63 protein-coding genes, 1 tRNA gene and 2 pseudogenes (2 of these 66 cut by a window edge) are annotated in these 53,380 nt (G+C 61.1%); 40 read left to right on the top strand and 26 right to left on the bottom strand.

What is annotated here, in order from left to right; genetic code table 11:
• Positions 1 to 203 carry the 5' end (the start) of an exodeoxyribonuclease VII large subunit gene (gene xseA, locus HJB89_RS03495; protein WP_221132385.1) on the bottom strand. It extends 1,384 nt beyond the left edge of the window, so only the first 203 of its 1,587 coding nucleotides appear in the window; it begins with the start codon at positions 201 to 203; the stop codon falls past the left edge of the window.
• Between the two features lie 320 nt (positions 204 to 523).
• On the opposite strand from xseA, the gene HJB89_RS03490 reads away from it, so the two are divergent.
• Positions 524 to 769, top strand: a complete 246-nt coding sequence (locus tag HJB89_RS03490) for a hypothetical protein (RefSeq protein ID WP_221132446.1) — start codon at positions 524 to 526, stop codon at positions 767 to 769.
• Between the two features lie 24 nt (positions 770 to 793).
• Here HJB89_RS03490 and HJB89_RS03485 read toward each other — a convergent pair whose 3' ends face one another.
• Positions 794 to 2,638, bottom strand: coding sequence for a hypothetical protein (locus tag HJB89_RS03485; protein ID WP_221140683.1), 1,845 nt, complete (start codon positions 2,636 to 2,638; stop codon positions 794 to 796).
• A 159-nt stretch (positions 2,639 to 2,797) separates the two neighbouring features.
• Between HJB89_RS03485 and HJB89_RS03480 the strand changes: the two genes are divergently transcribed.
• Positions 2,798 to 3,805 carry a glycosyltransferase gene (locus HJB89_RS03480; RefSeq protein WP_221132383.1) on the top strand — a complete coding sequence of 336 codons (1,008 nt, stop codon included), beginning with the start codon at positions 2,798 to 2,800 and terminating at the stop codon, positions 3,803 to 3,805.
• Entirely contained in the window at positions 3,802 to 4,179 is a 378-nt protein-coding gene (locus HJB89_RS03475) for a GtrA family protein (protein WP_207582554.1), read from the top strand. Before HJB89_RS03480 ends, HJB89_RS03475 begins: the two co-directional genes overlap by 4 nt.
• Before the next feature lie 92 nt (positions 4,180 to 4,271).
• Here the strand turns inward: HJB89_RS03475 and HJB89_RS03470 are convergent, their stop codons facing one another.
• Positions 4,272 to 5,258, bottom strand: coding sequence for a Gfo/Idh/MocA family protein (locus HJB89_RS03470; protein WP_207582553.1), 987 nt, complete (start codon positions 5,256 to 5,258; stop codon positions 4,272 to 4,274).
• Positions 5,259 to 5,437: 179 nt separating this feature from the next.
• Here HJB89_RS03470 and HJB89_RS03465 point away from each other — a divergent pair, with 179 nt between their 5' ends.
• Positions 5,438 to 6,385, top strand: a complete 948-nt coding sequence (locus tag HJB89_RS03465) for an aldo/keto reductase (protein WP_221148932.1) — start codon at positions 5,438 to 5,440, stop codon at positions 6,383 to 6,385.
• Positions 6,386 to 6,397: 12 nt separating this feature from the next.
• A complete protein-coding gene (locus HJB89_RS03460) occupies positions 6,398 to 6,841 on the top strand; it encodes a GNAT family N-acetyltransferase (RefSeq protein WP_207582551.1) in 444 nt (147 codons plus the stop codon).
• 271 nt (positions 6,842 to 7,112) lie between these two features.
• Here the strand turns inward: HJB89_RS03460 and HJB89_RS03455 are convergent, their stop codons facing one another.
• Positions 7,113 to 7,865 carry an SDR family NAD(P)-dependent oxidoreductase gene (locus HJB89_RS03455; protein WP_207582550.1) on the bottom strand — a complete coding sequence of 251 codons (753 nt, stop codon included), beginning with the start codon at positions 7,863 to 7,865 and terminating at the stop codon, positions 7,113 to 7,115.
• Between the two features lie 299 nt (positions 7,866 to 8,164).
• Here HJB89_RS03455 and HJB89_RS03450 point away from each other — a divergent pair, with 299 nt between their 5' ends.
• The 7 genes and pseudogenes from HJB89_RS03450 to HJB89_RS03420 form a co-directional block, all read left to right on the top strand.
• A complete protein-coding gene (locus HJB89_RS03450; RefSeq protein WP_207582549.1) occupies positions 8,165 to 8,755 on the top strand; it encodes a L,D-transpeptidase in 591 nt (196 codons plus the stop codon).
• Positions 8,756 to 8,935: 180 nt separating this feature from the next.
• Positions 8,936 to 9,058: an ABC transporter gene (locus tag HJB89_RS03445; protein WP_207582548.1), complete on the top strand. Its 123-nt coding sequence runs from the start codon at positions 8,936 to 8,938 to the stop codon at positions 9,056 to 9,058.
• A gap of 141 nt (positions 9,059 to 9,199) precedes the next feature.
• Positions 9,200 to 9,781, top strand: coding sequence for a hypothetical protein (locus HJB89_RS03440; RefSeq protein WP_221116666.1), 582 nt, complete (start codon positions 9,200 to 9,202; stop codon positions 9,779 to 9,781).
• 207 nt (positions 9,782 to 9,988) lie between these two features.
• On the top strand, positions 9,989 to 10,582 hold the full coding sequence (locus HJB89_RS03435; protein ID WP_207582546.1) for a protein-S-isoprenylcysteine O-methyltransferase: 594 nt from the start codon (positions 9,989 to 9,991) through the stop codon (positions 10,580 to 10,582).
• Between the two features lie 10 nt (positions 10,583 to 10,592).
• A complete protein-coding gene (locus HJB89_RS03430; protein ID WP_221132380.1) occupies positions 10,593 to 11,378 on the top strand; it encodes a hypothetical protein in 786 nt (261 codons plus the stop codon).
• On the top strand, positions 11,375 to 12,253 hold the full coding sequence (locus HJB89_RS03425) for an SDR family oxidoreductase (RefSeq protein ID WP_207582544.1): 879 nt from the start codon (positions 11,375 to 11,377) through the stop codon (positions 12,251 to 12,253). The genes HJB89_RS03430 and HJB89_RS03425 overlap by 4 nt, the downstream gene beginning before the upstream one ends.
• A gap of 17 nt (positions 12,254 to 12,270) precedes the next feature.
• Positions 12,271 to 12,518: pseudogene (locus HJB89_RS03420) on the top strand (IS6 family transposase); the annotation flags it as partial.
• 79 nt (positions 12,519 to 12,597) lie between these two features.
• On the opposite strand, the gene HJB89_RS03410 reads toward HJB89_RS03420, so the two are convergent.
• Complete coding sequence (locus HJB89_RS03410) at positions 12,598 to 13,215, bottom strand: hypothetical protein (RefSeq protein ID WP_221116665.1); 618 nt, start codon at positions 13,213 to 13,215, stop codon at positions 12,598 to 12,600.
• A gap of 147 nt (positions 13,216 to 13,362) precedes the next feature.
• Between HJB89_RS03410 and HJB89_RS03405 the strand changes: the two genes are divergently transcribed.
• The gene (locus HJB89_RS03405; RefSeq protein ID WP_007633960.1) at positions 13,363 to 13,860 is read left to right on the top strand and encodes a ferritin-like domain-containing protein; all 498 of its coding nucleotides are present in this window, start codon (positions 13,363 to 13,365) and stop codon (positions 13,858 to 13,860) included.
• Between the two features lie 49 nt (positions 13,861 to 13,909).
• Here the strand turns inward: HJB89_RS03405 and HJB89_RS03400 are convergent, their stop codons facing one another.
• Positions 13,910 to 14,797 carry a LysR family transcriptional regulator gene (locus HJB89_RS03400; RefSeq protein WP_207582542.1) on the bottom strand — a complete coding sequence of 296 codons (888 nt, stop codon included), beginning with the start codon at positions 14,795 to 14,797 and terminating at the stop codon, positions 13,910 to 13,912.
• Between the two features lie 122 nt (positions 14,798 to 14,919).
• Between HJB89_RS03400 and HJB89_RS03395 the strand changes: the two genes are divergently transcribed.
• Together HJB89_RS03395 and HJB89_RS03390 are read left to right on the top strand one after the other, a co-directional pair.
• On the top strand, positions 14,920 to 15,915 hold the full coding sequence (locus HJB89_RS03395; protein WP_221148930.1) for an aldo/keto reductase: 996 nt from the start codon (positions 14,920 to 14,922) through the stop codon (positions 15,913 to 15,915).
• A gap of 100 nt (positions 15,916 to 16,015) precedes the next feature.
• On the top strand, positions 16,016 to 16,375 hold the full coding sequence (locus tag HJB89_RS03390; RefSeq protein ID WP_003583630.1) for a nuclear transport factor 2 family protein: 360 nt from the start codon (positions 16,016 to 16,018) through the stop codon (positions 16,373 to 16,375).
• Between the two features lie 52 nt (positions 16,376 to 16,427).
• On the opposite strand, the gene pheT is transcribed toward HJB89_RS03390, so the two are convergent.
• The 5 genes from pheT to infC form a co-directional block, all read right to left on the bottom strand.
• Complete coding sequence (gene pheT, locus HJB89_RS03385; RefSeq protein WP_221148928.1) at positions 16,428 to 18,851, bottom strand: phenylalanine--tRNA ligase subunit beta; 2,424 nt, start codon at positions 18,849 to 18,851, stop codon at positions 16,428 to 16,430.
• Positions 18,852 to 18,867: 16 nt separating this feature from the next.
• A complete protein-coding gene (gene pheS, locus HJB89_RS03380; RefSeq protein ID WP_207582539.1) occupies positions 18,868 to 19,950 on the bottom strand; it encodes a phenylalanine--tRNA ligase subunit alpha in 1,083 nt (360 codons plus the stop codon).
• Between the two features lie 149 nt (positions 19,951 to 20,099).
• Complete coding sequence (gene rplT, locus HJB89_RS03375) at positions 20,100 to 20,504, bottom strand: 50S ribosomal protein L20 (protein WP_003555927.1); 405 nt, start codon at positions 20,502 to 20,504, stop codon at positions 20,100 to 20,102.
• Between the two features lie 38 nt (positions 20,505 to 20,542).
• Positions 20,543 to 20,746, bottom strand: a complete 204-nt coding sequence (rpmI, locus tag HJB89_RS03370) for a 50S ribosomal protein L35 (protein WP_003544621.1) — start codon at positions 20,744 to 20,746, stop codon at positions 20,543 to 20,545.
• Between the two features lie 323 nt (positions 20,747 to 21,069).
• The gene (gene infC, locus HJB89_RS03365) at positions 21,070 to 21,606 is read right to left on the bottom strand and encodes a translation initiation factor IF-3 (RefSeq protein ID WP_081525788.1); all 537 of its coding nucleotides are present in this window, start codon (positions 21,604 to 21,606) and stop codon (positions 21,070 to 21,072) included.
• Between the two features lie 179 nt (positions 21,607 to 21,785).
• Between infC and HJB89_RS03360 the strand changes: the two genes are divergently transcribed.
• A complete protein-coding gene (locus tag HJB89_RS03360) occupies positions 21,786 to 22,655 on the top strand; it encodes a carboxylesterase (RefSeq protein ID WP_207582538.1) in 870 nt (289 codons plus the stop codon).
• A gap of 164 nt (positions 22,656 to 22,819) precedes the next feature.
• Positions 22,820 to 23,419 carry a transglutaminase-like cysteine peptidase gene (locus HJB89_RS03355; RefSeq protein ID WP_207582537.1) on the top strand — a complete coding sequence of 200 codons (600 nt, stop codon included), beginning with the start codon at positions 22,820 to 22,822 and terminating at the stop codon, positions 23,417 to 23,419.
• A gap of 120 nt (positions 23,420 to 23,539) precedes the next feature.
• Here the strand turns inward: HJB89_RS03355 and mbfA are convergent, their stop codons facing one another.
• Entirely contained in the window at positions 23,540 to 24,523 is a 984-nt protein-coding gene (gene mbfA / locus HJB89_RS03350; protein ID WP_221116659.1) for an iron exporter MbfA, read from the bottom strand.
• Between the two features lie 172 nt (positions 24,524 to 24,695).
• Between mbfA and HJB89_RS03345 the strand changes: the two genes are divergently transcribed.
• Entirely contained in the window at positions 24,696 to 25,163 is a 468-nt protein-coding gene (locus HJB89_RS03345; protein WP_221116658.1) for a group III truncated hemoglobin, read from the top strand.
• 3 nt (positions 25,164 to 25,166) lie between these two features.
• On the opposite strand, the gene HJB89_RS03340 is transcribed toward HJB89_RS03345, so the two are convergent.
• The 3 genes from HJB89_RS03340 to HJB89_RS03330 form a co-directional block, all read right to left on the bottom strand.
• Positions 25,167 to 26,060, bottom strand: coding sequence for a DMT family transporter (locus tag HJB89_RS03340; RefSeq protein ID WP_221148925.1), 894 nt, complete (start codon positions 26,058 to 26,060; stop codon positions 25,167 to 25,169).
• Between the two features lie 90 nt (positions 26,061 to 26,150).
• Positions 26,151 to 26,702: a recombination regulator RecX gene (recX, locus tag HJB89_RS03335; RefSeq protein WP_221149023.1), complete on the bottom strand. Its 552-nt coding sequence runs from the start codon at positions 26,700 to 26,702 to the stop codon at positions 26,151 to 26,153.
• A 9-nt stretch (positions 26,703 to 26,711) separates the two neighbouring features.
• Entirely contained in the window at positions 26,712 to 27,737 is a 1,026-nt protein-coding gene (locus HJB89_RS03330) for a histone deacetylase family protein (protein WP_221116656.1), read from the bottom strand.
• A gap of 132 nt (positions 27,738 to 27,869) precedes the next feature.
• Here HJB89_RS03330 and HJB89_RS03325 point away from each other — a divergent pair, with 132 nt between their 5' ends.
• Positions 27,870 to 28,481, top strand: coding sequence for an HAD-IA family hydrolase (locus HJB89_RS03325; RefSeq protein WP_221116655.1), 612 nt, complete (start codon positions 27,870 to 27,872; stop codon positions 28,479 to 28,481).
• 29 nt (positions 28,482 to 28,510) lie between these two features.
• On the opposite strand, the gene HJB89_RS03320 is transcribed toward HJB89_RS03325, so the two are convergent.
• Together HJB89_RS03320 and HJB89_RS03315 are read right to left on the bottom strand one after the other, a co-directional pair.
• Positions 28,511 to 29,029, bottom strand: coding sequence for a GNAT family N-acetyltransferase (locus HJB89_RS03320; RefSeq protein ID WP_207582531.1), 519 nt, complete (start codon positions 29,027 to 29,029; stop codon positions 28,511 to 28,513).
• Positions 29,030 to 29,052: 23 nt separating this feature from the next.
• Positions 29,053 to 29,622: an XRE family transcriptional regulator gene (locus tag HJB89_RS03315; protein WP_221148924.1), complete on the bottom strand. Its 570-nt coding sequence runs from the start codon at positions 29,620 to 29,622 to the stop codon at positions 29,053 to 29,055.
• Positions 29,623 to 29,760: 138 nt separating this feature from the next.
• Between HJB89_RS03315 and tenA the strand changes: the two genes are divergently transcribed.
• The 4 genes from tenA to HJB89_RS03295 all read left to right on the top strand — a co-directional run bounded on the left by tenA (position 29,761) and on the right by HJB89_RS03295 (position 32,957).
• Positions 29,761 to 30,459 carry a thiaminase II gene (gene tenA, locus HJB89_RS03310; protein ID WP_221132371.1) on the top strand — a complete coding sequence of 233 codons (699 nt, stop codon included), beginning with the start codon at positions 29,761 to 29,763 and terminating at the stop codon, positions 30,457 to 30,459.
• Between the two features lie 77 nt (positions 30,460 to 30,536).
• Complete coding sequence (lepA, locus tag HJB89_RS03305; RefSeq protein WP_221116653.1) at positions 30,537 to 32,369, top strand: translation elongation factor 4; 1,833 nt, start codon at positions 30,537 to 30,539, stop codon at positions 32,367 to 32,369.
• Positions 32,370 to 32,427: 58 nt separating this feature from the next.
• A complete protein-coding gene (locus HJB89_RS03300; protein ID WP_088940105.1) occupies positions 32,428 to 32,658 on the top strand; it encodes a type II toxin-antitoxin system CcdA family antitoxin in 231 nt (76 codons plus the stop codon).
• Positions 32,658 to 32,957: a CcdB family protein gene (locus HJB89_RS03295; RefSeq protein ID WP_221148922.1), complete on the top strand. Its 300-nt coding sequence runs from the start codon at positions 32,658 to 32,660 to the stop codon at positions 32,955 to 32,957. The genes HJB89_RS03300 and HJB89_RS03295 overlap by 1 nt, the downstream gene beginning before the upstream one ends.
• Before the next feature lie 4 nt (positions 32,958 to 32,961).
• Here the strand turns inward: HJB89_RS03295 and HJB89_RS03290 are convergent, their stop codons facing one another.
• Together HJB89_RS03290 and HJB89_RS03285 are read right to left on the bottom strand one after the other, a co-directional pair.
• Positions 32,962 to 33,414: a GFA family protein gene (locus HJB89_RS03290; RefSeq protein WP_221116651.1), complete on the bottom strand. Its 453-nt coding sequence runs from the start codon at positions 33,412 to 33,414 to the stop codon at positions 32,962 to 32,964.
• Positions 33,415 to 33,502: 88 nt separating this feature from the next.
• Positions 33,503 to 34,894, bottom strand: a complete 1,392-nt coding sequence (locus tag HJB89_RS03285) for an MFS transporter (RefSeq protein WP_246762706.1) — start codon at positions 34,892 to 34,894, stop codon at positions 33,503 to 33,505.
• Positions 34,895 to 35,043: 149 nt separating this feature from the next.
• Between HJB89_RS03285 and HJB89_RS03280 the strand changes: the two genes are divergently transcribed.
• Positions 35,044 to 35,472 (top strand): helix-turn-helix domain-containing protein, encoded by a 429-nt coding sequence (locus HJB89_RS03280; RefSeq protein ID WP_207582523.1) that lies wholly within the window; start codon positions 35,044 to 35,046, stop codon positions 35,470 to 35,472.
• A gap of 64 nt (positions 35,473 to 35,536) precedes the next feature.
• Here the strand turns inward: HJB89_RS03280 and HJB89_RS03275 are convergent, their stop codons facing one another.
• Together HJB89_RS03275 and HJB89_RS03270 are read right to left on the bottom strand one after the other, a co-directional pair.
• Entirely contained in the window at positions 35,537 to 36,085 is a 549-nt protein-coding gene (locus HJB89_RS03275) for a sugar O-acetyltransferase (RefSeq protein ID WP_207582522.1), read from the bottom strand.
• 11 nt (positions 36,086 to 36,096) lie between these two features.
• Positions 36,097 to 36,834, bottom strand: a complete 738-nt coding sequence (locus tag HJB89_RS03270) for a type 1 glutamine amidotransferase (RefSeq protein WP_221148920.1) — start codon at positions 36,832 to 36,834, stop codon at positions 36,097 to 36,099.
• Positions 36,835 to 36,954: 120 nt separating this feature from the next.
• Here HJB89_RS03270 and HJB89_RS03265 point away from each other — a divergent pair, with 120 nt between their 5' ends.
• Complete coding sequence (locus tag HJB89_RS03265; protein ID WP_207582520.1) at positions 36,955 to 37,248, top strand: SelT/SelW/SelH family protein; 294 nt, start codon at positions 36,955 to 36,957, stop codon at positions 37,246 to 37,248.
• A gap of 10 nt (positions 37,249 to 37,258) precedes the next feature.
• Here the strand turns inward: HJB89_RS03265 and HJB89_RS03260 are convergent, their stop codons facing one another.
• Positions 37,259 to 37,681, bottom strand: coding sequence for a BA14K family protein (locus tag HJB89_RS03260; RefSeq protein ID WP_207582519.1), 423 nt, complete (start codon positions 37,679 to 37,681; stop codon positions 37,259 to 37,261).
• A 168-nt stretch (positions 37,682 to 37,849) separates the two neighbouring features.
• On the opposite strand from HJB89_RS03260, the gene HJB89_RS03255 reads away from it, so the two are divergent.
• A tRNA-Leu gene (locus HJB89_RS03255) sits at positions 37,850 to 37,936 on the top strand.
• Between the two features lie 23 nt (positions 37,937 to 37,959).
• Here the strand turns inward: HJB89_RS03255 and HJB89_RS03250 are convergent.
• Positions 37,960 to 38,238, bottom strand: a complete 279-nt coding sequence (locus tag HJB89_RS03250) for a hypothetical protein (protein WP_221148917.1) — start codon at positions 38,236 to 38,238, stop codon at positions 37,960 to 37,962.
• Here HJB89_RS03250 and HJB89_RS33565 point away from each other — a divergent pair.
• Positions 38,159 to 38,449: a poly(hydroxyalkanoate) granule-associated protein gene (locus HJB89_RS33565; protein ID WP_221116650.1), complete on the top strand. Its 291-nt coding sequence runs from the start codon at positions 38,159 to 38,161 to the stop codon at positions 38,447 to 38,449. The genes HJB89_RS03250 and HJB89_RS33565 overlap by 80 nt on opposite strands.
• 349 nt (positions 38,450 to 38,798) lie before the next feature.
• Here HJB89_RS33565 and HJB89_RS03245 read toward each other — a convergent pair whose 3' ends face one another.
• Positions 38,799 to 39,095 (bottom strand): DUF982 domain-containing protein, encoded by a 297-nt coding sequence (locus tag HJB89_RS03245; protein ID WP_221132352.1) that lies wholly within the window; start codon positions 39,093 to 39,095, stop codon positions 38,799 to 38,801.
• Between the two features lie 349 nt (positions 39,096 to 39,444).
• Between HJB89_RS03245 and rfbF the strand changes: the two genes are divergently transcribed.
• From rfbF to HJB89_RS03205, 8 genes are all read left to right on the top strand, one after another.
• On the top strand, positions 39,445 to 40,218 hold the full coding sequence (gene rfbF / locus HJB89_RS03240) for a glucose-1-phosphate cytidylyltransferase (protein ID WP_207582516.1): 774 nt from the start codon (positions 39,445 to 39,447) through the stop codon (positions 40,216 to 40,218).
• Complete coding sequence (rfbG, locus tag HJB89_RS03235) at positions 40,209 to 41,273, top strand: CDP-glucose 4,6-dehydratase (RefSeq protein ID WP_207584235.1); 1,065 nt, start codon at positions 40,209 to 40,211, stop codon at positions 41,271 to 41,273. The genes rfbF and rfbG overlap by 10 nt, the downstream gene beginning before the upstream one ends.
• Positions 41,270 to 42,505: a class I SAM-dependent methyltransferase gene (locus HJB89_RS03230; RefSeq protein WP_221132351.1), complete on the top strand. Its 1,236-nt coding sequence runs from the start codon at positions 41,270 to 41,272 to the stop codon at positions 42,503 to 42,505. Before rfbG ends, HJB89_RS03230 begins: the two co-directional genes overlap by 4 nt.
• Entirely contained in the window at positions 42,502 to 43,044 is a 543-nt protein-coding gene (rfbC, locus tag HJB89_RS03225) for a dTDP-4-dehydrorhamnose 3,5-epimerase (protein WP_207582514.1), read from the top strand. The genes HJB89_RS03230 and rfbC overlap by 4 nt, the downstream gene beginning before the upstream one ends.
• Positions 43,041 to 44,279: a glycosyltransferase family A protein gene (locus HJB89_RS03220; protein ID WP_207582513.1), complete on the top strand. Its 1,239-nt coding sequence runs from the start codon at positions 43,041 to 43,043 to the stop codon at positions 44,277 to 44,279. The genes rfbC and HJB89_RS03220 overlap by 4 nt, the downstream gene beginning before the upstream one ends.
• A gap of 76 nt (positions 44,280 to 44,355) precedes the next feature.
• Entirely contained in the window at positions 44,356 to 45,504 is a 1,149-nt protein-coding gene (locus tag HJB89_RS03215; protein WP_207582512.1) for a DegT/DnrJ/EryC1/StrS family aminotransferase, read from the top strand.
• Positions 45,505 to 45,536: 32 nt separating this feature from the next.
• Positions 45,537 to 46,295 carry a cephalosporin hydroxylase family protein gene (locus HJB89_RS03210; protein WP_207582511.1) on the top strand — a complete coding sequence of 253 codons (759 nt, stop codon included), beginning with the start codon at positions 45,537 to 45,539 and terminating at the stop codon, positions 46,293 to 46,295.
• 24 nt (positions 46,296 to 46,319) lie between these two features.
• The gene (locus HJB89_RS03205; protein WP_207582510.1) at positions 46,320 to 46,994 is read left to right on the top strand and encodes a GNAT family N-acetyltransferase; all 675 of its coding nucleotides are present in this window, start codon (positions 46,320 to 46,322) and stop codon (positions 46,992 to 46,994) included.
• Between the two features lie 359 nt (positions 46,995 to 47,353).
• On the opposite strand, the gene HJB89_RS03200 is transcribed toward HJB89_RS03205, so the two are convergent.
• Entirely contained in the window at positions 47,354 to 47,683 is a 330-nt protein-coding gene (locus HJB89_RS03200; protein WP_221132348.1) for a hypothetical protein, read from the bottom strand.
• A 59-nt stretch (positions 47,684 to 47,742) separates the two neighbouring features.
• A complete protein-coding gene (locus tag HJB89_RS03195; RefSeq protein ID WP_221148914.1) occupies positions 47,743 to 49,365 on the bottom strand; it encodes a GumC family protein in 1,623 nt (540 codons plus the stop codon).
• A gap of 135 nt (positions 49,366 to 49,500) precedes the next feature.
• On the opposite strand from HJB89_RS03195, the gene HJB89_RS03190 reads away from it, so the two are divergent.
• The 5 genes and pseudogenes from HJB89_RS03190 to purU form a co-directional block, all read left to right on the top strand.
• Positions 49,501 to 50,550, top strand: a complete 1,050-nt coding sequence (locus tag HJB89_RS03190) for a glycoside hydrolase family 5 protein (protein ID WP_207582507.1) — start codon at positions 49,501 to 49,503, stop codon at positions 50,548 to 50,550.
• Between the two features lies 1 nt (position 50,551).
• The gene (locus HJB89_RS03185) at positions 50,552 to 51,832 is read left to right on the top strand and encodes a hypothetical protein (protein ID WP_207582506.1); all 1,281 of its coding nucleotides are present in this window, start codon (positions 50,552 to 50,554) and stop codon (positions 51,830 to 51,832) included.
• Between the two features lie 46 nt (positions 51,833 to 51,878).
• Positions 51,879 to 52,895, top strand: a complete 1,017-nt coding sequence (locus HJB89_RS03180) for an acyltransferase (protein WP_221148912.1) — start codon at positions 51,879 to 51,881, stop codon at positions 52,893 to 52,895.
• Positions 52,896 to 53,112: 217 nt separating this feature from the next.
• Positions 53,113 to 53,271 (top strand): annotated as a pseudogene (locus HJB89_RS33680) (ACT domain-containing protein); the annotation flags it as partial.
• Positions 53,272 to 53,345: 74 nt separating this feature from the next.
• A protein-coding gene (purU, locus tag HJB89_RS03170; RefSeq protein ID WP_311044365.1) for a formyltetrahydrofolate deformylase crosses the window boundary here: on the top strand, positions 53,346 to 53,380 show its 5' portion. The gene runs 844 nt beyond the window's last position; 35 of the gene's 879 nt are visible here — the first part of the coding sequence; it begins with the start codon at positions 53,346 to 53,348; the stop codon falls past the right edge of the window.

Below are 53,380 nucleotides of genomic sequence, written 5' to 3'. Positions count from 1 at the left end.
ACGGCATCGATGCGGGCACGGTCGTCCTTCAGCGCGAAATAGGCATGGCCGGAGGAGTGTGGGCCACGATAGCCGGAGATCTCGCCGCGCACGCGGACCTGGTCGAAGGCGGTTTCGACGGTGCGCTTGATCGAGCCGGAAAGCTCCGAAACCGAATATTCGGCAAGGTTGGTCGGCGAATCGCTGTCGAAGACGTTGCTCATCCCTTCTTTCTATGTCCATCGGCGGCAAACTGGAAGGTCGCGGTCATCGCCGAGATCTGTTTTCCGGGATGTCGAGGTCGTTGGCGGCGGGCGCACGCTACGCCACGCATGCTCACCATGCGGCCGTGGCAGCTTGGCGGATGAACAACGAAATCGGGTAAATCCGTTTGGTTGCGGAACGTATAGTTAGAATGCGCGTTATAGACGAAAGGAGTTGCTAACCACCGCAATACAAAGGCTTTTCGGCGGTGGCCGCCGGTAAATCTTTGTTAGTTGGCGCTTCCTATGCTTCCCCTCGTTATCTCTGGGAAGGTGCTGAAATGATTATTCTCACAGCAGCAGCATTGGGCATTAGCGCCGGGCAAACCCGCTCGGCTGCCGCAATCGCGCTGGTCGCCGCTCTGATAGGAATAACGTTCGCGGCGGCGGCGATAACCTCGCCCGGACCAGTGTCGATCCTGGCGTTCGTCTATGCCGTGCTCGGCTTTAATGGCGGCCTCATGCTCTTCGTTCTCGGGCTCTTTGCCAATGCGCGTCGTCGTCGCGCGACACGTGTTTCCCACTAAATTTTTTACCGAAAGCTGCCGGCGTCAGTTCGCCACCGGCCGATAGCGAAAGAACTGAACGCCCACCTCCGCTGCCTTCGGAAGCGGCTCCAGATAGGGCGGGATATTGCCCTTGCCGAGCTCAGCATAAAGGCCATCCGGTTTCAGCTTGGCAATCTCGCGCGTCTGCGGGTCATTGGGGCAGAAGCCAACCACCGTCACCCCTGTCCCCTTCAGGAAGGCCTCCGCCTCCTGCGGCTCCGCCAGGCCGATATGCAGTTCCGTCAGCATGCCGCCCTGATTGCGATGATATGGCGCCGAAAGAACCCGGTTTTTCGTAAAGCGAAGGATCGGAACGCCCATCTGCGACGGTGCGGAGATCAGCCCGTCCGGAAGCCCGGCAAGCGGCGCCAGTGCCTCTTTCGAGGTGCAGGAAAGCACCTTTGCCGCCGCCGCCTTCTTCTGCGCGCCATTGTCCATCTGCAGCGAGACAAGTCCGCCGGCGACCGCCCAGGCCGCCGGGACGCTCGCGAGCACCGTCACGATATAGACGAAGGCCGCGGCAACATTGTCGCTGTCGCTGTTGGAGATCCGCCTGATATCGATGATCAGCAGCGCAAGTGGCAGAATGGAGAGCAGGTTCGAGAACGTCGCGCCGCGCACCTGGATCAACGCGATCGCCCAGCTGGTGGCGAGCAGGAAGAGCAGCACCAGATGGATCTGCATACGGTCGCGCCGAACGATGCGGAAGATACAGACGGCCATGCCGAACAGGCCGGCCGCATAGAAGGCCCCGATCGAGAACGGATCGGTGCGCGCGAGCACCAAGGCCGACTGCGCTTCCGACACGTTCCTCAGCCAGAGTTCGACCAGCATCGGATCGAGACCGGCCAGCGGGTCGCTCAGGCATTGCGGCGCAATCACCATCGCCGAACCGAGAACGCCGGCACCGACGAGGCCAAGCGCGGCAAAGCGCAGGGAGCGACGCAGGCCGCTCGCAAAGACTGCCGAAAACAGCATCAGCCCGCCGCCGATCGCCGCCAGGCTGTAATAACCGAGCGAGAGATTGTCGCAGGTAACCATCGAATAGAGCCGGGGCGGCACCGTTGCGACAAAGAGCATGCTGATGGCAATCGCCAGCGCCAGGCCGAAGGCCCCTGCGGCAACCGCGAAATTCTGCCCCTCCCATGCCCAGAGTAAAGCGACGGTCAGGCAGACGGCGGCGACGAAAGGCGTCGTCTCGGCGCCGATGGCGATGGCGACCGCTGCGGCGATGCCGGCGACCGCATAGCTCCAGCCGCGGCGTTCCGGATCCAGAAGCATCGCGACCATCGTCGCGACAAGTCCCAGCTGCGCATTGTGATGATCGATGGCTCCAGGCGCGAAACGGCTGCCGGTGTAAATCGCAAGGCCGGTCATGGCGAGACTGAGATGCATGCCGGCAACTCCGCCGATACGCCGCCCGGCGACGGCCATGGAGAGCATGGCGGGCAGGACGAGCGATACCGGCCAGACGGCGAGCGCCAGCGCCTCAGCGGTCTCGTGGGGCGTAAACAGGCCGAAGAACCAGATCAGCGAAGCTATCGGCAGATCGATCAGCCTCGACCAGTGCATCAGCGTGCCGCCCTCGAGGCCGAGGCGGTATTGCATTAGATCGAACCAGCCCTGCCCGGCGAGAAGATCGCGAACCTCGATGAGACGCATTCCGTCGTCATTATCGGGACCGACGTAATCAGTAGCGGTGGATAGCTTGGTGACAAGGAGGATAGCGGCGAGGATGACGCTATAGATAATGACGGTTGGCCAGAGGCGCATCAGCAACCTGCTCAGCCCTCCCCTTGGAGCAGTGGTCACGGAGGAGGCATTGGCGATCGGCTGCACAGCGTTCATCGTGGTTAGCGCTTCGTTTCAGATGGCCGAAGCTTAGCGATCGCCGATCAAGAAAGTGTAAAGCCGTTTGCGGAAGTGCCGATTTTGCCTGCGTCATAGGGTCTTATTAACGGCGGGTGATTTAGGCTGAGTGCGGCTTTCAGTGTAACGAGTAGAGTCATGGCCCGATCGCGTACCGATAATCCCAATATTGCCGTCCTGCTTCCCTGTTATAATGAAGCCGCGACGATCGGCGCGGTCGTGCGGGGTTTCCGCGCGACGCTGCCGGATGCTGCGATCCACGTCTACGACAATAATTCCACCGACGGCACCGCGCTGCAGGCGATGCTTGCCGGCGCGCATGTCGTGCGCGAGCGACGCCAAGGCAAGGGCCACGTCGTACGCCGCATGTTCGCCGACATCGACGCCGATATCTACATCATCGCCGACGGCGACGGCACTTACGCGCCTAGCGATGCCGAAGAGCTGGTGCGCACACTGCTGACCGAGCGCGCCGACATGGTTGTGGGAACCCGGCGCGGCGTTCGTGCCGATGCCGGCCGTCAAGGCCATGCGCTCGGCAACCGGCTTTTCAACCTGCTCTACCGGACGATCTTCGGCCCCGACTTCACCGATATCTTTTCCGGCTACCGCGCTTTCTCGCGCCGCTTCGTCAAGAGCTTCCCAGCGGTATCGGGCGGCTTCGAAATCGAAACCGAGATGTCCGTGCATGCCTCGCGGCTGAAGCTTCCGGTCAGCGAACTCGAACTCGACTATGGCCGCCGGCCGGAAGGCTCGCACTCGAAGCTTTCGACATTTCGCGACGGCGCCAAGATCCTCTGGATGTTCGCGATGCTGATGAAGGAAACCCGGCCCTTCGCCTTCTTCAGCGCGATCAGTGCCATCTTCATGCTGACGAGCCTCGGCTTCATGGCGCCGGTGCTGGCGGAATATTTCCAGACGGGTCTCGTCAGCCGCATGCCGACCTGGGTGCTGTCGACAGCGCTGATGATGATCTCCTTCATGCTTTTTACCGCCGGCGTCATCCTGGATTCGGTTGCCCGCGCCCGCGCCGAACAGCTTCGTATCCATTATATGAGCCTGGAAACGCCGAGCGCCGTCAAAGCGCCGCTCGGCGAAGCAGGGCCGGTATCGCGCGCCCGCCCCCGCAAGGCGGATGCGGCATGAGAAAGCTCATCCGTTTCGCGATCGCGGGCGGCATCGGCTTCCTCGTCGATGCCGGCGTGCTGTCGGCGCTGCTGCATCTGACGCCGCTCGGGCCGTTTCTGGCGCGGCTCGTGGCGATCGCGGCTGCAATGGCGGTGACCTGGATTTTCAATCGGAGCTTCACCTTCGACCGGTCCAGCCGGTCGCTGGCCGCCGAAGGCTTCCGCTATGGCTCGGTCGGGGTAACGGCAGCGCTCGTCAATTACGGGCTTTATTCCGCACTTCTGCTTTCGCTGCCGGCACTTCAGCCGCTTGCGGCCATGGTGGTCGCCAGCATCGCCTCGATGGTCTTCAGCTTCTTCGGCTATTCGCGCTTCGTCTTCCGCGCCGAATGATTAGAGCGCCGCGCGTCACTGGACGCGCAAAGGACGCTCTAACACTTTAAATTGGCGCATAATCGCTTCCGATTTTCGGAAAGGATTATGCGCTAGACGGCTTCCCAGCCGTCTTTCTCGCTGGCGCGGTAGATCGCGTCGATCACCTTTTGGTTCAATTTCGAATTTTCGAGCGTGACGATCTCCTCCTTGCCACCTTTCACCGCCCGGGCGAAGGCTTCGACCTGCCGCTTGTATTGACGGCTGTCCTGGAAGCGGAAGATGCGTGATTCATTGTGGCTGCGATCGGCAAGCTCGATTTCCTCAGGCCCCCAGCGATTGGCGTTGAACGGCGACTTGACCTCGATGTAACCTTCGGTGCCGTGGAAGACCATGACCTGACGGTTGGCCATCTGCGTCGAGATATAGAAGCTCAGCTCGAAATCGCCGAAATCGGCCTTGACGCTCGAATAGATATCGGTGCCGAAATCCGGATCACGCTCGGTGATCGCCTGGATCCAGAGCGGCTCCTTGCCGGTGGAAAAACGCGTGCCCATCACGGGATAGACACCGATATCGGGAAGGCCGCCGCCGCCGAGTTCGGGAACGTTGCGCATGTTGGCGGGATCGCGGTTGAAATAGGTGAAGGCGCCCTGCACATGCCGGAGCGTACCGATCGCGCCCTCGTCGATCAACGCGCGCACCTTCTGCCAGACCGGCGAATAGGTGATCATATAGGCTTCGGTGACCACCACCCGGTTGCGGTCGCGGGCGGCAATCAGATCGTCGATGTCATCGGCCTTCAGCGCTAGGGGCTTTTCGCAAAGCACGTGTTTGCCGGCATCGGCTGATTTGATCGACCATTCGATATGCTGCGAGGTAGGCAGCGGGATATAGACGGCGTCGATGAGGTCGGAGGCCAGCATCTCCTCGTAGGAGCCGAAGGCATGCGGCACGGAGAAGCGGTCGGCCATCTCCCTTGCACGCGTGAGATCACGGCTGGCAATCGCCGTGACGACGCAATTTTCCGCGTCCTGGATTGCCGGAACGACATTGTCACGGCCGATCTTCGCCGTTGAAATGATACCAAAACGCAGCATGATCCAAACCTCCCAAACAGATTTCCGCGAACCATATTCAGGCCTTAGCCACGGCGCAATGGTGCGGGCTGAAATCACGGAAGTTTGCCTTCCCGGATGCCCGGAATGCGCTAGGTTGCTGCAAGGCGGCGTTCTGCCGTGTCCACGATTTCAAACACATCACCATATTGGAGAGCGTCATGGAAATGCGCCGGCTTGGAAAAACGGGTCTTTCGGTCGCGCCGATCGTCATCGGCGGCAATGTCTTCGGCTGGACGGCCGACGAGAAAGCATCCTTCGCCATTCTCGACGCCTTCTTCGACGCTGGCCTGAACACGATCGATACGGCGGATGTCTATTCCGCATGGGTCCCGGGCAACAAGGGCGGCGATTCCGAGGAGATCATCGGGCGCTGGCTGAAGCAGGCCAAGGTTTCCCGCGACCAGGCGGTCATCGTTACCAAGGTCGGCTCGGACATGGGGCAGGGAAAGACACTGAAGGAGAGCTATATCCTCAAGGCGGTCGAGGATTCGCTGCGCCGGCTGCAGACTGACTATATCGACCTCTATCTGTCGCACTGGCCGGATGCCGATACGCCGCACGAGGAAACACTCGGCGCCTATGCCAAGCTGAAGCAGCAGGGCAAGATCCGCGCCATCGGCTGCTCGAACTATGATGCGACGCTGCTGCAGGCCTCCTTCGACGCTGCCGAAAAGGCCGGCCTGCCCCGTTACGATGTGGTGCAGCCGGAATATAATCTTTATGAGCGCGCAAGCTTCGAGGGGCCGCTCGCCGATCTCTGCGTTGAAGAGGACATCGGCGTCATCACCTATTTCAGCCTGGCTGCCGGCTTCCTCACCGGCAAATACCGCAGCAAGGCCGATACGCAGGGCCGCGCCCGCGAGGGCCGGGTTTCGACCTATTTCGACGACAAGGGTCTGCGCATTCTTGCCGCGCTCGACACGGTTTCTGCCGAGACCGGCGCCAAGCCCGCCGAAATTTCGCTCGCCTGGCTGCTGCGCAAGAAAGGCGTGACGGCGCCGATCGCCAGCGCCAGCAGCCTTTCGCAGCTTGAAAGCCTGGCGAAATCGGCGACACTTCAGCTTTCCGATGACGCAATGGCCCTGCTCGATCAAGCCGGGAACTGAAAGAAAGAGCCCATGACCGTGACGATCCGCGATGCCCGCGCCGAGGACGAGAGCCGCTGGCGCGAACTTTGGGCGGCCTACCTCGCCTTTTACGAAGTCACGGTCGATGCCGATATCACCGATTCCACTTGGCGCCGGGTTTTCGATCCGGCGTCGGCGATCGCCATGCGGGTCGCCGAGGTCGATGGCAGGATCATGGGCTTTGCGCTCTATCTCACCCATGAGGGCACATGGATCCGCGGCAGGGACTGCTATCTCGAAGACCTGTTTGTCGATCGCGATGCACGCGGCAAAGGGGTCGGGCGGGCGCTGATGGACGACCTCGTCGCCACCTGCAAGGCCAAGGGCTGGTCGCGGCTCTATTGGCATACGAGCGAACAGAACAAGACGGCCCGGGCGCTCTACGACAGCTATGTCGAGAGCGACGGCCATATCCGCTACCGCATCAGCTTTTGAGTCTGGGAAAACCTTAGTAGAAAGCGGCGTGATCGCCCTCCCAGTTCGCCATGCCCGGTTTGGTCGGGATGCCGCGCGGGCTGATATAACTCTGGATGGTAGCGTCGCCTTGGGTAAAGGATGCCCACGATGGGCCCGCTTCATGCGGCGACGCTACCCCTCGGTGGCTAAAGCGCGTCGCATGTAACTTGATTCATTCGACGCGCTTTAGCTCTTTGTTTTTATGCATGTCGTTTTCCGGGAACCGCTGCACACTTCCCGGCGACATGCATTAGTGAGCGGTGTAGGCCCCGTCGACCATATGACAGCTTCCAGTAATGAAGCTTGCCTGTTCCGAAAGGAGAAAACATACGAGAGCCGCCACTTCATCGGGCGATCCACGCCGGCCCATTGGCTGCAACGAGTTCAATCTCCGAGTGCTTGTCACAGGCTCACACAGAATCGGCGTTTCGATCCAGCCGGGGGCAACTGCATTGATCCGAATACCCATACGCGCGTACTCGATCGCAGCGGCCTTCGTGAGGCCGATGACCCCGTGCTTAGCCGCGGTATAGGCCGATGCCAGTGGCAATGCAACGGAACCGAGAATGGAGGACATGTTTACGATGGCCCCGCCTACGCCGGCTTGCAGCATGGCGGCAATCTCATATTTCATGCAATAGAATGTACCGTCCAGATTGACGCTCATCAACTTGCGCCATTGGTCGAGCGGGTAATCCGCGGTAGCGGTCCGGACGCCAGTCAGCCCTGCATTGTTCACCGCTAGGTGGAGGCCACCACATTTCTGGACGGCAAACTCAACCAACCGCTCGACCGCATCGGCGATGGTGACATCGACGGCGAAATCGACAGCCTTCCCTCCCTGCGTCCGTATATCAGTAGCAACGCGGTCGGCACTATCGGCATCAATATCCGCGACGATGACCTCTGCCCCCTCAAGAGCAAGTTGTCGCGAAATCGCAGCGCCAATCCCCGACCCCCCACCTGTCACAATCGCAACTTTTCCGTCGAAGCCAAGCTCCATTCCCGCCCCCCAGTTTTACTCGATCCTAATCGAACAGAGGCGGGTCGTGCATGCAAGAATTTTAAACAAATCCTCATCTAACAACCACTCATTGAAGGTGCCGATCGGTGGACCACAACGACTCTGCCTGCCGTCGACCCCAAAACTCCGCAGGAAAATGCCCGGCATTTGACGGAGATCATAGCATGCGAGTTCCCCGTTTTCCGTTGCTCTATAAGCACTGATGCAAGAGCGTTTGCCAAAAAGCGCGGCGATGTTAAATACAAGGGTGGGCTGATCAATCGCGTTGGCAGATGAAAATGGACGAAAGTCACGTTACGCGCCGGGGAATTCTTCTGGGAAGTCTGGCTCTGATAATGTCCGGATGTACTACCGAGGACGGGCCGCCATTTGGGTATTACGCCCTTGGGCGGAACCCGGATCGTGATACCCGCTACCGGCGGCAAACAGTGAGCTATAGTGGTGATGAGCCGCCCGGCACCATCGTCGTCGATACCGCCAGCCGATATCTCTATTTCGTCGAGGCGGGAGGTCAGGCAACACGCTACGGCGTCGCGGTTGGACAGGAAGGATTGAGTTTCAAGGGCCAAGCCACGGTAGGTCGCAAGGCAGAATGGCCGTCGTGGACACCGACCGCCGACATGATCGCGCGTAAGCCGCGCCTCGGCCAATACGCTGAAGGCGTCCCAGGCGGACCAGGAAATCCGTTAGGTGCGGCCGCCCTCTATCTCTATCAGGACGGAAAAGACACCCTGTTTCGTCTACATGGAACGAACGCGCCGTGGTCGATTGGTCAGGCAGTGTCGAACGGATGCGTCCGACTCACCAACCCCAACATTGTGGATCTCTATGGGCGCACCCATGTGGGAACCAGAGTCCTAGTGATCTAGCGGCGGCATTCCTCGCTCGAATCGGCAGGCAGCCGACCCATTTTCCCGCTGCGCAGGCAGCAAAAGCCTAGGATGCGCTCAGATTGTGTTCTTTCTGCACTAGCCTTTACGTAAGTTGACGCTACTATTATCGACGTTGCCTACGATAAGTGATGCCGATTCTAAGGAGAGGACTTCTTGATGAGCAGAATTCTAATCGTGATCATCTCTGTGCTTGCTGTTGCCAATCTCACCGCCTGCGGAATGATTGGCAAAGGAAAAGGCAAGGCACCGCCACCGGCTGCTGCTCAAGTATATAAGTAGCGACCATCCCTCGATTTGTGACGAGGGTCGAGTTCGGTCCTCCTCACAACTTAAGTCGCCAGCACCGGGCTATCCCCGGAGCCGCGTTCATATGAGCATTCACCCCCCGTGCGAACCGAGGCAGGTGAGAGGAGTGCATTGATGACGCTTGCAAGAGGTTGTCTGCCGCTTGTAATCCTGATGGCGATTGCCGTCGTGTCATGCCAGACCAAAGACAAAGCCCAGCAGCCGCGTTTCACGTCCGATGCCAATGGCCGAACAACCATCTCGGCCAACGAAAATTCAAATCGGTATTTCCTCGAGTTCCGTTCGCGATATGCGCTCAGCTATGGACACACCTATGTTGTCTTTGGGCGCACGGACAAGAACGGAAACATGGTTGATCCGCAGGTCGCCGGCCTCGCCCCGGCCTCGACCGATCCCGGAGCCTACGTCTTGGGCCATTTCGTGCCGGTTTCAGCAACAACCGGAGCGACCGACGGTGATCTGGAAGAGGCGTACCGGTCGGCAAGCTGGAGAGTCATGCTATCGGACGGCGAGTACGAAGACGCTGTTCGCTTCATCCGCAAACAACAGGCAAGTTCCCGTCTCTGGGAAGCAACGGTCTACAACTGCAATGCATTCGTGGCGGACATTGCACGTCACATGGGATACAAGGCGCCCGGCATTTGGCTGAGGCCGCAACAATTCATTACGAAGCTTCGCGAGATGAATACCGGTTGAGGGCATATTGGATTTGACCAAGAAGCTAAAGCGTGTCGCGATCTTTCAGAGTCGCTTGTCACGCTTTAGGTCTTTGTTTTTACCATGTCTTTATCGCAAAACCGCGGCACACTTTTGCGAGACATGCTCTAAGGTAGGTCGACTCATGAATGTACGTTGGTAAACCGGCAAACGCCGGCCAGTGCGGAAAGGCTTTGGTGACCTGATTTGTACCTATCGATCGCTACTGCAGGTAAGGTCATCTGGGTCCTCGGGGTCGTCGTCTGGGCGATCATTCGCCGTCCTCATGCGCGCCGCGCCAAGCGCTTGCAGGTTGTTAGCGACCGCCGCACGCCTTCGGAGGCAGTAGGACTTGCCGCTGGCCTTCTTGGCCTCTCCATCATACCAGCGATCTATGTTGCAACCGGATTTCCCCTCGCTGCCGACTACCCGCCCCATCTGTGGGCCGTGGCACTTGGTGCGATACTTCTCGTCTGTGCGATGTGGGTTTTCCGTAGGACCCACAAGGCCCTCGGCAAGAATTGGTCGATAACGCTGGAGATCCGCGAAAAGCACAAACTCATCTCTCAAGGACCCTATGCCCTTGTCCGCCATCCGATGTACACATCATTTCTGCTCATGGGACTTGGCCAAGCCTTCCTCCTGTCGAACTGGGTGGCGGGACTAGCGGGGCTGCTCGGCGCCGGGATCCTCTTTTTCCTCAGAGTAGACAAAGAGGAGCGTATGATGCTGGACGTTTTCGGTCCCGAGTATCAAGCCTACATGGACAAGACAAAACGAATTATTCCTTATCTCTACTAGAGGTGGCCCCATGCGAGGTCGAGCCATTAAACTCTCCGCATCGCGACGCCTTGTCGGCGATCTGATGAAATTCTCGATCGGTGTGCCGCGCGTCACGGTGCAGCGGAAGATGAATATCAGCGCGCTCCTGGCGGCCAGAACAGCACAGCCAGTCAGGCCGTCATGGACCGTTCTCTTCTTAAAGGCATATGCACTTCTCGCACAGGAACTGCCGGACCTGCGCCGCGCTTATGTCAAGTTTCCGACGCCGCGACTTTATGAATATTCAGGAAATGTGGCGTCCATTGCCCACGAACGTGAACATGAAGGCGAGCGGATCGTTCTACTGAGCCTGATCAGGGCTCCCGAGAAGAGATCCATCACTGAGCTTCAGACCTTGATCGAGGCGGCAAGGTCCCGCCCTGTCATGGAGGTCAAGGAATTCCGGCGCATATTGAAGTTTGCACACCTTCCCGGCCCCATCAGGTGGCTTGTGATGTGGCTTGGACTGAATCTCGGTCGGCAGCGGCCGCGTTTTTTTGGCACTTTCCAATTCTCCGTCTACTCTGGCCTCGGGGCAGAATCCCTCAACCCCCTTACGCCGCTAACCACGCTTCTCAACTACGGCCCAATAGACGATGACGGGACTGTAACGGTGCGCATCCATTACGACCACAGGGTCATGGACGGTGCAAATGTTGCACGAGCGCTGGATCGGTTGGAAAACATACTGAATGGCGAAGTCACGGGGGAATTGAAGGGTCTCGCTCAGACAGGAGCCAACCCTGGCACGACAGCCTTGAGAACCGCGACATGAGCCTACAAATCGTGCTCCGTCCAGCCATCGTTGTTGTCGGCGCATCGCGCGGCATCGGGCGGGCCATCGCCAAAGTTGCCGCACGCGAGCGTGCCGCAATTGTTCTTGTTGCGCGTTCGATTGAGGGCCTCATATCGGCGGCGGCAGACGTGCGGGAGGCGGGGGGCGAGGCTTTCGTGCTGGAAATGGATCTCTTGGCCACAGATACATCGACGCGTCTGCAAAATTTCCTGTCGATAAATGCCTTGTTCTGCGATGTCCTCGTCAATAGCGCCGGTTATGGCTTGCGCGGCGCCGCGACCTTATTGCCTATCGACGACCAACTCGGAATTATCGATGTCAACATACGCGCATTAAGCGATCTGACCCTTCGCTTCTTGCCGGAAATGGCGGCGCGGCGGCGCGGCGGCGTAATCAATCTTGGCTCAGTGGCAAGCTTCCTTCCTGGGCCGAATATGGCGTTGTATTACGCCAGCAAAGGCTTCGTGCGCTCCTTTTCGGAAGCACTTCATCAAGAGTTGCGCGGCACCGGCGTGACAGTGACATGTGTCGCTCCAGGACCAGTATCGACAGAGTTTCTGGAGCGATCCGGCGCTGGCCGGTCGACGCTCTTCAAGGTTCTCCCGAAGCTGGACGCGGACTATGTGGCCGAACGAGCCTGGCGCGGCTTCAGGTCCGGGCGGCGCCTCGTCGTACCTGGTACCTCCTCTAAACTGGCCGTTTTTGCGGCGGCGCTCTTGCCCTCGACCGTCTTGCTGCCTTTGGTCAGCAGAATGCAACGCCGAACAAATGATCCATGTCCTTGTGGTTCCGGGGAAAAGTTCAAGAAATGCTGCGGCGGCGGGTGGACAACGTTTCATCGCGGCCGTCGATAAGAGTCACGTAGGGCGCCATCACTTTTTTTATAGCGCATGCGGTTTGGCTGCATTTCCGCATTCCGTTGAGCCTGCGTCATGTAGAAGATCTGCGGGCGCAGCGCGGCATTGAAGTCTCGTTCCAGACTGTCGCGGAGTCGGCCGCCAAGTTCCGCCGAGACTATGCCCGCTCCATCCGGCGGCGGTGGGAAGTTTTGCCGACAAGTGGCATCTCGGCGAAATAGTCGTTTCCATCAAGGGCAAGGGCTGGGCGCGGCTCTACTGGCATACGAGCGAGCAGAACAAGACAGCCCGGGCGCTCTACGACAGCTATGTTGAGAGCGACGGCCACATCCGCTACCGCATCAGCTTTTGAGTCTGGGAAAATCTTGGTAGAAAGCGGCGTGATCGCCCTCCCAGTTCGCCATGCCCGGTTTGGTGAGTATGCCGCGCGGGCTGATATAACTCTGAATCACCCGTTTCGGCCGTTCGTGCCATTGGATATTGAAGGCCCAGAGCTTCGGGAAGAAACAAAGTGAGGCATAGGGCAGGTGGTCGTGGATCCACCAGGCGAGCCGTTGCCAGTCGCTTTCATTGCTGTAGTGGTCGAGCATCCACGGCACGGCAATGCAGACCGCGGCACCCATGCAGCCGTCGAAGTCCCGCATATCCCAGATGTGATGCGCGGCGGTGGTAGCATTGGTCGAGCAGTTCAGATCGTTCTCGTTGCCGAACCGGTTTACCGCGGGCGAACGATAGCCGGAGCGGATATGCAGGCGCCCGAAGGTTGCTTCCAGCGGCTCCAGCAATTCCTCGCAGAGCCTCCTGCCCACCTCGATCGCCAGATCGGGATCCTCGGGGATGTTGGGAATGCGGTAGAAATCGGCAATTTCAGAATGCAGGAAATCGCGGAAGAAAAAATTCTGCGACAGCCGTACGCGGCCAAGATCCTCCAGACCCTTCATCGAACCCGGCTTACGCATGACTTTATCTTTCTCCATCGACAGCAGGAATGATCGCCCGGAGCAGATTTCCAGTCCACCCGAAATCGACCGGGAACAATTTGCGCGATCCTCGCTTCTTAATGTGTCGCCGCGTTCGCGGCCTTTCCCAGAACAAGGATCGAGAAAATGGCCAAGGAAAAGACGTTGGAAGATCTCTTCTACGATACGCTCAAGGACATCTATTTTGCCGAACGGCAGATCTTGCGCGCCCTGCCGAAGATGGCGCGCGCCGCCCAGTCTTCCGAACTGAAGGCGGGCTTCGAAAAGCATCGCGAGGAAACCGAAGGCCAGGTCGAGCGCCTGCAGCAGGTTTTCGAACTGATCGGCAAACGCGCTCAGGGCAAGACCTGCGAGGCGATCCAGGGCATTATCGCCGAGGGCGAGGAAATCATGGAGGAATTCAAGGGCACATCAGCCCTCGATGCCGGTCTGATCTCTGCTGCCCAGGCCGTCGAGCATTATGAAATCGCCCGTTACGGCACGCTGAAAACCTGGGCGGCGACACTCGGCCTCAAGGATGCCGTCCGCCTGCTCGACCAGACGCTGCAGGAGGAAACGGCGACCGACAAGACCCTTTCCCAGCTCGCCACCACGGCTGCGAACCAGAAGGCAAAGGCTGCCTGACGGATGAACAGAACGGGCGGCAGGTCTCTTGCCGGTCGCCCGCATCTTCCTAAACATATTTGAAGAAATCGATGAAGGCGCGCAGTGCCGGCCGCATCTGCCGGCGGGTGGGATAATAGAGAAACGCCCCGGAATAGGGCGCGCACCAATCCTCCAGTACCCGCACGAGGCTGCCGCTTGCCAGCTCGGCATCCACGCGCATGTCGAACAGATAGGCAAGGCCAGCGCCGTTCAGCGCCGCAAGCAGGGCCAGCCGGTCCTCGCTGACGATCAATGGCCCGTCGACGGAAACGACCAGTTCCTGCCCATCCTTTTCAAACTCCCAGCGATAGATTGAGCCGTTGGTAAAGCGCCGCTTGATGCAGCGGTGGCCGACGAGATCGCGCGGATGCTGCGGCTTCGGAAAGCGCTTGAAATAATCGGGCGAAGCGGCAATCACCGTCGTCAGATCGGGCGAGACCTTGACCGCGATCATATCGGCTTCCAGGCTCTCCTCCAGCCTTATGCCGGCATCGAACCCCTCCTTGACGATATCGGTGAAGCCGTCCTCATTGGCGATCTCCAGGGTGATATCGGGATAGAGGTTGAGAAAGTCGCCGAGGCGCGGGGCGAGCAGGAGATCGGAGGCAAAGCGCGGCGCGGTGATGCGCAGGTTTCCGGCAGGCCTGGCACGCGTATCGCGGACCGCCTCCAAAGCAATGCCGATCTCCTCGAGCGCCGGGCGAAGCCGTTCGAGAAGCAGGCGGCCCTCTTCCGTCGGCGCGACGCTGCGGGTGGTGCGCGCCAAGAGTCTGACACCCAGGCTCTCCTCGAGGCTCGAGATCGCATGGCTGACGGCCGAGGGCGCAACGAGGAGTTCCTTGGCAGCGGCCCGGAAGCTGCGATGCTCGGAGACGGCTGCGAGAACGGCAAGTTGTGCGAGCTGTGTTCGATTCATTGATCGAACAGATAGAACAACCCGTTATAAATTGCATGTATTTTCTGAGCGATACGGCAGGAATATGGTCTGTTCGTACCGCACAAACCCCCAAAAGCGGTTCAGCTCAAAAGGAGCGTAGCATGAAAACCCGAAAACTCGGAAATGATCTCACCGTCTCTGCCGTCGGCCTTGGCTGCATGGGCATGAGCTTTGCCTATGGCGCCAGCGACGAGGCAGAATCGATCAGGACCCTTCATCGCGCCATCGATCTCGGCGTCACCTTTTTCGACACCGCCGAAGTCTACGGTCCCTTCACCAACGAGGTTCTTCTCGGCAAGGCGCTGAAACCGTTTCGCGACCGGGCGGTGATCGCCACCAAGTTCGGCTTCAAGATCGATACCAGCCAGGCGGGCACTGCCGCCATCACCGGCGTCGACAGCCACCCGGAGCATGTCAGAGCGGTCGCCGAGGCCTCGCTGAAGCGCCTGGGGATCGAGACCATCGACCTCTTCTACCAGCACCGCGTCGATCCCAATGTGCCGATCGAGGACACCGTCGGCGTCATGGCCGAGCTGGTGAAGGAGGGTAAGGTCCGCGCCCTCGGCCTCTCCGAAGCCGGCAGCGCCACCATCCGCCGCGCCCATGCGGTGCATCCGATCGCAGCACTGCAGAGCGAATATTCGCTTTGGACGCGCGATCCCGAGGAGGATGTGCTTGCCACCTGCCGCGAACTCGGTATCGGCTTCGTGCCCTACAGCCCGCTCGGCCGCGGGTTCCTCACGGGCGCGATCCGCAAGGTCGACGATCTCGCCGCCGACGATTTCCGCCGGCAGGTTCCGCGTTTCCAGGCGGAGAATTTCGACGCCAACGCGGCACTCGTCGCAACGCTCGAGCGGCTTGCTGCCGACAAAGGCGTGACCGCCGCACAGCTGGCGCTAGCCTGGGTGTTGAGCCAGGGCGACAACATCGTGCCGATCCCCGGCGCCCGCAAGCTTCACCACCTCGAACAGAATGCTGCCGCTGCCGATATCGTGCTGAGTGCGGCTGAGCTTGAAGAGCTTGGCCATGCAATCCCCGTAGGGAAGGTGGCCGGCAAGCGTTATTCGGATGCCTCGCTTGCGATGACGAACCTCTGAACCCTTACTGAAACCAAAGCCCGGCCTGATGCAACCGGCCGGGCTTGCCTTGGCGGCTGGCGAAACTATCTACCGCCATCCCACCAAACGGGATGAAAACATGTCGGACAGGCAAGCAGTCGAACAGACGGTTCATCTCTATGTCGAAGGCATGGCCTTCGCCAATGAGGCAGCCTTGAAAAAGGCCTTTCACCCGAAAAGCTCAATCATCGGCTATTATCAGAATGCCGTCGAATGGCTGACGCGGGACGAGTTCATCGCCGCAATCCTGGCGGAGGAGCCTGCCCCGCCCGGAACGCAGCCGTTCATGGATATCCAAAGCGTCGATGTCGAGGGCGATGCGGCGAGCGTCAAGGTTACCGACGATTTCGCCGGAATGCGCTTCACCGATTATCTCTCGCTGCTGAAGATCGAAGGCCGCTGGACAATCGTCAGCAAGCTCTACCACCTTCATACGTGAAAAGACCGGCCGCTTAACGACCGGTCCCATTGTCTCGGCAAAGCCGGCAGGATCAGCTCCTGAGGACGCCGCCGGTGAATTTCATCACGCTGGCGATGATCTTCTGCGTCAGTGTCTCGAAATCTTCATCCGTCAGCGTACGCTCGACCGGCTGGATCTGAACCTCGATCGCCACCGACTTCTTGCCCTCGCCGACCGACGCGCCTTCGAAGATATCGAAGACATTGACGCCGGTGACCAGCTTGCGGTCGGCGCTTGTCGCAGCCTTGATGACCGCGCCTGATTCCACGGTCTTGTCCACGACGAAGGCGAAATCCCGCTTGACCGCCTGGAAAGGCGATAGATCGAGCGCCGGCTTGGTGCGAGTCGCCTTCTTCTTCGGCTCGGCCATCGCATCAAGATAGACCTCGAAACCGCAGAGCGCGCCGGAGACATCGAGCGCTTCCAAGGTCAGCGGATGGAATTCGCCGAAATAGCCAAGTACCACCTTCGGCCCCATCTTGACGGTGCCGGAGCGGCCGGGATGGTACCAATCCGGTCCACCCTGCTCGATCTGGACATTGCCCATCGGCAGGCCGCAGGCTTCGATAACGGCGAGCACATCGGCCTTGGCATCGAAGACATCGACCGGCTTGCCGCCGCCCTTGGCGGCATTCGACCAGGCGCGACCGGCGCCGGCAAGCGAGGCCGTGCCGCGGCGGATGCCGCCGGCAACGCGGCGCTGGCCGTCCGGCCTGTCATTCTCATAGGTGCCGGAGACTTCGAAGAGGGCGACGTCGGCATAACCCTTGTCGGCATTGCGCTGGGCTGCCGTCAGCAGGCCCGGCAGCAGCGAAGGGCGCATATCCGACATTTCGGCGGCGATCGGGTTGGCAAGCTTGAGGGCTGCCGCCCCGCCGCCGAAGAGTTTGGCCTGATCTTCCGGAATGAAGGACCAGGTGACGGCTTCGAGCATGCCGCGCGAAGCAAGCGCCCGCTTGGCGATGCGGGTGCGGATCTGCAGCGTCGTCAGGATCTTGCCGTTGACCGCCGCATGGCTTTCCAGCGGCGCCGGCTTGATATTGTCGACGCCGTGGATGCGCATGACCTCCTCGACGAGATCGGCCTTGCCATCGACATCGGGACGCCAGGAGGGAACGGCGACGGAGACACGCTCGCCGGAACCGGAGACCGTGAAGCCGAGGCGGGTCAGAATGCTGTTGCTTTCTTCATCCGAGACTTCGAGCCCCGTCAGCCGCTTGACCTCAGAATAAGGGAAATCGACGATCTTTGGTTCGTAACCCTTATAGCCGACGACCTCGGCCCTGGCGGCCGTGCCGCCGCAGAGTTCCAGCACCAGTTCCGTCGTGCGTTCGAGACCGGGAACCATGTAGTCCGGATCGACGCCGCGTTCGAAGCGGTAGCGGGCATCGGTGATGATGCCGAGGCTACGGCCTGATTTGGCGATGTTCATCGGGTCCCAGAGGGCGGATTCGATCAGCACGTCGACGGTGTTCTCGTCGCAGCCGGAATGTTCGCCGCCCATGATGCCGCCGATCGATTCGATGCCGTCTTCATCGGAGATGACGACATTGTTCGGGCCGAGCTTGTATTCACGTTGATCGAGCGCCAGCACGGTCTCGCCTTCGGCGGCGCGGCGGACGGTGAGGTTGCCCTTGACCTTGGCAGCGTCGAAGACGTGCATCGGCCGGCCCTGATCGAAGGTCATGTAGTTGGTGATATCAACCAGCGCATTGATCGGACGCAGGCCGATGGCGATCAGCCGCTGCTGCATCCAGCGCGGGCTCGGGCCGTTCCTGACGCCGCGCACCAAGCGCAGCGCAAAGCCCGGGCAGAGCTTCTGATCGTCGAGATCGAGCGTCAGCTTCACCGGCGTCTCGCCGTCGACGGCGAAGGATGGCGCCGGCCGGGTCTTCAGCGTACCGAGGCCGGAGGCGGCAAGATCGCGGGCAATGCCGTGGATCGACGTGCAATCCGGCCGGTTGGGCGTCAGGTTGATCTCGATGACCGGGTCGTCGAGATTGGCATAGGCGGCATAACTCTTTCCGACCGGCGCATCTTCAGGCAGATCGATGATGCCGTGGTGACTGTCGGAGATCTGCAGCTCCTTTTCGGAGCACATCATGCCATGGCTTTCGACGCCGCGGATATTGCCGACGGCAAGCGTCACATCGATACCGGGGACATAGGTGCCGGGAGCGGCAAAGGCGCCGACGAGGCCGGCGCGCGCATTCGGCGCGCCGCAGACGACCTGGACCGGCGCGCCGGCCCCGGTATCGACCATCAGCACCTTCAGGCGATCGGCCTGAGGATGTTTTTCCGCCGAGACAACTCTGGCGATGACGAAGGGCTTGAACGCCGCCTTGTCGTCGACATCCTCGACCTCCAGCCCGATCTCGGTCAGGCGCGTGCAGATTTCATCGAGGCCGGCATCCGTTTCCAGATGCTCTTTCAGCCAGGAGAGCGTGAATTTCATCGTCCCAATTCTCCGTTCAAGCGCTGAGGCCGCCGAACAGCGTCGGCATGTCGAGCGGGCGGAAGCCGTAATGCGTCATCCAGCGGACGTCGGCGTTGAAGAAGTCGCGCAGGTCGGGCATGCCGTATTTCAGCATGGCGATGCGGTCGAGGCCCATGCCCCAGGCAAAACCCTGATACTCGTCCGGATCGAGCCCGCCGTAACGCAGCACGTTCGGATGGACCATGCCGCAGCCGAGGATCTCCATCCAGTCGGTGCCTTCTCCGAACTTGACGATCGGGCCGGAGCGGTCGCACTGGATATCGACCTCGAAAGAGGGCTCGGTGAAGGGAAAGAAAGACGGGCGGAAACGCATCGTCACGCTGTCGACCTCGAAGAAGGTCTTGCAGAATTCCTCGAGCACCCAGCGGATGTTGGCGACATTGGCCTTCTTGTCGACGACCAGACCCTCGACCTGATGGAACATCGGCGAGTGCGTGGCGTCGCTGTCCTGGCGGTAGGTCTTGCCGGGGATGATGATGCGGATCGGCGGTTTCTGCGCCTCCATGGTGCGCACCTGCACCGGCGAGGTATGGGTGCGCAGCACCTTGCGCTCACCATTCTCGTCCGGATGGAAGAAGAAGGTGTCGTGCATCTCGCGGGCCGGGTGGCCTTCGGGGAAATTCAGCGCGGTGAAATTGTAATAGTCGGTCTCGATGTCGGGACCTTCGGCGATCGAGAAGCCCATGTCGGCGAAGATCGCGGTGATCTCGTCGACGATCTGGCTGATCGGATGGATGCGGCCGCGCTCGGCAGGCGAAGAGCGCACCGGCAGGCTGACATCGACCGTCTCGGCCTTCAGCCGCGCATTGATCGCCTCTTGGCGGAGCGTCGTTTTGCGGGCGGCGAGCGCCTCGGTCACCGCATTCTTCAAAACGTTGATCGCCGCGCCCTTGGTCTGGCGCTCCTCCGGCGTCATGGCGCCGAGCGTCTTCAACAGTTCGGAGACGGAGCCCTTCTTGCCGAGGGCGGAAACGCGCACGGCCTCGAGGGCCGCCTCGTCATCGGCGGCGGCGATTTCGGCGAGCAGCGATGCGTTGAGCTGGTCGATATCTGACATTGTCACTTCTTTCCGTCCAGTATCAGGCGGGCGATCGGGAGGCAGGCGGCGCCGGCCGGCGCAAGGGATATAAAGAAAGAAAAACCCGCGCTAGCCCAAACCAGCGCGGGTTTCCCAAAATCAAAAATTCAAAGCTTGGGAAGCGCTGGTTACTTGACCGCGCCTTCAAACTCGTTCGCCGTGCCGGCTTCCTTGAGGTACTCAAGAGCCTTCTTGGCGGCGCTGACCAGCGCGCCGAATGCTTCCGGCTCGTGGATTGCCATGTCGGAGAGAACCTTGCGGTCGACTTCGATGCCAGCCTTGGTCAGGCCGTCGATGAAGCGGCCGTAGGTCAGGCCGAATTCCCGGACAGCGGCGTTGATGCGCTGGATCCAGAGCGCACGGAAGTTACGCTTGTTGACCTTGCGGTCGCGGTAAGCGTACTGCTTCGAACGATCGACAGCAGCCTTGGCAGTCCGGATGGTGTTCTTGCGACGGCCGTAAAAGCCCTTTGCGGCCTTCAGAACCTTCTTGTGCTTGGCGTGAGAGGTGACGCCTCTTTTTACACGTGCCATATCATGATCTCCTTAAATCTAGCGTTCGCGGACGAGTCTCAGAGACCGTTCGGCAGGTAATTCTTGATAACCTTGCGGCCATCCGGTTCTGCGAGAACCATGGTGCCACGTGCATCGCGAATGAACTTGTTGGAACGCTTGATCATGCCATGGCGCTTGCCGGCAGCGGCAGCCTTGACCTTGCCGGTTGCGGTGATCTTGAACCGCTTCTTGGCAGAGGACTTCGTCTTCATCTTGGGCATTTTGCTACTCCTTCTGTCCTCCCTGCGCGCTTCATCAAAAAAGCCCTTCTCGCGAAGTCCGGTTCTCCGGCCGTCGCAACAAGGTGCGGGAGCGTTTGTTGTTGATCTGCGGCATCGGCGACGAACCGTTCCGCAAGCATTCGAAACTGCCACGGCATGCCCTGCCGGTCAGTTCGGACGCGCGCTTATAACCGCAGCGTTCTGAAAGTGCAACGGGGCGGCGGAGGAATCTTCGCGCATCCAGTACAAGGCCCGAATCATCATGGCCGAAAGCACAAAAGCCGCCCTTGCGGACGGCCTTGGGGCGAAAAAGTGCCTGGCGCTTACTTCGGCGCCAGCACCATCATCATCTGGCGGCCTTCGAGCTTGGGTTCGGCTTCGACCTTGGCGAACTCGATCGTATCAGCCTTGACCTGCTGCAGAAGCTTCATGCCGAGTTCCTGGTGGGCCATTTCACGGCCGCGGAACTTCAGCGTCACCTTGACCTTGTCGCCTTCGTCGAAGAAGCGACCCATCGCCTTCATCTTCACCTCATAATCATGGGTGTCGATGTTCGGGCGCATTTTGATTTCTTTGACTTCGACGATCTTCTGCTTCTTGCGCGCCTCGGCAGCCTTCTTCTGGTTGGCATATTTCAGCTTGCCCAGATCGAGGATCTTGCACACAGGCGGTTCGACATTGGGGGAAATTTCGACGAGATCGAGGCCGGCTTCCTCAGCCATTTTCAAGGCCTGGTCGGTAGGCACGACGCCCATATTCTCGCCGTCAGCCCCGATCAGCTGAACTTTGGGAATGCGGATTTCACGGTTCGAGCGCGGTCCGTCCTTCACGGGCGCGTCGGTTTTAAAAGGTCTGCGAATGGTCGTATTCTCCTCGCGTTGTTTTCGGAACGTTGCAGCCTCGCGCTCCCATATCGGGGTGCACAAACGTGTCGCGTCATCGCTGCAACGGAGTCAATATCATCCTTTAGCGGAAAAATCACCCGCTGTCAGCCTGCCAAGAATCTGTTTTATAGAGCAAAATAACAGGAGTTTCGCCGATGTTCGATCAGATGCCCAATGCCCAGCCGCAGTTCCTGACGGTCGGCGAGGGAGAGGCAGCGCGCGAGATCGCCATGCTGGTGCGCCCGGCGCAGGCCGGCAATGGCGCACCAGCGCTCGTCTGGCTGTCCGGCTACCGGTCCGACATGAGCGGCACCAAGGCGGTGGAACTCGACGGGCTGGCGGCGGAACTTGGGCTCGCCTGCATCCGTCTCGATTATTCCGGCCACGGACTGTCCGGCGGCAGCTTCAGCGACGGCACGATCTCACGCTGGCTGGAGGAAGCGCTTGCCGTCATCCGCTACGTTGCCCCCGAGCGAGTGATCCTCGTCGGCTCGTCGATGGGCGGCTGGATCGCGCTCAGGCTGGCACAGGAACTTGCGCGGCAGGACGGCCCGAAGCTCGAAGGGCCAAAACTCGAGGGGCCAAAACTTGAAGGGCCAAAACTCGAGGGGATGGTGCTGATTGCGCCGGCCCCCGATTTCACCTCCGAGCTGATCGAGCCGAACCTCAAGGCCAAGGAGCGCAAGTCGCTTGCCGAGCGGGGTTATTTCGAAGAGCGCTCGCAATATAGCCCTGAGCCGAACATCTACACACGGGCACTGCTCGAGGACGGCCGCGAAAACCGGGTGCTCGACGGCATCATCGAAACGGGCTGCCCGGTGCATATCCTCCAAGGCATGAAAGACGCCGACGTGCCGCATGCGCACGCGATGAAACTGGTCGAACATCTTCCCGCCGACGACGTGGTGCTGACATTCATTCGCGACGGCGACCACCGGCTTTCCCGCGCGAGCGATATCGCGCTTCTGCTTAGCGCCGTCAAAGGCATCATCCGTTCATCGACAAATGTGCAGATGCCCGTTTGAACAGCACCGGCCGAGAAATTCCCCTGACGCAAGCCCCCAACCCGTTGCATTTTAACCATGTCGGCGAGTCGTAAGGTGCTCCCAAGAAGTAACGATTGACTCTTCTTGGCCCTCTCCATTAACACTTTGTTAATAAATAAGGGGCGATGCGAGGAAGAGCGGGCGTGCGGATAAAGGGTATTTTTGTGGCCATGATGGCCATGTTTGCGATGGCAACGGCCGCCATACCGGCCCCCAGCAGAAATGCTTCCATGGTAACGGGCAATGCCACCTCCCAGCCAATTGGCCACTACGATTTCTGTCAGATCCACCGCAGTGAATGCGGCGCAAACCGCAATTCTGGCCCGGTCGAGATGACGCCGGCAAAGTGGTCGCTGGTGCGTTCGGTCAACGCCACGGTCAACCGCACGATCACGCCGATGACCGACAAGGAAATCTACGGCAAGGATGAGGTCTGGGCCTATCCGACCACTGCCGGCGACTGCGAGGATTTCGCGCTGCTGAAGCGCCGGACGCTGATCCAGCGCGGCTTTTCGGCTGCCGATCTGCTGATGACCGTCGTGCGCAAGCCTGACGGTGAAGGCCATGCCGTGCTGACGCTGCGCACCGCCGAGGGCGATTTCGTGCTCGACAACCTCGCCTCCGACGTCAAGCCGTGGTTTGGAACGCCCTATTCCTTCGTCAAGCGGCAGTCGAGCTACAATTCCGGCCGCTGGGTCACCATCGAGAACGGCCGCGACGTACTGGTCGGCGCACTGCGGTAAGGATTTTTGGGGGGTGTGGGGAAAGGCCGGCGAAAGTCGGCCTTTTTGTTTTTCTGGACGGCGGAGAGGCGTCTACCGTTACCTTTCGCTTCCGCTCAAGGTGTTCGTCGCTAACGCTCCTCACCCATTGCCAATCAGAATACCGGCGCCGAGCACCAGGCCGCCGCCGAGCACCACCTGGAAGGCGGCGCGCAGGAAGGGTGTTTCCATGTAGCGGTTCTGGATGAAGGCGATTGCCCAGAGTTCGAAGAAGACGACGATGGCAGCGGTGATGGTCGCCGTCCAGAAGTGCGGGATGAGGTAGGGCAGAGCGTGGCCGAGGCCGCCGAGCGCCGTCATGATGCCGCAGGCAAGGCCGCGTTTGACCGGCGAACCTCTGCCGGAGATCTTGCCGTCGTCGTGGGCGGCTTCGGTGAAGCCCATCGAGATGCCGGCGCCGACGGAGGCCGAAAGGCCGACAAGGAAAGTCTGCCAGGTATCCTGCGTGGCGAAGGCGGCGGCGAAGATCGGCGCCAGCGTCGAGACCGAGCCATCCATCAGCCCGGCAAGACCCGGCTGTACATAGGTCAGCACGAACTGCCGCCGCACTGTCTCGTTCTCGTCATGTTTGACATCTTCAGGCGTATGTTTGTCGCCCAGCATGCGGGCGATGTCCTCATGCCCTTGTTCGGCAAGGGCGAGATCGCCGAGAAGCTCGCGTGTCGAGGCGTCCGAGGTGCGTTTTGCCGCCTCGACATAGAAACGATAGGCCTGCTCCTCCATCGCCTCGGTTTCCCGCCGCATCGCATCCAGCGTAAGATTTGCCCTGAGCCAGTCGGGTTTGCGTTCGTAAAAGCCCTCGACATGTTCACGCCGGATCAGCGGAATGCGCTCGCCGAAACGCTGGCGATGGATATCGAACAACGACTTGCGATGCGTATCCTCGACCTCGGCCATATCTTCGAAGACCCTGGCGGAGGCCGGAAATTCGCGGCGCAACCTATCGGCATAGGCGAGATAGATGCGGGCATCGTCCTCCTCGGAGGCGATCGCAAGGGCGAGAATCTCCTGCTCGGACAGCGACTCGAAAGATCGTTTCGGGGATCTGAAAAACCGCGCCAGCATGACTTTCTCCAATTTTTTAGAATAATTCTAAATCTAGAGAAGGTGGCAATAGCGGTCAAGTGTGTAGGAAGACTCGCCGACAGATTGCCGCAAGGGGCGCGGATGACTTTGGCCCGTTGCCATGACGGCCTATATAAGGGCTGCCGCATCACGCGGCGCCGGGGTTTTTGGAATGATGAGTGAGATTCAGGGCCGCCCTGCCCATGTCGCGGCGATCCGCGAAAGGGCGGAGGCCGAAATGCGGGAAATGGGCGTCGACGCGGCCTTCATCGACAGGCTGGTCGAGACTTTCTACGCCCGCGTGCTTGCGCATCCCGATCTCGGCCCGGTGTTCGACGCCAGGCTGTCTGGCCGTTGGCCGGCGCATATGGCGAAGATGAAGAGCTTTTGGTCGGCGGTCGCCTTCCGCAGCGGCGCCTATGGCGGCAAGCCGGTGCAGGCGCATACCGGTGTCCAAAACCTGACGCTTGACCTCTTTCCGAAGTGGCTGTCGCTGTTTGCTGCGACGCTCGACGATATCGCCCCAACGCCAGAGGCCAAGGCCTGGTTCATGGCGACGGCGGAGCGGATCGCCAAGAGTCTGACGCTCTCGTTGTTCTACAATCCCGCCCTCGACGATCCGACCAAGAAGACGGGCTGATCCCTACTGCTTTGCGGAGAAGGTGGCGCCGGCGCTTGCGGCGACGACCAGGGCCGTTCCGGCCATCTGCAGAAGGGTCAGGGGCTGCGCCAGAATGGCAAAGCCTGCAAGCGCCGCAATCGCCGGCTCGAGACTCATCAGGATGCCGAAGGAGGTCGTCGGCATGCGCCGCAGGGCAATCAGCTCCAGCGTGTAGGGCAGCAGCGGCACGAGAATGGCGAGGCCTGCCATTTCGATCAGGCCGTAGCTATCGAGCGCCGGCACGGCGCCTGAGAAGCCGAAAGGTGTGGCGACGAGAGCGGCGACCATGAGCGACATGGAAAGCCCTTCCAACCCCTTGAAGCTTGCGCCGATCCTCTTCGTGAGCACGATATAGATCGCCCAGCCGGTTCCCGCGCCGCAGGCGAAAAGAATGCCCTGGATATTCCCAACCCAGCCTTCACCGTCATGGGCAAGAGCCAGAACGCCGAGCGCGGCAATGAGCGGCCAGACGAGACGCCGACTGAGGCCGTAGCCGATGGTCGCCACCGAAAGCGGACCGAGAAAATCGATCGCCACGGCAAGACCGAGCGGTATGCGCTCGATCGCCGCGAAGAAACTCATGGTCATCAGCGCCGTCGTCGTGCCGAGAACCAGAGCGCTTGTCCATTGCTCTCTCGTGTAGCTGAATATGCGCGGACGGACGGCGACGGCCAGAATGAGGGCGGCAAAGGCAAGGCGCAGCCAGCTGGCGCCGGCAGGTCCATAGGTGGCGATGGCGGAGGAGGAAAGTGCTGCGCCGAACTGGATCGAGGACATGGACATGAGGCACATCAGCGCGCCAGCGGCCAGGCCGCCGGATGCTGCGGGCGCTTCGATTGTCAGCACGCCGGAACCGTCGTTCGTTCTATCTTCCATGTGCATCTCCGCTTGAGCGCTCTTCATACGAAGGCGACTTGAAACCGGCAAATTCAAACTTCTGATCCAGGCAGCAAAAGAGCTGATGCATCAGCGGCGGCCGGAGAGGATCACCTCTTCAGCGTCTTCGAAGCTCATGTCGAAAACCTTCTTGCCGATCTCGAAGCTGAAGCCATTGCGGGCGAAGGCGGAGAGCTCCTTCGCCTTTCGCTTGTCGTCGAGCTCGACGCGGCGGAAGGGACCGAAGGCGCGCTTGCGGGCGAATATCGCTGCGGCATAGAGATCGTCCGCCGCCTCAAGTGCCGCCTCGACCTTATCGCCGGAGACGCCCTTGGCTGTCAGCTTCTGAGCGATCGCGCGCTTCGATTTGCCGCCGCGAACGGCCGAGCGCGTGCTGATCTCGGCATAAGCGCTATCGTCGAGCACCTTGTTGTCATAGGCAAATTTGACGGCGAAATCGGCAACGGCCTTGAGTTGCGCCGCCCTGATATCCTCGAACTTCTCCCTGGCCTTGCGAGTGATGGCGTCGAAGAGCTGCTTTTCCGTCATCATCCGCCGCTCCAGGCGATAGATGGCGGAGTTGCGCGCCCAGCTCAGCATGCGGGGTGTCGGGATATCGGATGGAACGGTCTCGTCGGTCATATCAAGCAATCAGGCTTCCAGACCCTTGAGGACATTGGCAACGTTGAGCCCGATCTCCGGCACACCGTAACCGCCCTCCATGCAGGTCAGCACCGGCAGGCCGGCAGCGGCGATCATCGCGCCCATGCGGGTGAAATCGTCAGAGGTCAGGCTGAAAAAGGAGATCGGGTCGCGTTCGAAAGTATCGACGCCGAGCGCCACGACGATCGCCTCGGCGCCGAAGGCCTTGATGCGGGCGAGCGCATCGGCAAGGGCCGAAGACCAGACCTCCCAGGGCGTGCCCGGCGGCATCGGATAATTGCGGTTGGCGCCGGTGCCATCCCCCTCGCCTTCCTCGTCGGCATGGCCGAGGAAATAGGGAAAGGCCTGCATGGGATCGCCATGCAGCGAGGCAGTGAAGACATCGCCTCTGTGATAGAAGAGATCCTGCGTGCCGTTGCCATGGTGGAAATCGACGTCGAGCACGGCAACTTTGGCCGCGCCGCGGTCGAGCAGCCGCTGCGCCGCCACGCCCGAATTGTTGATGAAGCAGTAGCCGCCGAAGAGATCGATGCCGGCATGGTGGCCGGGCGGGCGGCAGAGCGCGAAGGCGAAACGATGGCCCTGCGCCAACCAGTCGGCGCCTGACACCGCGCAGCGCATCGAGGCAATCGCCGCCTCATAGGAGCCCTTGGTGATCGAGGTGTCGGCGGCATTGGCATAATGGCCGATCGCGCCGACGATATTTTCGGGCACACGCTGGCTGGTGCGGCGCACCGGGAAGGAATTGGCGATCGCCTCCCCTTCGAACCCCGCCGCCACCCAGCGATCCCAGACGGTGGCGAGAAAATCGAGATAGGCAGGATCATGCACCTTCCCAGCCGTTTCCAGTCCGTGCGCATCGGGCGCGACGACATCGGCAAAGCCCGCCTCCTTCACCGCCGCGAGGATCCATTCGGCCCGGAACGGCGCCTCGAAGGGCGTCACCAGTTGACCGGCGTAAAGCTCGGTCCTGGCGTCGCGCAGCTTGTGGTCTTCGGAATAGATGACGCGCATTTCAGATCCTGCCGTTGGTTGAAGTCGAGATTTACACGGGTTGACCCCAGCAAAAAAGCCGCAGGAGGCATTGATCGCCGAGGCAGATAACGCCACCTTCACCAGTGTTTTGAGAACGAGGAAATTTCCCGCATGAAAGTGCTGATGGTCGATGTCGACGGCGTGCTCATTCATGGTCGCCCGGCCGACGGCCTGCCGCACTTCACCTATCTCGAGCGCGATCTCGGGCTGCGCCTCGAGCTGTTGCAGCAGGAATTCTTCCAGACCTGCTGGGGCGATATCATCATCGGCCGTGAGCCGTTGGAGCCCGGGCTTGCCAAAGTGCTGGCAAAGATCGCGCCCCATCTCAGCGCCGCGACGCTGATCGATTACTGGTTCGAAAACGATCGCCGCCTCGATCTCGACTTGCTGAAAGAGCTTGCCGCGCTCCGGCAAAGCGGCATCACGCTTTTCCTGGCGACCAACCAGGAGCACAGGCGGGCGCGCTACCTGATGGAAGAGGCTGGCCTCGGCGCGCATTTCGACGGCATCCTCTATTCCGCAGCGCTCGGGCACCGCAAACCTTCGCCTGAGTTTTTCCGGCTGGCGACCGAGCGGGCCGGCGCCCTGCCCGGCGAAATCGCCTTTATCGACGATATGGCGGAAAATATCGAAGCGGCGCGGCAGTTCGGCTGGAGTGCGGCGCAATGGACGGCGGGCGCTAGGCTGCACGAGACGCTTTCCGCCTTCAGCCATCCGCGATAAGCCGTCTGGGATGAGCCGGGCCGGCGCAATCAGGCGAGCCGCTTATAGAACAGGGTGGTATCGCAGAAGCCGCCTTGCGGCCACAGCGCATAATCCGGGATGACACCGACGCGCTGCCAGCCGAGGCGCGGATAGATCGCCTCGGCATCGCTGCCGGTTGCCGTATCAAGCACCAGCAAGGTCTTGCCACGCCTTGCCGCCTCGCGCTCGGCGGCATCCATCAGCAGCCGGGCAAGGCCACGCCCGCGGGCGGAGCGATGCACCAAGAGCTTCTTCAGATCGCCGCGATGCGGCTGGTTCGGCATCTGCGCGGCGCCTACCTGCACCGTGCCGACGATCTGACCGTCGAGTTCGGCGACCAGCAGCAGGTTCCCGCCGGAGGCGACCGCATCGGCGACATCGCGCCAATAGGGCACGGCATCCTCAGACCCGTAAGGTTGCATGAAGCCGACGGAAGCGCCGCCCGCGACGCAATCGGCAAGCACCTGCGCCAGCGCCGGAATGGCGGCGCGCGCCTCCTCGGCAGAAAGGGTACGAATGTCGGCCATGCTGTTCTCCTGAAATGAAGCTGTTAGCGGCCGCCGCGATCGAGCACGACGCAATAGCTCGCCGGGGCATGGCCGGGATTGTGGAAGACATGGCCCTCGCCGACGGGCATGAAGAGACAATCGCCGGGGCGCAGCCGATAGACCACCTCCCCCGCCGTCATCTCCAGCTCGCCGTCGAACAGCCAGACATGCTGGGTCATGCCATGGGCGCTGGCATGCGGGGGGAAGCTGACGCGGGCGCCGGCCGGAAATTCGACTTCGACGATGTCGACATCGGAGGCGGTGCCCGGAGCCGACACAGACCTTCTGAGATAACCGGTCTCCGGGTCGCGCCAGACCTGCTGCTCATGCCGGCGGGCAAGCGGCGAGGCCTGCTGCCCTTCCTCAGCGAAGAAGGCCGAGAGCGACAGGCCGAGGGCGGCGCAAATTCTGGCCAGCAGCGAGGCGGTCGGGCTCGCCTCCGCCCGCTCGATGCGCGAAATCATCGCCCGGCTGACGCCGGAAAACGCGGCAAGATCCTCCAGCGTCAAGCCCTTTTCCAGCCGCAGCTTGCGGATGCGGATGCCGATTGCCTGTTCCAGTTGGTCTTCCATCTCTAGATCCATGATTCCACTATAAGAGAAATACATGATCCGATGATGGAATCAACTCTCTTCAGGCGGTCGGCGCTGACCTTGCTTTCGCCACAGCCTCGCCGATATATGGCAGCGCAATTCAGATGGGAGAAAACGATGGACGCCAGCACGCAGAGCACCGAACTGACGGCAAGCTTCACGGCCGCCGCCTGGGACAGGATCGCGCCCGTTATGGCCAAGATCGAGGTCTTGCCGCTTCTTACCCGCCTGTCCGACGGCACGCTACTGCCGGAGGTTTTCCGGCACTACATTCTGCAGGATGCGCTCTACCTGAAGCATTATGCGCGCTGCCTGGCGATCGTCGCGGCCAAGGCGCCCGACAATGCGCAGGTGCTGCGCTTCCTCGGTTCGGCGCAGAAGGCGATCACCGTCGAGCAGGGCCTGCATGCAGGCTTCCTCACCCAGTTCGGCATCACCTCCGCGGATGTGACATCAGCCGAACCCTCGCCTGCCTGCTTTGCCTATACCAACTTCCTGCTTGCCACCGCCTATCACCGCTCCTACGCGGTGGCGCTTTCTTCCATCCTTCCCTGCTTCTGGATCTACTGGCACGTCGGCGAGGCGATCAAGAACCGGCCGGCGATCGAGGGCAACGCCTTCCAGGCCTGGATCAACACCTATGGCGATCCGCAATTTGCCGCCGGTGCCCGCGAGGTGATCGCGCTGACCGACATTGCCGCCCGCGCCGCGTCACCGGTGGAGCGCGCCGAGATGAGCGATGTCTTCGTGCGCGCCTCGCAATATGAATGGATGTTCTGGGATTCAGCCTGGCGGCTGGAGACGTGGCCGGTCTGATCCGCGGCCGACCGGCCGACAAAATAGCGTAAACAGCGGGATAATTACCGCTTTGCGGCAGGGGGCGGCGCTGCTATATGGCGCGCATGAGCACCAATTCCACCACTCCGCTGTCCCATATCCGCAACTTTTCGATCGTGGCCCACATCGACCACGGCAAATCGACGCTGGCCGACCGGCTGATCCAGACGACGGGCGGCCTTGCCGAGCGCGAAATGTCCGAGCAGGTGCTCGACAATATGGATATCGAGCGCGAGCGCGGCATCACCATCAAGGCCCAGACCGTGCGCCTGCATTACCAGGCGAACAATGGCGAGAAATATATTCTCAACCTGATCGACACGCCCGGCCATGTCGACTTCGCCTACGAAGTCTCGCGATCGCTATCGGCCTGCGAGGGCTCGCTGCTCGTCGTCGACGCCAGCCAGGGCGTCGAGGCGCAGACGCTCGCCAACGTCTACCAGGCGATCGACAACAACCACGAAATCGTCACGGTCCTCAACAAGATCGACCTGCCGGCCGCCGAACCCGACCGCATCAGGGAGCAGATTGAGGAAGTGATCGGCATCGACGCTTCGGAGGCCGTGCTGATTTCGGCCAAGACCGGCCTCGGCATTCCCGACGTGCTGGAGGCGATCGTTAACAAGCTGCCGGCGCCGAAGAGCCCCGGCGGCGACAAAGCGCCGCTGAAGGCGCTGCTGGTCGACAGCTGGTACGACACCTATCTCGGCGTCATGGTTCTCGTGCGCATCATCGATGGCGTGCTGACTAAGGGTCAGACGATCCGCATGATGGGCACCGATGCGAAATACCAGGTGGAGCGCGTCGGCGTGCTGACGCCGAAGATGGTCAATATCGACAGCCTCGGCCCCGGCGAGATCGGTTTCATCACCGCCTCGATCAAAGAAGTGGCCGATACCCGCGTCGGCGATACGATCACTGAGGACAAGCGGCCGACCGCCCAAGCGCTGCCGGGCTTCAAGCCGGCGCAGCCGGTGGTGTTCTGCGGCCTGTTCCCGGTCGATGCCGCCGACTTCGAGGATCTGCGCGCCGCCATGGGCAAGCTTCGCCTCAACGACGCCTCGTTCTCCTTCGAAATGGAATCGTCGGCTGCCCTTGGCTTCGGTTTCCGTTGCGGCTTCCTCGGCCTCCTGCATCTCGAAATCATTCAGGAGCGGCTGGAGCGCGAGTTCGACCTCGACCTCATCGCCACCGCACCCTCCGTCGTCTACAAGATGTTCATGACCGACGGCACGGAGCGCGAGTTGCACAACCCGGCCGACATGCCCGATGTCGTCAAGATCTCCGAAATCCACGAGCCGTGGATCCGCGCGACGATCCTGACGCCTGACGATTATCTCGGTGGCATTCTGAAGCTTTGCCAGGACCGCCGCGGCATCCAGATCGAACTCACCTATGTCGGCACGCGCGCGATGCTGACCTATGACTTGCCGCTCAATGAAGTCGTCTTCGATTTCTACGATCGGCTGAAGTCGATCTCGAAGGGCTACGCCTCCTTCGACTATACGCTGACCGACCACCGCGAGGGCAACCTGGTGAAGATGTCGATCCTCGTCAATGGCGAGCCGGTCGACGCGCTATCGATGATGGTGCACCGGACGGCGGCCGAAAAGCGCGGCCGCGACATGTGCGAAAAGCTCAAGGAGCTGATCCCGAAGCACATGTTCAAGATTCCGATCCAGGCGGCGATCGGCGGCAATGTCATCGCCCGCGAGACCATCTCGGCGTTGCGCAAGGACGTGACGGCGAAATGCTACGGCGGCGACGCCACCCGCAAGCGCAAGCTGCTCGACAAGCAGAAGGCCGGCAAGAAGCGCATGCGCCAGTTCGGCAAGGTCGAGATTCCGCAGGAAGCGTTCATTGCAGCGCTGAAGATGGGCGACGAGTAACGCTTCTCAATGGCATCTGATGCGCATATAGTGTGCGCATCAAACCAAGGAGATCGTCATGGCGCAGCATGCGAGAAAAGCAGCGAACCTCTCTCTCGATGAAGGTCTCGTCTCGCAGGCGCGCGACCTCAAGATCAATATATCCAGGGCGGCGGAAGATGGAATCGCGAAAGCCATAAAGGCGGAACGCGAGCGGCTGTGGCGTATCGAGAATGCCGAGGCCATCGCCGCTTCCAATGCCTATGTCGAAAAGCACGGCCTGCCGTTTCAGAAATATCGCCAATTCTGATGGCGCGGTTTCACGTCTACAATCTCGTGCATACCGATGCGCTTGCTCTCGATCTGCAGTCAGATCTGCATGGCGAGCTGACGACGCGGATCATGGCACCGATGCTTCCGCTGCAAGCTCTTCCCAAAATAATGCGCCAGCTCAATCCGCAATTCGTGATCAACCACGTGCCATACGTGATGGCGACCCAATTTGTCGGTGCGATTTCCATTAAAGAGATCGGCGTCGTCGCCCCGGATCTCACCTCCGACAGCGATCGTATCACCAGCGCCCTGGATTTTCTCTTCCAGGGCTTCTGAGCCGTCATCCCTTGCCCATATACTCCTTCACCAGCCCCTCATAAGCGTCCATTTCGGGCAGCGCCTCATAGCTGTGCACGGCGCCGGTCTCGGCAAAGGCCAGCTTCTCGCTCGTCCAGGTCTCGATGAAGGGGGTGAACCAGCTGGGATCGCCGAGCATGGTGACACGCAGGTTGACAAACCAGTCCATGCCTTCCGGACGGGTGAACATCCAGCTCATGCAATGCGGGCAGAAATAATGTTTCGTAACGCCGTGCAGGCCGCCGATGACGGGCTCGCCTTTCGTCACCTCGAAGCCTTCACTGGGGATGGCGGCGCTGAGCGAATAGGCGCTCGCGGTCATCCTCTGGCAGCCTGTGCAATGGCAGGCCATGGTCAGCAGCGGCGGCGCGCTGATCTTCAACCGCACCTGGCCGCAACGGCAGCCGCCTTCCATGGGTAGGGTTTGCGCTGTCATGATATTTCTCCCGTTTGCCGATGATCTAGCGGAATGATCGCCGCTGTCGAGGTGGCAAGGCCACGATGCGTAGCCTTGCCGAGCATGGTCAGGCGACCGCTTCGCGGCGGGAGCCGCCGCGGCCCCGCAGGCCCGTTGCCATGACCAGCGCGCCGAGGGCTGCAGCCGCCATCGGCACCAGAAGCGCCACACGTAGCGATTCCAGCCGGGCTTCGGGAGAGATTTCTTCGCCCAGAATATAGGCGCCGATGGCGCTGACGCCGGAAAGGCCGAGCGCGGCTCCGAACTGGATCGCGGTATTGACCAAGCCGCTGGCAAGCCCATGCTCGTCTTCGGCGATGCCGTCGGTCGCGACGATGGTCAACGGGCCATAGCCGAGCGCGAAGGCAAGGCCGAGCAGGAGCATCGACGGGAACATGGCAGCATAGGTCCAGTCGAAGCCCATGCGAGAGAATAGCGCATAACAGGCAAGCGCCAGCAGGAAACCGCCGAGAATGACGCAGACATTGCCGAAGCGGTCGACGAGCCGCGGCGTCAGGATCGGCGCAACCACCGCGTCGATGCCGATCGCCAGCAGCGCCAGGCTCGTCTGCATCGGCGTCCAGCCGAGCAGCTCCTGCAGATACAGGGAGGCGATGAACTGAAAGCCGAAAAAGGAGCCGGCAAACAGCAGGGCGCCGAGATTGGCGCGGATCAGGGCGCCCGAGCGCAGAATGCCGAGCCGCACCAAGGGGGCAGCCGAGGAGCGCTCGATCAGAATGAAGGCAAGCCAGAACAGCGCACTTGCCACAAAGACGGCGATCGTCCATTCCGCGCGCTCGCCAGGATGCTCGAGCCGGGTGACGCCGTAGGCGGCAAGCAGCATGGCGCCGGTCAGCGTCACTGCGCCAGATAGATCGAATTTTCCACGCGCGGTTCCCGCACCCCGGTCGACGATCAGCCGCGGGGCGACGGCAAGGAGGCTCGCCGCAAGCACCACCGGCGCGAAAAACACCCAGCGCCAGTCGATCGCGGCAAGCAGGCCGCCGGCGACAAGGCCGAGCGAGAAGCCGGCCGACGCCGTCGACGCATAGATCATTACCGCCCGGTTGCGCTGCGCTCCCTCGGGGAAATTGGCGGTGATGAGCGCCAGGCCGGCGGGCGTCATGAAGGCGGAAGCTGCACCGGTGACGAAGCGGGCAACGAGCAGCATCCAGCCCTCGCTCGCAAAACCACCGAGGCCGGAGAAGGCGAGGAAGACGGCGAGCGCCGTCAGGAAGACGCGCTTCCTGCCGAAGATATCGGCGGCGCGGCCGCCAAGCAGCATGAAGCCGGCATAACCGAGCACATAGGCGCTGACGACGGCGCTGAGCGTCGTTGTCGACAGGCCGAGATCGGCGCGGATCGCCGGCAGCGCGATATTGAGCATGGCGACATCGATGCCTTCGAGGAAGATCGCGCCACAGAGCACGATCAGTGCCCCGGCTGAGCGTGGGCTCATGCGTCCTTCTGATTTGGTCTGGGAAGATGGGGTGGACATGGATCCGTTCCTTCGGTTGACGAGCTGAAACAACGGGGATGAGGCGAGTTACTTTTCATGCCTCGGTTCCCTCTTGTAACCGAAGCCTAGTTAAGACATGATCCGGCACCATGGAAGAAGGCACTTCAAACTCACCGAGTGACATTTGCAGCACCGGCAAGAATTATGACGTCCTGCAATGGGATGCGCGCGAGGAATGCGAGGTCCGGCAGATCCTCGACCGGATCGCCGACAAATGGTCGCTGCTCGTCATTGCGCTGCTCGAAAAACGCACGCTTCGCTTCACGGAATTGAAGAGGAATATCGACGGCATCAGCCAGCGCATGCTGACGACGACGCTGCGGCACCTTGAGCGGGACGGTATCATCGAACGCACCGTCTACCCGGTCGTGCCGCCGAAGGTCGATTATGCACTGACGCCGCTCGGCTGCACGCTGCACGAAACGATCCGTTCGCTGGTGCTGTGGACCGAGCAGAACCAGGCCGGCATCATCGCCGCGCGGCAACGCTACGATGCGCGAGCCGACAGCGGCCTTTAGCCGGGCAACGAATGCTGGCGGGGGCTTTGGCCTGCATGCCGCGACAGATGAATTTGGGCGAAGCCTATCGAGCGCGCGCCGGGTTGCCGATCACGGTGGCGTTCGCCGGCACATCCCTGGTCACCACGGCGCCGGCGCCGACGATCGCACCATCGCCGATCGCGACGCCGCCGAGGATGATGGCGCCGCCGCCGATCCAGACGTCGCTGCCGAAAACGACCGGCCGAGCGATCTCGATGCCCCGGCTGCGAAGCGTCGGGTCCTTGTGATGTTCGGCGCAATAGATCCGCACGCCGGGGCCGAACATGGTGCGGTCGCCGATGGTCACCCGGCCGGAATCGAGGATGGTGCAGCCGGCATTGAAATAGACGCGCTCGCCGAGAGTGATGTTGATGCCGTAGGAGCAGTGAAACGGCGCTTCGATGAAGACATCGGGTGCCATGCCCGCAAAGAGCGCCCTCAGGGCTGGCGCCATGGCGCCGCGTTCGTCCGGCGGCAGCGTATTGTGGGCATGGACAGCCCGGCGCGCCTGCCGGCGCAAGAGATCGAGTTCGTCATCGAGGCAGCAATACCATTCGCCTGCCGCCATCTTCTCGCGTTCGCTTGCCGGCATGACCTCGCCTCTCACGCCGAGGCCTCTGACAGCATCTCGATCTCGTCTGCTTCGATCAGGCTGACCCAGGCGCGGGCGATGGCAAGGCCCGCGGCATCGGCGCCACGCCCATGTCTTGCCGCCAGTTCGGCATGGCTCTCCAGCCAGCCTGGCGCGATGCGCTCGATCGTATCGGGGAATTCGGCCTTCCATTGCGCGACGACCGCGGAATTGGCCTCGAAATGGAACTGGGTGCCATAGACGGCGCGGCAGATGCGGAAAGCCTGGTTCTCGGCGACAGGGCTTGTCGCCAGACGCACCGCGCCGGCGGGCAGGGAAAACGTATCGACATGCCATTCGAAGATGGTGAATTCGCCGCCAAGCGCCGACAGCAGCGGGTCGGCCTGGCCCTCCTCGGTGACGCCGATCCCGTGCCAGCCGAATTCGCGGGCGCTTCCTAGCAAATTGTCGCCGCCATAGGCGCGGGCGAGGATCTGGCTACCGAGGCAGATGCCGAGCACGGCCTTGCCGGCATCGCCGAAGCGGCGCGAAAGCCGGACGAGCTCCGGCAGATAGGGGTGCGTCTCGTCATCCAGCGCGCTCTGCTCGCCACCAAGAACGACAAGCGCGTCATGGCCGGATATATCCGGCGGCAGGACGCCGTCCTGCCACACCCGGAACCACTCGATCTCCGCTTCCGCCTCATGGAGTGCAGCGGCAAGCGCGCCGAGGCCGGTGTTCTTCATATTTTCGATGACTGCGACTCGCATGGGTTTTTCCCGGTGTTGCCGATAGAGGAAGAGACCATGCCGGCGGGTGGCGCGCAAGACGCTGGCGATTGCGCGCGCCAACAACAGGGCTTACATCAGCGCAGAGAAAAGGAGTCTGCCATGACCGAAAAAGCCCGTGTCTCGATCCTCTACTGCACTCAGTGCAACTGGCTGCTGCGCGCCGCCTGGATGGCGCAGGAGCTGCTGCACACTTTTTCCGACAGTCTCGGGGAAGTAGCGCTGATCCCCGGCACCGGCGGCAATTTCGAGATCCGCGTCAACGGCGATCTGATCTGGGAGCGCAAGCGCGACGGCGGCTTTCCCGGGCCGAAGGAACTGAAGCAGCGGGTGCGCGATATCATCGAGCCCGGCCGCGATCTCGGTCATGTCGACCGCGCCTTGCTCGAAAGCTAATGGCGGCAACTCAGCGATAGGGCGAGCGGCAGGTCTTGTAGATGCCTTCATAGGTGAGGAAGCGATCCGTTCTTGGATCGTAGGAGCGGTATTCATTGCTGCACCAGGCGACATGGCTGTTCTTGTCAGCCACCTTCGGCTGCAGCCGGCGCACCGGCGGCGGCTCATAGGTCAGCTGCGGCCGGCCAGCCGCACCCGGCTGGTAATAGGTCGGACCCGTCGCGCCGCGCGGGCGGTAATTCGGCTGGACATAGGCGGGTCGATGCCATTGCTGCGGCCCGAAACCGAAGCACCCGCGAAAATCGCAGAGCGTCGATCCGGTGTTGAGCGGCCCGATCCCCGGCTTGCCCAGCTTCAGCGAATCAGCGCCCGCCATGGCAGGCGCGAGAACGGCGAGAAGACCGGCGAACACTAGCATGCGGACAACGGGCATGAGGGATTCCTTTCGATATTTCCTTTATATAGGGCGTACCAAGCGAAGCGCTATGCCTGCCCTCCGGCCGCTCCCTCTCATATGACCGACTGTTTTTCGCCAACTGTCAGAAAAACTTCAAAAACCCGGTTGACAGTCAGGAGCCGCCCCCTTACATCGCTCTCCGTCGCCCAGATGGCGGAATTGGTAGACGCGCCAGCTTCAGGTGCTGGTACCCGAAAGGGTGTGGAGGTTCGAGTCCTCTTCTGGGCACCATTCCATTCTTGATCGCTACCGGATCAAGGAGTTAAGCCTATCCAAAATTTACGCATTTGTGCCTGTGGAAACAGGCCAGCAGCAATGCGTTCAAGGCTTGCCTGCTCAATTCCACGGACTTTCAAAATCCATATTAACGCGTATTCCGGTCGCCGATACCTAGCCGCCATTGACTTGTTCATTGCCGAATGGAACATAAAGCGAACAAAATGGAGCCTTGTGATGATCCGATACGCCACATCCGTAGCCAGCGCCCCTGAGCCTTCAAAGGCGCGCGAGGCGCCAGCCGCCAAGCCGGCCATTGAAATGCCTCCGCCCAACCAGGTCGTTGATGTATCCTCGGCCGGTGCGGCGCTTGCTGCCTATCCGCTGCTGGTCGGCTCCGAGTCAGACGAGTTCGGCTCCGACACTTTGCCAAAGATCACAAAGCCACCACGCCGTGCGGCAAAAAATCGGAAGGCTAAAGTAGCCGAAGCAGCCAGCACTCCACTCCAGCTTGATCTAGAGGCCTAACCGTCTCTTCGGGACAAGAATAGCGGCGATTCCGCGAACTCCTCCCATATTCTATATAGCACTTCGGAATCCCGAAATTGGTTGCCGACTTGAAATCATTGGATGTTTCGCCACGGCAACACCTCGCAAAACCCGGCGGATTTCGGAATCCCGAAGCGGGGGAATTTCGGGATTCCGAAGTGAGGTTTTTTTCGTGACGACGTGTGCATCTGTCGACAGTAAGCGGCCGGCGGACCGGTATCCTGCGGGAGCCATCAGCAGAGCTTTCCCTTATCGGGTGGTTCGCAGCATGTGCATCTCATGCGTCAGCGCCGCTTTGGCCGGCGCGTGATGGCGTGGTTGATGGCCTTCACGCGGCCATTTCGGTCGTCGTCTTCCTGCTGTCTGGAATAACGGTCAGAACCCCCATGCCGGCTTCTCTGGCGGCGCTCAGAAGCAATTCTCTGAGTCGGTCCATTCCCGCTTGCCCCATGACGGCATCGGCGCAAGCCTTCACCGCCGCCACGTACTCCTCTCCATCCTCAAACGGCCAGTCCACCATCAGAACTTCGGCTGCGTCGTGGAGCGTCCTGACGATCTTGCGCTTGTGCCGGTCGCCGAGAAAGAGAACAAGAGGCGCAAAATCCGCCGATGTGTTCCATTGCATGGCATTTTCTCCCCAAGAGTTAGAATATTAGTAACAATGCAAAAAGCGTGCCGGGGAAGGCGGGAGGCGCTATCGTTGCCCGATAGAGCCGTTTTCTATCGACGGCCTCGGCAATGGATGCGTGACGAGTGCGGCCAAGCGGGGCTGTTTCATTGCTCAACGCATGGCCTGCCGAAAGCGCGGCCGCCTCGTCCGACACCCCCGCAAGCCTCGCACAAGAACGAAATCGGATACCGGGACCAGGATGGGCATACGGCCGTGCCGCCTGTGAGCGCCCCGCATGCCGGACTGCCTCGCCGGGCAGGCCGGAAACCATAATTGTTTCTAAACACTCTGGAGTTCGCTCGGGATGAAAGTCGTAATTCTCGCCGGTGGTCTGGGTTCGCGCCTCGCCGAAGAGACCAGCGTCCGGCCTAAGCCCCTGGTCGAGATCGGCGGCATGCCGATCCTCTGGCACATCATGAACATCTATGCCCATCACGGGCTCGATGATTTCATCATCTGCGCCGGCTACAAGGGCTATATGATCAAGGAATATTTCGTAAACCTTGTTCTGCACCACAGCGACATCACCGTCGACCTCGGCGCCAACAGTATCAACTATCACGGCGGTAAACGACCGAACTGGCGCGTGACCGTGGTCGATACCGGCATGCATTCGATGACCGGCGGCCGTCTCGGGCGCATTCGCGACCATCTGACACCAGGCGAACCCTTCTGCATGACTTATGGCGACGGTGTCGGCGACATCGACATCGCCGCCGAAGTCGCCTTCCATCGCGATCACGGCCTGAAGGCGACGATGTGCGCGGTAACCCCGCCCGGACGCTACGGCGCCACGAATATCGAAGGCCAGTTCATCACCTCCTTCGTCGAGAAACCTCGAGGCGACGGCCAGCGTATCAATGGCGGCTTCTTCGTGCTCGACCCTTCGGTGGTCGATCTCATCCCAAGCGACGACACGATTTGGGAAGCCGGACCGCTGGAATGGCTTGCCGCCAACAACCAGCTTGCCGCCTTCAAGCATGACGGCTTCTGGCAGCCGATGGATACGCTTCGCGAGCGCACCCATCTGGAAGAACTCTGGAATTCCGGGAAGGCGCCGTGGAAGCAATGGGCCTGACCGATTTCTGGAAAGGGCGGCGGGTTTTCCTCACCGGCCATACCGGCTTCAAGGGTTCCTGGCTTTCCCTGTGGCTGGAACGGCTCGGCGCTGAGGTGAGCGCGGTTTCCCTGGCGCCTGAGACCGAACCGTCACTCTATCGGAAACTCGCTCCCTGGGACGATCGCGGCCATCACATCGTCGATATCCGCGACGCCGAGGCGCTTCTTTCTCTCTCCAGGCGTTTCGAGCCGGAGATCGTCATCCATATGGCGGCGCAGGCGCTGGTGCGGCGTTCCTATGAGAACCCGGCCGAGACCTTCTCGACCAATGTCATGGGAACGGCAAATGTTCTCGACGCAGTCAGGCAGACGCCCTCCGTCAAAACAGTGCTGGTCATCACCTCGGACAAGGTCTACGCCAATAATGGCAGCGGCATCCCCTTCGTCGAGACCGATACGCTCGGAGGCAAGGATCCTTACAGCAATTCCAAAGCCTGTACCGAACTCATCTGCCAGAGCTACCGCGACAGTTTTTTCAATGGCCGAGATCTCAGGCTCGCCACGGTGCGCGCCGGTAATGTCATCGGCGGCGGCGACTGGTCCAGGGATCGGCTGATCCCGGATTTCATCCGCGCCTTCGAAAGCAACCAGCCGATCATGCTGCGTTATCCCGCGGCGATCCGCCCCTGGCAGCACGTACTGGAGCCGCTTGGCGGTTATCTCGGCTTCGCGAAAGCGCTGACCGAGGAACGCGTCAAGGATCTGCCGAATGCGTTGAATTTCGGCCCGCATCCCGAAAGCTTCGCCACTGTTTCCGAACTTGCCGAGGCGCTCGGGCGTGCGCATCGCGTCGAAGACGTGTGGCGGCTGGCGCCGGGGGAACATCTGCCCGAAGCGCCGGCGCTGACCCTGAGCTCGGCGCTCGCGCTCGACACCATCGGCTGGCGCCCGCGGCTGAGCCTGCAACAGACCATCGACTGGACTGCCGCCTGGTACAAAGCCAACCGCGAGGGCGAAGACATGCGCGCCTTCTCGCTCGGCCAGATCGCGGCATATGAGGAAGCAGTATCATGACAGCGCACAATTGCCGGTTTTGCGATGCTCCGTTGAAGCATCGTTTCGTCGACCTCGGCTCGACGCCGCTCGCCAATGCCTATCTGACGGAAGAGCAACTCGAGCAGCCGGAGCCATCCTATCCGCTGCGCGCCTTCGTCTGTTCCGAATGCTGGCTGGTGCAGGCCGATGCTTTCGTCCCGCCGGAAGACATCTTCAGCCACTATGCCTACTTCTCCTCCTACAGCGACGGCTGGGTGGAGCATGCCCGCCAGTTTACCATCATGGCCCGCGAACGTTTCGGCCTTACCGCGGCGTCGCAGGTCATCGAAGTGGCGAGCAATGACGGCTATCTTCTCAAACATTTCGTCGAGGCCGGCGTGCCGGTGCTCGGCATCGAGCCGGCTGAGAACGTCGCGGAGGTGGCGCGGCAGATCGGCGTTCCTACGGAAGCGCGCTTCTTCGGCAAGGAAACCGCTGCCGACCTCGTCTCCCGCGGCCTTGCCGCCGACATCGTCATCGGCAACAACGTGCTGGCCCACGTGCCTGATATCAACGACTTCGTCGGCGGGCTCTCTGCCGTTCTGAAGCCGGATGGCGTTGTCAGCGTTGAATTCCCGCATCTGCTGCGGCTGATGGAAAACATCCAGTTCGACACGGTCTACCACGAGCATTTCTACTATCTTTCGCTGCTCGCCGTCGAAAAAGTCTTCGCCGCGCACGGCCTCAATGTATTCGACGTAGAGGAACTGCCGACCCATGGCGGCAGCCTCCGCGTGCTTGCCTGCCGTGCAACATCCACGGTTCACGCAATCGGTCACGGCCTAGCCAAAGTCCGCGCCGCTGAGGCGGCTGCCGGCTTCGACAAGGTCGAGATCTACGAGGCCTTCCAGAACCGCGTCGCGCCGATCAAGGACGGGCTGCTCGCCTTCCTCAACGAGGCCAAGCGCAACGGCAAGACGGTCGCTGCCTATGGCGCTGCAGCCAAGGGCAATACGCTGCTGAATTTCTGCGGTGTCGGCACCGACCTGATCGACTACGTGGTCGATCGTAATCCGCACAAGCAGGGACACTTCCTGCCGGGAAGCAAGTTGCCGATCTATGCGCCTGAGAAGATCGACGAGACGCGGCCGGACTACATTCTCATCCTGCCCTGGAACATCAAGAACGAAGTCGTTGCGGCCAACAGCAGGGTCGGAGCCTGGGGTGGACGCTTTGCCGTCGCCGTGCCGGAACTGACGGTGCTCGGATGAAATTCCTTCCGACGGCGGTTTCGGGCGCCTTTGTCGTGGAAGTCGACGCGCGCTCCGACGACCGGGGAATGTTCGCACGAACCTTCGACGCACAGACCTTCGCGGCGCGGGGTCTGGTGCCCGTCTACCCGCAGTGCAACGTCTCCCAGAACCACATGCGCGGGACGCTGCGCGGCATGCATTACCAGGCCGAGCCGCGGCCGGAGGCGAAGCTGGTGCGCGCCACGCGCGGCAGGGTCTTCGACGTGGCACTTGATCTCAGGCCGGATTCGCCGAGCTATCTCAAGTGGGCCTCCGTCGAGCTCGATGCCATCAGTCACAATGCCTTCTACATACCTGTCGGATGCGCGCACGGCTTCCTGACCCTCGAGGACGACTGCGAGCTCTTCTACCAGATGTCGCAAACCTACGTACCGGAACTTGCCCGCGGGGTCCGCTGGGATGATCCCGCCTTTTCCATCGCCTGGCCGTTCATGCCGAGCATCATCAGCGAGCGCGACGCCGCGCTTGAGAGCTACGGCCAGGAGACAAGCCTTTGAGCGGCATCAAACTCAGCATCTGCATCCCGACGTACAATCGCGAGGCCTACCTCAGAAACGCGCTGACCTATTGCCGGAACGACTATAAATTCGATTTTCCCTTCGAGATCGTCATCTGTGACAATGCCTCCACTGATCACACCCAGCAAGTTGTCGAGGAGTTCATCGGGCACGGATTGCCGATCCGCTATTACAAGCGTGAGGTCAATGCGGGCGCTAACGCCAACGTCACGAGCGCTCTTCGCCTCGGCAGGGGCGAATACGTCGTCTATCTCGCCGACGACGACATCCTGATTGCCGATGCGGTGGCCAACACCGTCAAATATCTCGATGAGAACCAGGATGTGACCTGCGCCCATGCGCCCTGGTTCCTCTATGACGAAGTCGCCAAAAACGACATCACCAAGTTCTACAATGTCGAGGAGGATCGGAAGTTTCCGCGCGGCAGCTTCGGCGACGTCTTTCAGTATATCTTCGAACGCCACATCTTTCCGGAAATCGCGATCTACCGCGCGTCGGCCCTGCGGTCGGCCTGGATCCCGCGGGACATCTGCTTCTACCCGTTCCCGTTCCTTGCGCATTTCCTCGATCAAGGCGCGGTCGCCTTCCTGCAGCGGCCGTTCTATCGCTCCATCGCCAATTCGGCGATCGTTCGTGACCGTCCACAGGAAGGCGCCAATGACGTCATGACGAGCTGGGATCGTTATCGCGGCGGACTTGAATATTTCCTCTATACGGGCGCCAGGCGCGGGGCGGTGATCCTGACGCCCGAGTCACGTCTCAAGTATGAAGAGATGTGCAAGATCTTCACGCTCAACCGCATGGCGGTCGCCTTCCGCTTCTGGGCCGCGCGCAAGAATTTCATCAAGGCCTATGAGCTCTATACCCGCATCATGTGGGGCGGGATGCTCGACCACCCGGAAATTCGCCCCTTCCGCGAAGGGCTGCCTCTGATGGTCGCCATCCAGACGCTGGTGAGCGAAGTGAATTCGGCAATCGGCATCGACACGTTGCTTCTCGGCGGCTTCTCGGAAATCACCGCACTCGAAGGCCTGATGCGCGAACTCGGCCTCAACGAAAAGGTGAAGGTTACGGTGGAAATCAGCGACAGCCCACTGGAAAGCACTGCCGTCTTCATCAACGTCGACAGCGACCGGGAATATTTCGTAGCACTCGGCTACCTGCCCAATCTGGTGTTCCACGAGCACGATGTCGCCCGGCACATCATCATGTGAGCCTCGCGCCAGTTTCAAAAGCTAGCGTCGTGGCGGGCGCCCGCGTCTCGATTTCAATTCAACAGAAATTAGCGGCATGACAAACAGGATCTTCTACACCAAGCCTTCCATCACCCAGCTTGAAATCGATTATGCCACGGACGCGGCAGCGACCGGCTGGGGCGCACGCTGCTACGACTACATCAACCGCTTCGAACGCGACTTCAAGACCCATCTCGGTAGCGACTTCGCCATCGCTACATCGAGCTGCACCGGCGCCATGCACATGGGCCTGGCCGCGCTCGGTGTCGGCGAAGGCGACGAAGTGATCCTCGCTGACACCAACTGGGTCGCCACCGTCTCGCCGATCGTCCACCTCGGCGCCAAGCCGGTTTTCGTCGACGTGCTGCCGGACTCCTGGTGCATCGATCCAGACGAGGTCGAGCGGCACATCACCTCGAAGACCAAGGCGATCATCGCAACCCACATCTACGGCAATCTTTGCGACATGGATGCGCTGCTCGAGATCGGCAAGCGCACCGGCATCCCAGTGATCGAGGATGCGGCGGAAGCGATCGGCTCCGTTTGGAATGGCCGCCGCGCCGGCTCGATGGGCGCCTTCGGCACCTTCTCCTTCCACGGCACGAAAACGTTGACGACGGGCGAAGGCGGCATGTTCGTCACCAACGACGCCGCGCTTTACGAACGGGTGCTGACGCTCAGCAACCACGGCCGCGCGCGCGGCCAGACCAAGCAGTTCTGGCCCGACGAAATCGGCTTCAAATACAAAATGTCCAACATCCAGGCGGCCATCGGCTGCGCACAGCTCGAGCGCATCGAAGAACTCGTCGCCCGCAAGCGGGAAATCCTCGCCGCTTACATGGTCCGGCTTTCCGCCCTGCCGGGCATCTCGATGAACCCGGAATATAGCGGCACGATTAACGGCGCGTGGATGCCGACCGCGGTCTTTCATCGGTCGACGGGTATTGTCCGCGAGATGATGCAGCAGGCCTTCGAGACCGCCAATATCGACGCGCGCGTCTTCTTCCATCCCCTCTCCAGCCTCTCCATGTTCGATGACCGGCCCGAGAACGTCAACGCCTGGAGCATTCCGGGCCGCGCGATCAACCTGCCCAGCTATCACGACATGAGCGAAGCCGATATCGACCGGGTGGCGGCAACGCTGCTCGATGTGGCGGCCGGGCGGATCTACCATAACAGCACGGCATTGCGGCAGTCGGTCTAAGGCAGCCCTACAGCGAAGGACAAAGAACAGTCATGACCACGAAGGACGATCGTCTCGAATTCGAAGCCCACAGGCGGGAGATGTCGCTTGCGCTCGGCAAGGACGAGGCAAGTTTCCAACAGTCGCTGAACACGCTGATCGGGCTCGACAAGTTCGACTACTTCTATCTCTGGTCATGGATGGGCGTGCCGATCATCCAGCTTCCGGTCGATATCCTGGCGACACAGGAAGTCATCTGGGCGACCAAACCCGATGTCATCATCGAAACGGGCATCGCGCGCGGCGGCTCGCTGATCTTCATGGCGTCGATCCTCGCCGCCACGGGCAATGACAAGGCCAAAGTTGTCGGGGTCGACATCGACATCCGCGCCCATAATCGCGAGTCGATCGAATCCCATCCGATGTCGAGCCGGATCAAGATGATCCAGGGCGGTTCCGTCGACGACGACGTGCTTGCCGCCGTGAAGGCCGAGATCCCGCCGGGCGCCCGCGTCATGGTTGTGCTCGACAGCGACCATTCCTACGAGCATGTTCTGGCGGAATGCCGAGCCTACGGTCCGCTGGTGACGGAAGGCTGCTACCTCGTCGTCGCCGACACGCTCATCGGCCACTTGACCGAGGAGCAGGCCTTCACGAAGCGCTCCCAGATTTGGCTGCGCGGCAATGAGCCGCTGAAGGCAGTCACCGATTATCTGGCGGAAACCGACCGCTTCGAAGTCGATCCGGTCCTGAACGGCAAGCTCGTGCTGTCTTCGTCGCCGGGCGGCTACTGCATCTGCCGCAAGGCGTGAGCGGACAATCAGGGATAGCCGTTCATGGCGCAGGTGGATATCGTCAACCTCAAGGACAATGCGGATCCGGCACGACGGCTCCGACTTCCGATCAGGGACGATAGCGGCAGGCATGTGGGCGACCTGCAATGCATCGACAGATCGATGCTCGACGAGCCTGGCCTGATCGACGACCTGACGACGTGGCGCAACCAGTCGATGCCGTTTTTCCTCACCCAGTTTAGCGCCAGCAAGGAACGTACGCGGCGGTGGCTCGAAAGCATCTCGCTGCCCGCCCATGACCGAATCCTATTCGTCATTTGCGATCCCGGCGGAAACCGGTTGGGCAATTTCGGCGTCTGCAACATCCGGCCCGGCTCGGCCGAATTCGACAATGTCATCCGCGGCCGGGCGAGCGATATCCGCAATTTGATGTTCCATTGCGGCATGACAATGCTGGAGTGGACGTTCGCCGGGCTTGGGGCCGAAACGGCCGAGTTGCACGTCTTCTCCCACAATGAAAAAGCGATCGGCCTCTACAAACGGCTGGGCTTTTCGGCAGCCGAAAGCCTGCCGCTGCGGCGCATCGAGGAAGAGGACATGGTCAAATATTCGGTCGTTGATCGACCAGAAGCAAATGCCGGCTTCGACTATCTGAGGATGGAATTTCCGATCGAACGTTTCCGACAGGCGCATTCAGCGGCTTTGCTGACCGGCTGAAGCGCCTAGAGCCTTTCCTGGTCAGATTGAAGCACTCTGCCGGAGCAGGCTTTCGTCAGGGCAGAGGCGATTGGCGATGGGCATACCCCAGGTACATCCGAGCCGATCGCCTCTGATCCTGGCGGAAAGATGTCCGGCCCACCGGCCGCACCGCTTCGCTATGGCAAAGCGATAAGTGCGTCCGGCGATTTCCAAGTCTTGCAGATTTGCCAGGCAAATCTGCGGCAGGGTTGGCTGAAACGGGCCGCCTGCTCGACCGGCCGGCTTGGCCGTAGAGCTCGGCTACGACGCGCGCCGGCCGGTCGAGCATCCGACTCCGTTTGAGCCAACAGAATGCTTCAATCTGATCAGGAAAGGCTCTATCGCACCGGCTGATAGTGGCCGCGTAGCGGAACCTTGTCGTCCATCGAGATGAAGCCGTCGCGTTCGCAGACATACATCAGCGTCGGCATGCCGCCCGAGCGGAAGATTTCGTCGTAACGGCGGCGGATCTGGACGGTTTCGGTGCGGCAATTATAGGATTCTTCCTCCTTCTTGTCCGGCTGCGCCTTGACGCCGGGCAGACCCTTGTAGGGATAGAGGGGCTGAACGTTGGAATCGACCGATTTCGTCCAGTCGACGGCAGAGGCGGACGTGGGCGCCAGGCCGGACACGGCAACGAGCGACATCAGAAGCATCATGAGCCGCATGGCAATTCTCCTGCCGGCAATAGGGCACTCACAGGATGTAGGAAAACCGGAGACCGTCATCAAGCGGCGGTCGCGGGCGATTTCCTGAAATAACTTCTGATAACGGGATGGCCGAAGAGGCCGGCAAGGATCGCAAAGGCCGCGCCGGCGACGAAACCGGCGAGAAGACCGCCGATGACGCCGGCGACCAGCAGGATCTTCTTTCCTGGGCCATCGGCCTTGACCGGCGGCTCGGCCGGCGAGATGACGCGAATGTTACTCTGGTTGAGGTTCTGCTCCTCGTTCGTCTGGCTGGAGCGCTTCAGCACCGTCTCATAGATATCGCGCGCCGCCGTCGCCTTGCGCTGCAATTCATTCAATTCCACCTGCTTGTCCGAGGTGCTCGCCTGCAGCGCCTTCTGCACGGCAAGTTCCTTGGCGATGCTGTCCTCGGCGGCCTTGGCCTGCTCGTACTCACCCTTGGCGGACGTGGCGAGACGCTGCAATTCACCCTTGATTTCACCGGCAATGCTTTGCAGGGAGGAGCGGGCCGCCTGCAGGCGCGGATGGCGCGTGCCCATCTGGCTTTCGAGGCTGCCGACGGCGGCGGCCTGGGTGGCATATTGCTGGCGCAGGCTGACCAGCGGCGAGGTGACGCCACCCTCCGCCTGGTTGCCGGCGACGATGTCTTCGACGCGGAGATTGGCGACGGCATCGGCGCGGGCCTTCGCCTGAATGGTCTTTTCCTGTGCCGTCACCAGCAGCGTGTTCAGCGAGACGAGCCGCTGATCGGAGATCAGATTGCCTTCGGTGGCGACCATGTCGTTGTCGGCGCGGAAGGTTTCGACAGCCTGCTCGGCCTCCAGTACCTTCTGGCGCAGATCGTCGAGACGTCCGTCGAGCGTCGAGGAGGTGTTTTCGTAGATGCCGTTCGAGGCGCTGTTCTCCTCCTCAGTGAAGGAGGTGACGACCTGGTTGGCGAGCCTTGCGGATTTTTCGGGATCATTGGTCGTCGCGGCAAGCGAAACAACATAGGTGCTGGCCTGACGGGTGATGACCAATGCCTTCTGCAGGGCGCCGATCACGGCGGCGCCATCGGTGCGGCCACCGGTGAATTCCGGATCCTGGTCAAGCTTCATGGTCTCGACGACGCGGCGAAGCACATTGCCCGAAGTCAGGATCTGCACTTGGCTGTCGATCAACGTCGAGATCATTTCCGGCGAAGGCCCCGACGATTGCCCGCCTGCATCGGCAAGGCCGATCTGGCGCGGATCGAAATAGAGGCTGCTGACGGCGGTGAATTTCTGCCCGATGGACGGCGCCACCGCCCCGCCGGCAACGGCGCCGAGCAGCGCCAGACCAAGGACGACCAGCCGTCGGCTCCAGATCGCCGCAACACTGGAGCGGAGATCGAGAAGCGGTGCGGCAGGCGCGGGCGCTGCGTTCGACCGCGCGTCCACGGTCGGTTGTTTCAAAGGTGTGGTCGGAGGCGAAGGCGCCGGGCGCTCGGACCGGCGGGGTTCCACGACACTTGCCGGTGGCGGCACAAAGGCAGGAGCGGCGGGTTCGGGCACCGGCGGCACGAAATCGTCCGGACGGACGACGGGGCTGCGCATGCGCACGCCTTCCGGCGCAGTCTGAGTTGACTCATAACTGCGCCAGCCAGGGAGCCGGCTTACCCTGTTCCTGTCATACTGGTCCATACGCGCACTCGTGTCCCGCCCAGCGTGAAAGACTGAAGCCGAGGTGCTGAGACTTTAGAAATTCTTAGCTAACGGACCGTTAAAATAATTTCTGCAACGCCGATGTTGCGATTTGCCGCGATTGCGAGGATAGCCATGAGGACCAGACGACATCTGACGGCGCTGCTGCTTGCGGCCGCTCTCGTCCCGTCGCTGGCCCTTGCCGCCGACGCGCCCTGTTTTCGCGGCGTCAATCTTTCCGGCGGCGAATATGGCGAGCGCGGCGGCGCCTTCGGCATCAACTATACCTATCCCAGTGAAGACACGATCGGCTATTTCGCAGAAAGAGGCATGACGATCATCCGGCTGCCCTTCCGCTGGGAGCGGCTGCAGCCGGCGCTCGGCGGGCGGCTCGACGAGGACGAGTTCGAGCGGATCAAGGATACCGTCGGGCTGATCCGCAAGCACGGCATGACCGTGCTGCTCGACCCGCATAATTTCGGCTATTACGATAAGACGCAGATCGGCACGGTGCCGGCGACGGATGCAGCCTTCGGTGATTTCTGGGCAAGGCTCGCGGTCGAATTCGCCAATCAGGACGGCGTGCTCTTCGGCCTGATGAACGAACCGCACGACATCAAGGCGACGGACTGGCTCGATGCCGCCAATGCGGCGATCCGCAGCATCCGCGCCGTCGGCGCCCGCAACCTCATCCTGGTGCCGGGCACCGCCTGGAGCGGCGCGGCAAGCTGGGAAAAGGACGTGATCGGCGGCGCCAACGGCACGGTGATGCTCGGCGTGCGCGATCCGCTCGACTTCTACGCCTATGAGGTCCACCAGTATCTCGACGCCGATTCCTCCGGAACCCACCCGACCTGCGAAGGCTCAGGCGCCGCCGTCGAGGCGATCACCGGCGTCACCGCCTGGCTGAAGAAGAACCACAAGCGCGGCTTTCTCGGCGAATTCGGCGCCTCCGCCGACAAGGACTGCATGAGCGGGCTAACCGAGATCTATTCCACCATGTCTGATAATGGCGACGCCTGGCTTGGCTGGTCCTATTGGGCGGCGGGCGAATGGTGGCCGGCCGACGAACCGTTCAACGTTCAGCCGCGAAAGGGCACCGAGCGGCCGCAGATGCGGCTTCTCGCCGCCTCGGCAAAAGCCAAAGCCGGCGCCTGCGTCACCGTCAAGCCGGCGGGGAATTGACATGGCGATCCTCGACCAGAAGGCAGCGAGTTTCACCATAGCCGGCAACCGGCTCAATGCCGCCGGTCAAGCGTCGCGCATCGACTACCCGGTGCTCTGGCTCGGCCTGCTGTCGGTGCTCTACAACGGCATTCTCGCCTTCATCAACCACAACATCATGCCGCTCTCGATAACGCATGTCGCCGCCAGCGAGGGGCTGATCATGGCGAGCGCCATCCTCTACATTCTGCACAAGGGGATCTACGAGACGGACCTCCCGGCCTTCCTGTTCCTGCTGTTCACGCTTGTCGTGACGATCTACGTCAGCGTGCTGAACCGCATGCTGTTCGTCGATCATTTCCGCAACGTGCTGATCATCTTCTGCTTTACCGGCCTCGGCGGCTGGAGCAACGAGAAAACCATGAAGCTCGCCTTTCGCTGGGCGAGCCTTGCCGTGATGATCTTCCTGATCTTCGAGATCGTCAGCGTGCCGTTCTACGTCAGCATCGTCCATCCGTCCGATTATTTCGCCAATACGCGCGGGCTGCTGCCGTTGAGCTACAACACGACAGGCCTGTTCCAGAACGCGCTCGGCTTTCCCGAGCGTTTCTCCTTTGGCATTATCGACCACCGCTCGTCGTCGATCTTCCTCGAACAGGTGTCGCTCGCCAATTTCTGCGGCGTGATCGCGATCTATCTGATTTCCATGTGGGAAAGGCTTAGTCGCTGGGACCGGTTGCTCATGATCGGCACGGCGGTGCTGATCCTGGTGACGAACGATACGCGCACGATGCTGATCTTCTGCCTTGCCTGCATCGGCGGCTATTTCGTCTTTCCGAAGATCCCGAAGAATTTCAATCTGGCGCTGATGCCGCTGATCGTCGCCGCTGGTTTCCTCGTCTACACTCTGAAACCCAATGCGACCGGCGACAATTTCACCGGCCGCATCAACCTGACGATGAAGAAGGTCATGGATCTCGATCCTCTCGCCATCCTCGGGCTTTCGGTCGACCGGGTCGCCGAATTTGCCGACAGTGGCTATGTTTATCTGATCTACGCGGCGACGATCTTCGGCGTCATCGCCTTCTGGCTGTTTGTTTGCCTTTTTCCGGCGGGACGCACGGCGGCGCAGCGGCGTTGCGCCCATTCACTTTCTCTTTTCATTTTTCTGAATATGATGATCGGGGGGACCGCTGTTTTCTCGATGAAGATCGCCGGTCTCCTGTGGTTCGTCGTCGGATATATGCGCTTCCACGACAGCCCGCGCATCCGGCAGGATCGTGCGGCAGATGTAATGAGTTGACCGTAGCGGCACGGCGCCCGCGCGAGCCCGAGGAGCAAGACGCTCGATGCTTGTCCAGCTTCAATATCTGCGCGCCATCGCTGCGCTGATGGTCGTCTATTTCCACGCGATACTGCAGCTTGCCAAGGTCAACCCCGCCGTCGACGCCACCGCCTTCGTCTATGGCGAGACCGGCGTCGACATCTTCTTCGTGCTCAGCGGTTTGGTAATGTGGCTAACAACGAGTGGGCGGGCGATGAGCCCCATCGATTTTGCCCGCCGGCGGATCAAACGCATCGTGCCGCTCTATTGGCTGGCAACGCTGTTTTCGGCCGTCGTGGCGCTGGCGGCCCCGTCATTGCTGAAATCGACAGTGTTCGACCTGCCGCATCTCATCGCCTCGCTGTTCTTTCTGCCATGGGCCAATGCCGCCGATCCGAGCACGATCGCCCCCGTCGTCGTGCCGGGCTGGACGCTGAATTACGAGATGTTCTTCTACCTCGTGTTTGCGCTGCTGCTGGCACTCCCGGAAGTCCGCCGGATTCCAGCGATGTTGGCCGTCTTTGCCATGATCCTGATCGTCTGTCGGCTGCTGCCTGAGATGACGGCCAGCCGGTTCTACGGCGAGCCGATCATCCTGGAGTTTCTCGCCGGCGTCGTGCTCGGCTGGCTCTACCGGCAAAAGGTGCTTCTGCCGAACCGCTGGGCATGGGCGGCACTGGCCCTGGGGTTCGCATTTCTCTTCATCAACGAGGCGCTGATGGGGCCGGAAAGCCGGTTCTACGCCTGGGGCATTCCGGCGATCTTCATCGTCTACGGCGCGGTCTCCATCGACTTTTCCAGGCTGCCTTTTATCGGCTGGCTGAACTATCTCGGCGACTGCTCCTACAGCATCTATATCACCCACGCCTTCACGTTGGCTTTCCTCAGGGTCGCCGCCGACCGCCTGCCGATCGGCATCCTGAAGCAGCCGGTCCTCTTCGTGATCCTGTCGCTGGTGCTCTCGTCGATCGGCGGCGCACTCATCCACGAAATCACCACGCCCCGCCGCAAGGTCGCCGTGGCAGGCCGCCCGCCGGCCTAAGATTCAGCGCTCGAAGGCGAGAATACGCATCCCGGCGGCGCTGGCGGCACAGTTTTTCGCGCAACTTCTCCTAAGCTATGCCCAACGTGAGAGAACTTGCAGAAACATGACGGTTCATCTTGCAATTTGTCGCATGAATGAAAGTGCGCCGGCCTGTTCGCCGCCGGGGCTTTGATCTAAGCACGGCGGCGGTCTTGAAGAGGGAAGAGCGAGAGACATGAGAAGCTATGTATTGACGGTATCCTGCAAGTCGACGCGCGGCATCGTGGCGGCGATTTCGAGTTATCTGGCCGACAAGGGCTGCAACATCATCGACAGCTCGCAGTTCGACGATCTCGATACCGGCAAGTTCTTCATGCGCGTCTCGTTCATCTCGGAAGAGGGTCTTTCGGGCACCGAGATCGGCGCCGATTTTCCACCGGTCGCCGCCCCCTTTTCGATGGATTACGAATTTCACGACAGCGAGAAGCGCATGAAGGTGCTGC

It is taken from the genome of Rhizobium sp. NZLR8, assembly GCF_019685025.1.
Classification (GTDB): Bacteria; Pseudomonadota; Alphaproteobacteria; order Rhizobiales; family Rhizobiaceae; genus Rhizobium.
The sequence above is the reverse complement of the archived record's forward strand: the minus strand, read 5'-3'. Positions and strand labels throughout refer to the sequence as shown.

Excerpts from the sequence above, each read along its gene's own strand:
- lepA (WP_221116653.1), top strand. The coding sequence starts at position 30,537 with ATGGCGCGCATGAGCACCAATTCCACCACTCCGCTGTCCCATATCCGC.
- HJB89_RS03480 (WP_221132383.1), top strand. The coding sequence starts at position 2,798 with ATGGCCCGATCGCGTACCGATAATCCCAATATTGCCGTCCTGCTTCCC.
- HJB89_RS03340 (WP_221148925.1), bottom strand. The coding sequence starts at position 26,060 with ATGGAAGATAGAACGAACGACGGTTCCGGCGTGCTGACAATCGAAGCG.
- HJB89_RS03470 (WP_207582553.1), bottom strand. The coding sequence starts at position 5,258 with ATGCTGCGTTTTGGTATCATTTCAACGGCGAAGATCGGCCGTGACAAT.
- HJB89_RS03430 (WP_221132380.1), top strand. The coding sequence starts at position 10,593 with ATGCGAGGTCGAGCCATTAAACTCTCCGCATCGCGACGCCTTGTCGGC.
- HJB89_RS03230 (WP_221132351.1), top strand. The coding sequence starts at position 41,270 with ATGACAGCGCACAATTGCCGGTTTTGCGATGCTCCGTTGAAGCATCGT.
- HJB89_RS03400 (WP_207582542.1), bottom strand. The coding sequence starts at position 14,797 with ATGAATCGAACACAGCTCGCACAACTTGCCGTTCTCGCAGCCGTCTCC.
- HJB89_RS03290 (WP_221116651.1), bottom strand. The coding sequence starts at position 33,414 with ATGACAGCGCAAACCCTACCCATGGAAGGCGGCTGCCGTTGCGGCCAG.
- HJB89_RS03390 (WP_003583630.1), top strand. The coding sequence starts at position 16,016 with ATGTCGGACAGGCAAGCAGTCGAACAGACGGTTCATCTCTATGTCGAA.
- HJB89_RS03345 (WP_221116658.1), top strand. The coding sequence starts at position 24,696 with ATGATGAGTGAGATTCAGGGCCGCCCTGCCCATGTCGCGGCGATCCGC.
- HJB89_RS03200 (WP_221132348.1), bottom strand. The coding sequence starts at position 47,683 with ATGCGGCTCATGATGCTTCTGATGTCGCTCGTTGCCGTGTCCGGCCTG.
- HJB89_RS03190 (WP_207582507.1), top strand. The coding sequence starts at position 49,501 with ATGAGGACCAGACGACATCTGACGGCGCTGCTGCTTGCGGCCGCTCTC.
- HJB89_RS03490 (WP_221132446.1), top strand. The coding sequence starts at position 524 with ATGATTATTCTCACAGCAGCAGCATTGGGCATTAGCGCCGGGCAAACC.
- HJB89_RS03315 (WP_221148924.1), bottom strand. The coding sequence starts at position 29,622 with ATGGAAGACCAACTGGAACAGGCAATCGGCATCCGCATCCGCAAGCTG.
- HJB89_RS03445 (WP_207582548.1), top strand. The coding sequence starts at position 8,936 with ATGAGCAGAATTCTAATCGTGATCATCTCTGTGCTTGCTGTTGCCAAT.
- HJB89_RS03280 (WP_207582523.1), top strand. The coding sequence starts at position 35,044 with ATGGAAGAAGGCACTTCAAACTCACCGAGTGACATTTGCAGCACCGGC.
- HJB89_RS03465 (WP_221148932.1), top strand. The coding sequence starts at position 5,438 with ATGGAAATGCGCCGGCTTGGAAAAACGGGTCTTTCGGTCGCGCCGATC.
- HJB89_RS03320 (WP_207582531.1), bottom strand. The coding sequence starts at position 29,029 with ATGGCCGACATTCGTACCCTTTCTGCCGAGGAGGCGCGCGCCGCCATT.
- HJB89_RS03475 (WP_207582554.1), top strand. The coding sequence starts at position 3,802 with ATGAGAAAGCTCATCCGTTTCGCGATCGCGGGCGGCATCGGCTTCCTC.
- HJB89_RS03360 (WP_207582538.1), top strand. The coding sequence starts at position 21,786 with ATGTTCGATCAGATGCCCAATGCCCAGCCGCAGTTCCTGACGGTCGGC.
- HJB89_RS03295 (WP_221148922.1), top strand. The coding sequence starts at position 32,658 with ATGGCGCGGTTTCACGTCTACAATCTCGTGCATACCGATGCGCTTGCT.
- HJB89_RS03180 (WP_221148912.1), top strand. The coding sequence starts at position 51,879 with ATGCTTGTCCAGCTTCAATATCTGCGCGCCATCGCTGCGCTGATGGTC.
- rplT (WP_003555927.1), bottom strand. The coding sequence starts at position 20,504 with ATGGCACGTGTAAAAAGAGGCGTCACCTCTCACGCCAAGCACAAGAAG.
- rfbG (WP_207584235.1), top strand. The coding sequence starts at position 40,209 with ATGGGCCTGACCGATTTCTGGAAAGGGCGGCGGGTTTTCCTCACCGGC.
- HJB89_RS03395 (WP_221148930.1), top strand. The coding sequence starts at position 14,920 with ATGAAAACCCGAAAACTCGGAAATGATCTCACCGTCTCTGCCGTCGGC.
- HJB89_RS03405 (WP_007633960.1), top strand. The coding sequence starts at position 13,363 with ATGGCCAAGGAAAAGACGTTGGAAGATCTCTTCTACGATACGCTCAAG.
- HJB89_RS03195 (WP_221148914.1), bottom strand. The coding sequence starts at position 49,365 with ATGGACCAGTATGACAGGAACAGGGTAAGCCGGCTCCCTGGCTGGCGC.
- HJB89_RS03450 (WP_207582549.1), top strand. The coding sequence starts at position 8,165 with ATGGACGAAAGTCACGTTACGCGCCGGGGAATTCTTCTGGGAAGTCTG.
- HJB89_RS03300 (WP_088940105.1), top strand. The coding sequence starts at position 32,428 with ATGGCGCAGCATGCGAGAAAAGCAGCGAACCTCTCTCTCGATGAAGGT.
- HJB89_RS03245 (WP_221132352.1), bottom strand. The coding sequence starts at position 39,095 with ATGCAATGGAACACATCGGCGGATTTTGCGCCTCTTGTTCTCTTTCTC.
- mbfA (WP_221116659.1), bottom strand. The coding sequence starts at position 24,523 with ATGCTGGCGCGGTTTTTCAGATCCCCGAAACGATCTTTCGAGTCGCTG.
- HJB89_RS03270 (WP_221148920.1), bottom strand. The coding sequence starts at position 36,834 with ATGCGAGTCGCAGTCATCGAAAATATGAAGAACACCGGCCTCGGCGCG.
- HJB89_RS03285 (WP_246762706.1), bottom strand. The coding sequence starts at position 34,894 with ATGAGCCCACGCTCAGCCGGGGCACTGATCGTGCTCTGTGGCGCGATC.
- HJB89_RS03250 (WP_221148917.1), bottom strand. The coding sequence starts at position 38,238 with ATGGCCGGCTTGGCGGCTGGCGCCTCGCGCGCCTTTGAAGGCTCAGGG.
- recX (WP_221149023.1), bottom strand. The coding sequence starts at position 26,702 with ATGACCGACGAGACCGTTCCATCCGATATCCCGACACCCCGCATGCTG.
- HJB89_RS03425 (WP_207582544.1), top strand. The coding sequence starts at position 11,375 with ATGAGCCTACAAATCGTGCTCCGTCCAGCCATCGTTGTTGTCGGCGCA.
- HJB89_RS03325 (WP_221116655.1), top strand. The coding sequence starts at position 27,870 with ATGAAAGTGCTGATGGTCGATGTCGACGGCGTGCTCATTCATGGTCGC.
- HJB89_RS33565 (WP_221116650.1), top strand. The coding sequence starts at position 38,159 with ATGATCCGATACGCCACATCCGTAGCCAGCGCCCCTGAGCCTTCAAAG.
- HJB89_RS03210 (WP_207582511.1), top strand. The coding sequence starts at position 45,537 with ATGACCACGAAGGACGATCGTCTCGAATTCGAAGCCCACAGGCGGGAG.
- pheT (WP_221148928.1), bottom strand. The coding sequence starts at position 18,851 with ATGAAATTCACGCTCTCCTGGCTGAAAGAGCATCTGGAAACGGATGCC.
- HJB89_RS03265 (WP_207582520.1), top strand. The coding sequence starts at position 36,955 with ATGACCGAAAAAGCCCGTGTCTCGATCCTCTACTGCACTCAGTGCAAC.
- HJB89_RS03485 (WP_221140683.1), bottom strand. The coding sequence starts at position 2,638 with ATGAACGCTGTGCAGCCGATCGCCAATGCCTCCTCCGTGACCACTGCT.
- HJB89_RS03185 (WP_207582506.1), top strand. The coding sequence starts at position 50,552 with ATGGCGATCCTCGACCAGAAGGCAGCGAGTTTCACCATAGCCGGCAAC.
- HJB89_RS03440 (WP_221116666.1), top strand. The coding sequence starts at position 9,200 with ATGACGCTTGCAAGAGGTTGTCTGCCGCTTGTAATCCTGATGGCGATT.
- rpmI (WP_003544621.1), bottom strand. The coding sequence starts at position 20,746 with ATGCCCAAGATGAAGACGAAGTCCTCTGCCAAGAAGCGGTTCAAGATC.
- pheS (WP_207582539.1), bottom strand. The coding sequence starts at position 19,950 with ATGTCAGATATCGACCAGCTCAACGCATCGCTGCTCGCCGAAATCGCC.
- HJB89_RS03275 (WP_207582522.1), bottom strand. The coding sequence starts at position 36,085 with ATGCCGGCAAGCGAACGCGAGAAGATGGCGGCAGGCGAATGGTATTGC.
- HJB89_RS03330 (WP_221116656.1), bottom strand. The coding sequence starts at position 27,737 with ATGCGCGTCATCTATTCCGAAGACCACAAGCTGCGCGACGCCAGGACC.
- HJB89_RS03260 (WP_207582519.1), bottom strand. The coding sequence starts at position 37,681 with ATGCCCGTTGTCCGCATGCTAGTGTTCGCCGGTCTTCTCGCCGTTCTC.
- rfbC (WP_207582514.1), top strand. The coding sequence starts at position 42,502 with ATGAAATTCCTTCCGACGGCGGTTTCGGGCGCCTTTGTCGTGGAAGTC.
- HJB89_RS03455 (WP_207582550.1), bottom strand. The coding sequence starts at position 7,865 with ATGGAGCTTGGCTTCGACGGAAAAGTTGCGATTGTGACAGGTGGGGGG.
- HJB89_RS03205 (WP_207582510.1), top strand. The coding sequence starts at position 46,320 with ATGGCGCAGGTGGATATCGTCAACCTCAAGGACAATGCGGATCCGGCA.
- HJB89_RS03215 (WP_207582512.1), top strand. The coding sequence starts at position 44,356 with ATGACAAACAGGATCTTCTACACCAAGCCTTCCATCACCCAGCTTGAA.
- tenA (WP_221132371.1), top strand. The coding sequence starts at position 29,761 with ATGGACGCCAGCACGCAGAGCACCGAACTGACGGCAAGCTTCACGGCC.
- HJB89_RS03410 (WP_221116665.1), bottom strand. The coding sequence starts at position 13,215 with ATGCGTAAGCCGGGTTCGATGAAGGGTCTGGAGGATCTTGGCCGCGTA.
- rfbF (WP_207582516.1), top strand. The coding sequence starts at position 39,445 with ATGAAAGTCGTAATTCTCGCCGGTGGTCTGGGTTCGCGCCTCGCCGAA.
- HJB89_RS03460 (WP_207582551.1), top strand. The coding sequence starts at position 6,398 with ATGACCGTGACGATCCGCGATGCCCGCGCCGAGGACGAGAGCCGCTGG.